This window comes from Acinetobacter kookii (assembly GCF_900096895.1).
Lineage (GTDB): Bacteria > Pseudomonadota > Gammaproteobacteria > Pseudomonadales > Moraxellaceae > Acinetobacter > Acinetobacter kookii.
Genome location: NZ_FMYO01000011.1, coordinates 1 through 57,671 on the forward strand (window position 1 = coordinate 1; position 57,671 = coordinate 57,671).

Genomic DNA, 57,671 nt, shown 5'->3' on the forward strand with positions numbered 1-57,671 from the left:
ACAGACTTCATAAAAATTCATTTATATGATTCTAATTCGAAATTAACCGTTTTCAGCAAAATAAAAGCCCTTAACAGAACTATGGGACAGTACTGGCTCAATCTGCCTTTTTGAGTATTCACCCGTCTTATTGATACATCGGCTGATTATCATTCAGGCGCATCATACCGCGAATCGCCCGATACACAATCCAGATCCAGGAAACACCAATCACAACCAGACAAAATGCACTTGCCCCTAAGGCAACCCCAGTAAATACATCCATGTTTTCACCCGTGAAAAACAGGAAAATAAAAGGAATAAAGGCAATCAGGTTCCAGAACAGATACCACCAGAAAGTTCGGATTTGCCAGGTAAAATGGCTTTCAAAAATAGAGCCACGTACATCATTGCGTTTTATATAGTTAATGATCAGGGCAACAACAGCCAATAAACCACCCGTAAAAATGGCAATCATGTAGAGGATATAAAGGATTAAAGTGAGGCTACGATGCGGATCTTGATCTATAGAATAATTCATTGTTATGCCTTATAAAGTCATTGCTCTCCTTAAAATTTCAGTACATTAAAAGGAGAAATCAGCCATAAAATCAAAAGTATGTTCAAGGCTATAGTACAAAAATAAATCTTTCTAAAAGGTTGTTTTTGTGTTTTATGCCGCAGTTTTTCCTGAGCCAGCCATGCCGTAGGCCAGCCGCCAAGAAAAGACAATACATGCAAGGCCTGTTCGGGTACGCGGTGCTTACCCTGCAGGGCTGCTTCTTTATCTTGGGCGTACATCCAGTAAGTAATGGCATTAATGAGACTAATAAATAACAGCACTATGCCGCTTAATAAACCCGCTACGGTAAACACGGCCAAAGCCAGAATATAACCGACACAGGCAATTTGCATCGGTTTTAATTTTTGCGCAGGCTGACTGGAGGGTTTTGGCTTGCTGACATTTTTTTTAGTTTGTGACGCTTTAAGATAAGTCACCTGCTGGGCACGATAACGTCCATCTCCATCCAGCAATACAGTATATTCAAGCGCACAACCCACAATCGGACGGGGTCCCTGACGGGCAAAATCCTTGATGTGCAAAAACACGCGATCTTTCGAGGCATCATTGGGCTGAATAAAACCATAGCCTTTTTCATCAAACCATTCGACTAATCGCCCCTGATCACGCATTTTTATATCCTATATCAAGCCGTCACAAATTTTAGTCGTTCCACAAGCATATTACGCATTTCCAAAGGATTTTTTTGAAGAATATCATCTCCTGTACGTCCTTGTTGTGCATTTTTTTGTGCGACTTGTAAACGCATCAGCCAAAAACGTGCAGCTGCCATAGCCAGATAGATTTCCAGGCAGGATTTTTCATCCTGAGTCAATGGACGCACCGTTTCATAGGCTTCTAAAAAGGCCTGGGCTTTCACTTCATTTAAGTGAACCTCAGGATATTCGGTACAAAAATCATTTAAGGTAATTGCAATGTCAAACAGGAATTCATCTTTATTCAATTCGTAAAAATCCAGAATTCCTTTTAATTCATTCCCTTCAAACAAGGTATTGTCGCGGAACAAATCCGAATGGATAAAGCCTTTGGGACGGTTTGGATAGACGGCAGTGAGCGCATCATAAAGCCCCAGCACTTCGCTGAGCAAAATGGCATCGGCCGGATTTAAAGTCGGTTTTAATTCTTTCGCTACTTGCAACCAGTAATCATGGTTACGATATTCGGCGCGTTCCAGAGGAAAATCCTGTAAAGCAATATGGATTTTCGCCTGAGCCACAGCAATCGCCTGTACCTGTTCCAGAGTTGATGGCATGGGATGCTTACCCATCATGCGCGGTGCAATCTGGGCGGGTTTATCTTTTAAAGTATGAATGGCTTTGCCCGCATAATTTAGCGGTACCGGCACAGCCACCCCCTGTTTGCCCAAATGCTCCAGCACGGGAACCAGCTCCCCCGCACCTTGTTCATCCATTTCTTCAAATATCGTGAGTACATACTGCTGACCATTTTCACAGACTAAAAAATAGTTTGTATTCTGAATACCTCCTTGAATCGGAATCAGGTCCAGCACCTCTAATCCATAAGGGGCTGCAAACGCCTGAACTTCCTGTAAAGTCAAAGTGGTATAAACCGACATAGAAAACCTGCAAAAAAACCTACATAATTTTGATAGAATACCTGCTACGACTACCAAGGTGTAGCACCTTCGTGGCGAAGTTTCATAATCGGCTGTTATTTTTGGAAAAAATTATGCTTGCTAAACGTATTATTCCTTGCCTTGACGTAGATAATGGTCGAGTGGTGAAAGGTGTACAATTCCTTGATATTCGTGATGCAGGCGATCCGGTTGAAGTAGCACGCCGTTATAACGAACAGGGTGCAGATGAAATTACCTTTCTGGACATTACCGCAACCTCAAGCGGCCGCGATACCACGTACCGCACCGTTGAACGCATGGCCGAAAGCGTATTTGTTCCCTTAACCGTGGGTGGCGGCGTGCGTAAGGTGGAAGATATCCGCCTGTTGCTGAATGCCGGTGCAGATAAAGTCAGCATTAACTCGGCTGCGGTATTTAACCCGGAATTTGTGCAGGAAGCTTCGCAACGCTTTGGCGCCCAATGTATTGTGGTCGCCATTGATGCCAAGAAAACTGGCGACAATAAATGGGAAATTTTCACCCATGGTGGCCGTAAACCGACCGGGATTGATGCCATTGAATGGGCAGTGAAAATGGCCGATTACGGCGCGGGCGAACTTTTAATTACCTCTATGGATGCCGATGGCACCAAAGCCGGTTATGACCTGGCGTTAATGCGTCACATCAATGACCGTGTCACCATTCCAACGATTGCTTCAGGTGGAGTGGGCAACTTGCAGCATTTGGCCGATGGAATTCTCAAGGGCGGTGCGGATGCGGTACTTGCCGCTTCTATTTTCCACTTTGGTCAATACACCATTCCGGAAGCCAAGCAATATCTGGCTGCTCAAGGAATTGAAATGCGTCTCTAAATTTTAGCATGCCTTAAAAAATCAAAAGAGTGTCTAAACCACACTCTTTTTTATTCATAAATGGCTTTGCAATCAAGCTTGCATAAAAAGTGCAGATAAAAAAAAGGGAGTCTTGAAGACTCCCTATAAACCAAGAAAACTACAGCGCGGTTTCTTGAAAAGAAAAACAGTAAAATGACATATACAGTAGCTCGTCAAGTTAACTAGACCGACCTGATTGCGAAAACAAATATATAACAAAAAAATAACAAAAACATTGACCATTAATGTCGAAAATATTGACAAATTACGACAAGGTCTCGGCAGTCGTGACTTCTAGCGATTTTATTGCGATCTCTTCCTGAACAATAAAACCACCCCCTCCCTTCTGAGAAAATGATCATCTCTCCTGTTTTTCCACCCATTTGGCCGGGAAATAACGCTCAGTTATGCCGTTCAACAGATTTGAAACGGTGCCGGGCAGCAGAATTCCTAAGGGATTTTTCTCCTGCAATTCTGGCGCTGAAATCACTCGAGTTCCCAAAATGTAATCGAACCAGGGCTTGGTCACGCACCAGTTGGCATCCTGATTGGAATTCATATGATGATCATAATGCCAGGGAATTTTTTTCATGGCCCACTCTGGCTCTAAATGGGCACGGCGGTGAATATAATAATAATTACAGGCGCTATATACGGTAGACAGTGCCATGCCTTTGGAGACCGGATAAAACAGCGTACCAAAAACGCCTGCCACCACGACTAAAGAGACAACTTCATTTTTAGTGCGCCAATTGGCAAGACCTTCGACATAGCCATGGTCATGAAATGCCGTTTTTCTGACTTCGCGATGATGTTCCCAATGTGATTTCATGCTGTCGGGCACAGGGCTGTAGCGGGGCTTTCCACTGCGATGTGTGCCATGCAAAATATATTTGTGTGCCACCCATTCAAAACCATTGGCCACCACCAGCCCAACCAAAAAACCTTTCCACATATCCATTTCTCCCTATTTTATATTGAATATAGGTTATAAAATATGCTAAACATTGACCCAAAATAAAATTTAATTAACAATTACGACAATAAAAAGATCAATATGCCACATTCTAAAGACTACACAGGCTCTGTATATGGTGGACTTGGGCATTTACTTTATGCCTATAGTCAGGCCAAAGGCTTGGTTATTTCTGAAAAACTTGAACAAGTTCAGAATCTGGAACGTTTTGACTTCTGTCTTTGGCGTGATTTGCTGACAGATATAGACCAACATCTGCAAATTCCGGCATTAGGCCTGGATATTGCCGAACATGTCCAGCCTAAACATTTAGGCATCATTGCCTATATTGCCCTGTCCTGCAACACTTTGGGGGAAGCCTTATACCGTTATCATGATTTTCATCGACTGATCTATGATGGCAGTGCCTTAGAACTCAATATACAGGATGGATATCTGGCGCTTGGCTGGGGATACATCCCCTTTCATTTGACCACGCAAATTACCCAGGAAAATGCCATTGCCCTGATGGTGCAATTTTTGAAACATTTTCTGGAATTTAAAGATATTCATATACATGAAGTGCACTTTATTCATCCTGCACCGAAAAATGTGGCCATCTATGAAGAATACTTCAATTGCAAAGTCCTGTTTTCCCAGCCTAAGGCCCAAATTATTGCACCCATTCATCAGCTGGCTAAACCTATACGTCAAGGTGACCAGACCTTGCAGCATTTACTGATGCAACAAGCCCATGCCCTATTAGATAAGCTTCCCAATTCCACCCAGCTCGATCATCGTCTGCAACAGGCCATTCTCACCGGGCTGCAAAAAAACCAGTATCAAATCGCACCTATTGCCAAACAGTTACATATGTCGGTACGCCAACTGCAACGCCATTTACAGCAACAAGACACCACCTATCAGCAACGTATGCAGGAAGTACGGCATTTACTGGCTGTACAATATTTAAAAGACCGGCATCTGAGCCTGCAAGAAATTGCCTTATTACTGGGTTATTCCGAGCAAAGTGCCTTCCAGCGTGCATTTAAACAGTGGACCAGCCTTACACCGCAGCAATGGCGACAACAACAATATGCAAAAATTACACTCTGCTCGTCATCTTGACCTTCTATTTATTCATCAGGTTATGATTAATCAAGCAGCAATGTCCCGATTCCTATCAAATCACCTGAATGATAAAAAAAGCTCACCAATGTGAGCTTTTTTTATGTTCCATGTGGAACATAAACGCTGCTTATAAAAATGGATTTTCAATTTCCTGTTCATCTTGACGGTCAATTTTTTCCGGAAGATGAGCTTCATTTTCCAGGGCACTGACCACGGCATTGACAAAAGCCTGCAAAGCTTTCGCTGCCTGAAGCCCGGCCTGATCTTTGGTCAGCTGTAAATTACCATAAATACTGACGCGGTCTTCTTGATTTTCTAAGGTTAAGTCGTGAATGGCATGCGATTCGGTACCATTTTCAAAAGGCTTGAACATTGTATTCTCACTGATCTTTGTTGTTATTAAAAAGGTAGGATGATGACTTTCATCCTACCTAAAAAGGGCTTATTTCAACAACTGTAAAATATACTGCAACAGCCCTTCAATCAGTTGCTTAACAATCGCATCCTGGGTATCTGGATCAATCGTTGATGCACTGCCGTTATTCTCGTTCGCTTGTGTAGGGGTTGAATTTGCTGAACTTGCAGAGGAAGATTTAAACTTTTTCTGCAAAGCGCTCAGCTCATCTGCACTGACTTCTTCGGCACATTGGCTTTCTGCATCCCAATAGGAATAGGCAATTTTCTGATTCGCTTTCACAGCACTTGCCTTTAATGGCAAATTGTAAGTATTGCGCTTCTGGTCTTCGGTTAACTGCGGGAAAATATTGATTCCGGTCAGATCTTCCAGGGCACAAATACTCATCACCTGCACTTTGGGTGCAGTATCTTTTAGGGTATTGTCGGCATAGTACACCCCTGCCGCTCCTGTTTTTGGCATATAGATGGCTTTATAGGTCGCTGTCGGGACGATCACCCCATTACCTATGGTTTTTAGTTTTTTAGCTGAATACACCGGTCCCGTTACAATATAGACATCCTGCTTCTGCTTGGTCACAATGGCACGAGTCGCCTCTTCCAGCTCCCGCCAAACCTGCTGATTGTTTTTCGGGGCCTGCGGCACCATATTGGCCAATGAGAAGCTGTCAAACTGGGCATCTTTATTCGGCATGTCGGCATTCGGTGCCATGTGTCCACGGTCATAGCCTGAAGCTTTATAGTCGGCCAAGGTCGCACGATATTCTGTTTTTAAACGTGTTTCTTCATGGAAGTTGTCTTCACGTGGAATTTTCTGGCTCAAGCGTTGCGGGGTCAGAGCTTCCGCCACCCACAAAGGCGTTTTCGACACCCCCGAATACATCACGTTAAAGCCATTAAAGCACAGCGGAAAGGCATTTTTAGTCAGGCTTTCCTTGGCCAGATAAGGCGGAATATCACGGTAAAACTGATCCAGACAGGCCGAGTTTGATGCAGATGGCAAGGAGACCAGCTGTTGAATTTTTTCCTGTCCAAAGGCAATTGCAAAGCTGCTGGTCGCCACTACCCCCAAAACAATTTTTAAACTATTCTGATTTAAAATTTGCATCAAAGATTGACCGCTTTTACCTTTCTTCATTGCCATTTTGAGCCGAACCCCTATTTTTCACGAGCTTAACAAGCAGTGAAAATGAAGTATATGTAGTAAATTTTATTTGCTTAACATTTAGACTAAAACTGTTCAACAAAAGCACAGTTGTTGTAACAGTCTGTCTCATTTTCTAAAGCTTTTATAACAAGTCTTAATAGCTTTACGTATGTTTGATTGAAAAACCGATCATGCTTATGACAAGGTAAAAATACGCAAAAAATCTGAATAATGATTGCTACGGAGTATTTTATGCATTTTAAGCTTTTAGGTTTAAGTCTAGTCACAGGAATGATGAGTGCAACCGCATTTGCAGAACCTGCCATTCAACCGGGCGATACCTTAGAAAGTCTGTCTAAAATCAAAGTAAACACGACAGTAAATGGTCAGGCCGGTTCCATTGAAAATTTGGTCGCCAGTGGTCAAATCCGTATTGTGGAGGCAGGTCAAGTTGCTGCGGAGTCCAACCTAGCGGGTTCTGAAACCGAACTGCAAACCAGTTCTGCTACCGACAACAGCACTGCACCTCAAACTGCCGACTTAAATACCCCAGCACAAGCAAATGCACCTGCGATCGAGCAAACAGCTCAGGCGGCCTCTGAAAATGTAGATCCTATGCAACCGAATGGTGAATTAGCCGCACAACAGGCAGAGCAAGGTGCAGATCAAGAGATTGCAGCTGCGCCAGTCAGTCAGTCTACTGCTGATACACCAGTGAACGCAGCGAATATGCCTCAAGCAGATACCACCCCTGAATCTGCAACTATCGCACCGGCAAATATCGCTGGTGTCGCTGCACCCCAGGAAGCCTTTGCAGCGACTCCTGAAGCTGCACCACAGCCAGATGATGCAGTACAAGCAGCCCCAGCGACTGAGGTGACAGATACTCCGGTAAATGCATCTCCCGAAATGCCAGTGGCAGACGCAACAGAGAACTAATCACACTCTTGTTCAGGCTTTCATCCTCCAAATAAAAAACCAAGGATTTTCCACCTTGGTTTTTTATTGCCTGCAATGTCTAGCGCCTAGATTTCGATTTGACTACCTAATTCAACCACACGATTGGGAGGAATCTGATAAAAGTCACTCACCGGACTGGTGTTACGCTGCATCGAAATGAACAGCTTTTCACGCCAAGGGGATAAGCCGTCGCCCACCGTATGAATCAGTCGATCTCGGGAAATAAAGAAGCTCATCTGCATCATGTCAAACTCAAAACCCAATTCCTGATAGGCCTGTTCCAGTGCTTCAGGAATATTGGGTTGATCTTTAAAACCGTAATACAGTGAAATACGATAAAAACGGTTATCCAGTTTTTCAATTTTACTACGGTCTTCCTGCGTCACATAAGGAATGTCACGGGTATTCACTGTTACCATAATATTCAGCTCATGCAAGACCTTATTATGCTTAATATTATGCAGCATGGCGTGCGGCACGATATTCGGCGTACCGGTCAGGAATACGGCAGCACCTGGAACAAATTGTGTTTCAGCACTCATGCCAATACTTTTGATAAATAGATCAATCGGCAGGGCATCTTTTTCCAAACGAGCCAGCAAGATTTCACGACCTGCTTTCCAGGTCATCAAAATGGTATACACGGCTGCACCAATCAAAATTGGTACCCAACCACCTGCAATAATCTTCAATGAGGTCGATGCAACAAAGACCAAATCAATCAGCAAAAATGGCACGGCAAAGAGCAGAACCTTCCATACCGGCCAGCGCCAGAAACCATAAGCCAGAAATGCAATCAAAATGGTCCCGCACAGCATAGTCATGGTCACGGCAACGCCATAAGCACTGGCGAGATTGGCACTGTTTTCAAATAATAAAATCAGAATAATGACCGAAATAAACAGCACCCAGTTAATGAAGGGCAAATAGATTTGCCCCTGTTCAACATCCGAAGTGTGATGCACGGTTAAACGGGGTAAATAACGCAGCTGGATGGCCTGATTGGTCATGGAAAAAACACCCGTAATCACGGCTTGCGAGGCAATGACTGCTGCTGCGGTTGCCAGACCAATCATCGGATACAATGCCCAACCGGGAACCAGCATATAAAACGGATTGGCAATCGCATCCGGATTACGCAGCAGTAACGCCCCTTGTCCTGCATAGTTTAAGAGCAGGCAAGGTAAAACAATAATGAACCATGCCAGGCGAATAGGCAGACGACCAAAATGTCCCATATCGGCATAGAGCGCTTCCCCTCCAGTCATGGTCAGAATCACCGCACCCATGGTCAGAAAAGCAACATAAGGCTGATGCACCACGAAATTAAAAGCCCAATGCGGGCTGATCATAGTCAATACAAAGGGGGTCTGGATAATGCTCCATATCCCCACGGCCCCAATGGATAAAAACCAGGCCAAGGTTAAAGGGCCAAAAAATTTGCCCATGGTGGCAGTACCATGCCGCTGAATAATAAACAGACCAGTTAAAATTCCAATCGCCAAAGGCATAAGCCACTGGTTAAACATGGGTGTTGCAATACTTAAGCCTTCAATTGCCGACAACACGGAAATAGCAGGCGTAATAATGCCATCGCCAAAAAATAACGAAGCACCAATAAAACCCAAGGCAATCAGATAAATTTTCTTGTTGTCTGCAATACGTGTGGTTCGCAGGTTCAATGCCAATAATGACATAATCCCGCCTTCCCCATTGTTGTCTGCACGCATAATGATGGTGACGTATTTAAAACTGATCGTCAGCATGATGCACCAAAAAATCAGTGATAAAATTCCAAGAACCGATGCCTCGGTAATAGCCAGATGCGCTGTGAGGAAACATTGCCGGAGGGCATATAATGGGCTGGTGCCAATGTCTCCAAATACCACCCCAAGCGCTGCAAGGGTAATCACAGGCAAGGCGGCTTTTTGTGCAGTACTTTGCATATTTCGTCTTCGTTTTGAACACTATTTTTTCGCAATGATATCACCGAGCAAAAACTTTTGCTCTAAATCAATTGTTTCAACTTGGCAGAGCAGCTTTTTTTCGCTATTATCGCGCTCCAATGGTGAGGTGTCCGAGTGGCTGAAGGAGCACGCCTGGAAAGTGTGTATACGTTTGCGCGTATCGAGGGTTCGAATCCCTCTCTCACCGCCAGATTCGAAAGACCTGCAATCCAAAGCAGTGACGAAAGGCTTAAACTGTAATGGTTTAAGCCTTTTTTATCGTATCCTATTCAGCAAAAATACCCAGCGATTCTAAAACCGTAAAAATACACTGGGAAAAATCGTCAAGATTGAGATCTTTATATTATCTACTGCGGCTTAATAAGCTCAGACCAGGCTAGCGGATGTAATATTGAGCAGCCAACTTCGCCTCTATATAATTGATATTTAAAAAATGATTCAAACCGAAAAAACTGAGTAATGAACGGTTTATCTCCACTGATTTTGAAACATTATTTATCTTCAAAATATTTCTGACATCCCTGAAAAAATTCCTCATTGAAATTCATGGCGGGATCGTCTTTGTCATCATCGCATTGATCTACAGATTTAAGATGGTCTTGTGCATAGCGATAGCCGTAATACTGTTCGCTCCCTTCTTGAAAACCGCCAAATTCCTCTTTTTTCCTGGATTGAACATACACCAAGGCAGCCAGAGCTATAAGGATAAGTACCACTCCAGCAATGATCATTTTGGCCTGTTTTGTCATCTTATGTATTTCCCTTTAGCCGATTGATAAATAATACCCTTCAAACCCTCTAGCCAGAAAAAATCCGTTTATCTTCAACGATGAAGTGATAAGAACCGGAACCTTCATGCAAAACACGCAAAAAATGCGTTACTTCTGTTGTCTGATTGGATTTTCAGGCTGTTCATTCGGCTTTTTTTGCGGATTGAATGTTTCGATATGCTGGTCCGGTTGGTCCGGTTGAGGGTTAGGTGGATTAGGGTATTTCTGCTGATCAGGATTTTCAGTTAAAGGAACAGGCTGTTTTTGCTGGTCTGGTTGTGGGTTATCTTGTGCGGTCATGTTTATCTATCCTGTGCATTGCTATTGATCGCTTGCGCTACATCAGCATTAATCTACACCTTAAAGTTCATTCACTAACGCCAGCTATGTTTCAATTTCCATCATTGTAAATGTAATGTCTCTAGATAATTGATCTGCAACAACTTCGATGTAACCCCCTTCACATTGATTACCAAAAGCCATCAAAGCTTGGGATTTCATTAACATGTCACATAAATGGCACAATTTCTGCACGCTATTATTTCGAGTCCACAAACTAAACAAAACTATTGAAATATGATCATATAAATGCAATATTTCCATGATAACAATCATATAACAGAGCCTGAAGTTGACCTATACAAGCACATTGAACACATAGAAAAACTGCTATTCGGGAGTAGATATGAATACCAGCAATAATTATGTCAAACAAATCAAGAATGCTAAACGTGGTGGTTATACTCCAACAATTGCCAAGGATATTAATAAACATAAAATTCAAAAAGCCCTCCGACTGATCGAACAATGGCGCAAACTCGCCGACGAACTTAAACCACAAATGCAAATCGATATGGCTTTAACCCTGGAAGAATGTGCTCAAGACCTGGACCAGATTTTAAGGAGCAAATAACCGGTTCAATCGCAACAGGACATGAATGTGAATAGCGGATCTAGAGGGTGATGGAGAATAGCCGGCTCCATTCACCCGATCCAACCGTTCATTTTTTGGCTTGCGTTTTCAAAAAAAATCGCTATTATTCTCTGCACGTTGCCGGCATAGCTCAGTTGGTAGAGCAACTGACTTGTAATCAGTAGGTCCACAGTTCGAATCCGTGTGCCGGCACCATTTTATACTCAGCCTCGCTTTTTAGTGAGGCTTTGTTGTTTTTGCACTTAGCTTTTAAAAACTAAAATACTGCTCCATGCTCAGGCATTCTTTTTCGCACTGATCTGTACATAATTGACCAACCCATCCTGATACAGCTGCTGACAGAGCTTTGCGGTCATGCGAATCTTAAAGGCATCCATAGCTGTGCCCTGCTGGGGCAATTGCTGCACATGTTGCACATAGCTTGCAAATCCCTGCAAAACGGCTTTGGATAAATCCCGAATTTCAATGTCGCTAAAATCATGTTGCTGCAAGGTCTGCTCCAAGAGCGGTGCGGTCATTAAATGTTCCAGATTCACATCAGCAGCCTTGAGCAGCCACCTGTATTTTTGCTGTTGCAGTCCATTTAAATTCGACCATTGCTCGGACAGCATTAAATAATGAAAGCCCAGTCGGCCTTGTGAATTTAAAACACTGCCGACTGAATCGAGAAATGAATTCAGATTGGAATGATAGGCAGCATCAATACACAGCACCACATCAAAGCGCTGTTTGAAAGGAACCTGTTTTAAATTTAAAAAGGATTGCGGGTAAATGGCCGCAATGTGCGGAAAATATTTTTGAATTTGCTGCACGCAGCTGGATTGTAACTCTACTGCTTCAATATGCTGAACCCGATAGTGCTGTTGCCAGTACAGCAGACTTGCTCCCTGCCCACAGCCTAAATCCAATAAACAGTCATTTGAATTTAAAGCTACTGCTTGCGCCAGTTGATCTGCCAATTGGCGGCAAGCTTCTGGATAAGAAGATCTTGCATCGTCCCAATAGCCCAGATTGCTCCAGGCGAGGACAGCATCATCTCCTAACTGTTTGGCATTGATTGCGTATTTATGTTGAGGAAGTTTCTGCCGAATCGCTTGAAGCCATTTCATGTCTTAGTAGCCGAGTTGTGGGGCAACCTCAACTTTAGGTTTTAATCCCACAAACGGCAATGGGGCATTAAGAATTTCCGCAATATTCATTGCTGAAGTCACTGCCGATTCCAAAAGCGGCAAACCATCACAAGACCAGGAACCACAATAGTACACTTTACGGTTTAGATCTTTATGACGGACCTGCAGCTCTTTATTTAAAGCTACGGTTTGTGAATCCACCACAGCACGGGTTAAAGTCACTGACGAGATGATTTTTTTCGGGTCAATCTCCGTCACCGGCTGCCAGGTCTGGAACACTGGATTTTTACCGACCAGACTCGGCTCGACCGAATTCAGCCATACAGTAAACTGCTGACGGGTAAATTTACGATCCATCATATAACTGAGTACCGCCCAATCTTTACGTTTGGGTGGCATTACGGTTTGGTCAGTGTGTATCACCAATTGACCCTGTTCAAATTTGAATTTCTTTAACAGCGCAATATCGTCTGCAAATTGTTCATTATTTAAAAACGTTTCAATTTTATTGGTCGGCGTGGCCACAATGACACGATCAAAAATGCGTTGCTCACCCGACGCATTTTCAACCACAACACCCTGTTCTTGTTCTTTGACTTGGGTAATGGCAGAACTGTCATGAATTTCAATGCCTTCAATCAGCTTGTTTACCAGTGCCGGTGTGCCACCCTGAATACGCAGTAAAGCATCGCCATCCGTCAATTGACGCAAGAATGTCAATAAAGGTTTTGCCGGCCATTCGCCAATAGTTTTCGGGTTACAGGTACAAATGGTATACAGTACAGGCATCACTGCACCATGCCAGAACACTTCTTCAATATCATTATTATTGATAAATTCAGCCAGAGTAATCTCCTGATTCTTTGATTTGAAGAATCGGGTGATGGCCGCTTTCAGTTGCAGCATGCCTTTAACCATGCGCCAGCCATATTGCTGAATGCCTTTCCGGTTATTAATAATCGGAAAATTGCCAATACGGCTGCGTGATGTGGTCAACCAGGTTTCAGTGCGGTCTTCAAACAACCAGCTGCATGCCATATAGGTACGAACAGGAAAAGTGGGTATACCCAAATAGGTTGCCAAACTCAGGGTATTTTTCCACAAATGCGGGTTCATGACGCGTAAGGGCGCATCAATTAGGCCACCTTCGAATTTAATGCTATGGCTATCCATACCACGACCAGGTAACGCTTCAAAAATAGTAATGCTATGACCTGCATCTTTAAGAATTCTTGCGGTAGCTAGCCCAGCCATGCCACTGCCAATAACTGCAATATCCAAAATTATTATCCGTCAGTTACACATAAGATTCTTGAAATTATGAACCAAGCGAGATTAAAAGGTGGTATTAAAATATTCCAGAATGTATGTTTTTAACAAAACTCATCATGAAGCGTCTAAAGTAAAAAATTACCTTTATTTATATAGAAAAAACCTTTTAAAAAATTCAATAAATTGTTTTATTTTTCAAATATAAATAATAAAAAACCTTTAAAAAAAGCAATATATATTAACCGTTTTTATAACAAACGTTTTACAAAATCCTCTAATATTATTATGATACATAACGCAAAAACTTGATAACTCCATCACGTTTTCCTCAGCTCCAACTATACAAATATGCTGACAACAAAAAAATTCTGTTCGCAAAAAAGCCCCTCAATTTTTAGGGGGCTCTTTCTTTTTCACTCAGCTCCGATGAATACCGACTTAACCTGCAACCGGTATTTCACCGAATTTACCACTATTGAAATCATTAAATGCTTGAATGATTTCATCTTTGCTATTCATCACAAAAGGTCCGTAGCCTTGCATTGGCTCATTTAACGGTTGACCGGTCAGCAGCAAGAATTTGCTGTCTTGCAGTGCTTCAAGTCGAATATCGGCTTCGCCATCTTGAGCAAACATCACAATCGAGCTGTCTTGTACATGCTGCGTTCCGTTCAGCTGCATTTCGCCAGACAACACTACAAGCAGTACATTGTGATCCACAGGAACATGCAGATGCTGAACCTGCCCGGCTTTTAATTGGCCATCCCAGACATTGACCGGATTATGGGTGGAAGCAGGACCATGATGTTCTGCATGACCGTCCATATAGCGGCCGGCGATCACCCGGATATGCCCTGCACCGTGTTCAAATTCAATGACCGGGATGTCCTTTGCTGCAATCGCCTGATATTTCGGTGCGGTCATTTTGTCTGCTGCAGGCAGATTAACCCACAACTGTACCATTTCAAACAGGCCGCCTTTTTGGGCAAACTCAGCCGAATGAAATTCTTCATGCACCAGACCTGCTCCTGCCGTCATCCATTGCACATCACCGCTTTGAATGGTCCCACCGCCACCCGCCGAGTCCTTATGCGTCACTTCACCCTGATAGGCAAGGGTCACGGTTTCAAAACCGCGATGCGGATGGGAACCGACACCATGCTGCTGCGTCGTTGGGCTAAAATGGTAGGGTGCTGCATAGTCCAAAAGTAAAAATGGACTGATCGCCTGTCCTAAGCGGTCATAGGAAAACAGGTTTTTCACCGGAAAGCCGTCACCTACCCAATGCATGTTCTGGTTACGGTAAACGCCAATAATTTTTTTCATCTTTTAAACTCCTATATTCTCGATAGGATGAACATGGACTTATGTTAGTGCTTTCATTGTTCTGAATATAGAGTGACATTAATACACACTGTCCTACAAACAAGACAAAATGACTTTATCGAATAATCATCCAGTTTAAATATTTAGAAAAAAGCCTCATATTTATAAATTATCCTATTTTTATGATTAACCTTCTCGGAATCGCTGCTTCCATTGTCCTATTTTCACACTTAGCATAAAAAATATCACGACATCGCCACACTTCTGTTTTCGGTTGATGTCAGGATGTTTTTCATCACAACAAGGAATAGGAAAATGAGCAAGCCTTACATTCGTTTAGATAAAGAGAATGCAGCGGTTCTTCTGGTAGATCATCAAACCGGTCTGTTATCGCTGGTACGCGACATCGATCCAGACAAATTTAAAAATAACGTATTGGCCCTGGCTGCAGCAGCCAAATATTTCAATCTTCCAACGATTTTAACCACCAGTTTTGAACAGGGTCCTAATGGTCCATTGGTACCCGAACTGAAAGAGATGTTTCCGGATGCACCTTATATTGCCCGTCCCGGTCAAATTAATGCCTGGGACAATGAAGACTTCGTTAAAGCGGTAAAAGCCACAGGTAAAAAACAGCTGATTATTGCCGGTGTGGTGACTGAAGTCTGTGTCGCCTTCCCGGCACTTTCAGCGCTTGAAGAAGATTTTGAAGTGTTCGTGATTACCGATGCTTCCGGCACCTTTAACCCTTTAACCCGTGATTCTGCCTGGAATCGCATGTCTAATGCCGGCGCGCAACTGATGACCTGGTTTGGAGCTGCCTGTGAATTGCACCGTGACTGGCGTAATGACATTGAAGGTTTGGGTACCCTGTTCTCCAATCACATCCCGGATTATCGCAACCTGATCAACAGCTATAACCAGCACAGCGGTCAAAAATAACCCTCGTCTTTTTAAAATAGGCGGTCTTCGGATCGCTTATTTTGTCTTATTCAATATCCGTTATCTGGCTGATTTTCAGCTAGAATAACGGTTATTCCCTGGTCCTGTTTTGAGCATGATGTATGCATTCATTTGATGATTATTATTACTTTTTCCTGGTGGTTAAACACGGGGGATTTAGTGCAGCAAGTGAAGCCAGCAATATCACCAAATCAAAACTCAGCCGACGCATTTTAGATCTGGAACGCCAGTTTAATGTCAGCCTGATTCAGCGTTCCACCCGTCATTTTAAAGTGACGCCTTTGGGACAGGAGTTTTATGAGGAATGTTGCAAGGTCATTGCACAGGTCGAATGTGCCAATCATGTCTTGCTGAAACAAAAAAGCGAACCACAAGGCTTGATCAAAATCAGCTGCCCTGCACTGATGATGCATTTCCAGGTACGAACTTTACTCAACCAGTTTTTAAAAGATTATCCCAAAGTCCAGATTGAACTGGAGCTGACCAGCCGCCGTGTCGACCTGCTGCATGATGATATCGACCTGGCTATTCGCACCAATTTTCAGGCCAATGAAGACTCCAGCCTGATTGTCCGTGACGTGATTAAAACCACGCATTGCCTGGTGGCCAGTCCGGAACTGTTACAGGGACGGCAAATCCGGCATTTCACCGAATTGCATGAATTTCCAAGCATTGTTCTCGGTACGCAAAAATCACAATATTACTGGCATTTACACAATCGCGAGCATGATGAAGTGATTGATATTCCGCTGCAACCGCGGATCAAAAGCAACGATCTGGCAGGGGTTTATTACGCGGTACGTGACGGTTTGGGCATTGCCGACTTGCCCTATCTGGCGGTTGAACAGGACCTCCAGCAAGGCAGGCTGATTCATATTTTACCGGAATGGTGCTCAAATTTAGGCACAGTGCAACTGGTCTATGCTTCGCGTAAAGGGCAACGTCTGGTGATGGAAAAACTGATTGATTACTTGATGAAAGGTCTAAAAGATTTAGCCAGGGATCACCTCGGCTATACGCCTTAATTTTCAAACAATAGACATAAAAAAATCCAGAACCAAAGTCCTGGATTTTTTAGAAGATTATTTTAACTTGAGATTAGATTTTACCGATCAGGTCGATTGAAGGTGCAAGGGTAGCATCACCTTCTTTCCATTTAGCCGGACACACTTCACCTGGGTGAGCATGGACATATTGTGCAGCTTTCACTTTACGCAGGAGTTCTTGCGCATCACGGCCAATACCCCCAGCGTTGATTTCAATAATCTGGATTTTGCCTTCCGGGTCAATCACGAAAGTACCACGGTCAGCCAGACCTTCAGCTTCGATGAGCACTTCGAAGTTTTTTGCCAAGGTCCAGGTTGGGTCACCCACCATGCTGTACTGGATTTTCTTGATTTCTTCAGAAGAATCGTGCCAGGCTTTGTGAGTGAAATGGGTATCTGTCGATACTGAATAGATTTCTACGCCCATTTTCTGGAATTCAGCATAATTATCAGCTAAATCACCGAGTTCGGTTGGACAAACGAATGTGAAATCTGCAGGATAGAAAAATACCACGGACCATTTTCCGATCATGTCCTGTTCAGACACTTGGATGAATTCACCGTTTTTATATGCTGTTGCGTTGAATGGCTTTACTTCAGTATTGATTAAACTCATGAGATATCCTCTAGCTCGTTTCTGGGATTGCTTATCTGGTGAAGCTAGAATACGAAAGTTTCTTAAATAGGTAAAACCGTACTTTTTTATAAAAATAATCGAATTTTTAGATTTAAAAATTCTATCTTATGCTCTGTTCTAATTGCTGTAGCCAATTTTAGCGTAAGCAGGAAACTGCGTAATCGAATGCCAAGCTGCATCAATCAAAGCTTGCTTATAGAGAATGGGAGAAGTGCTGACTTTGTGTGATAACCAGGCACGGCAATAACTTTCGGTTGCACCCAGCATTAAAGAGAACAGCAATTCACGCGGAATTTTTGCAAGCTGTGCAAGGTCTTCATCTATCTGCTTTTTCAGCCAGTCAAATACCGCCTGATTGCGTTGCTGGTTTTGTGCAGCAATTTCTGCGTGCTGCCCTGCCCCTAAACTCATGCGTGCCATAAACAGGAAGCGGGCAAAGTCAGGGTTCTGCACCACCCAATCGATATATTGACCAATAATGACAGTCATCCCCTGCTGCACGCCTTGGGCTTGCTGTAATGCAGCTGTGCGCTGCTGCATCTGATCTTGTAAGGCTGCACTAAAAAGTGCTCCGACTATGCCTTCCTTGTTTTTAAAATGATGATAAATCGCACCCACACTGCTGTCTGCACGCTCACGAATCATTTCAATGCTGGTCGCTTCAATGCTGAATTCTGAAAAGCAGTCTAAAGCATGCTGTAGCAAAATGCGCTTCAGTTCGGCACGGCGTCCAGGGTAAATACGGTGGAGTAAATCGGCTTGCTGCATATCCATATGCTTCGATAGATGATGAGAACTGGCAAAATCATAGACCATTTATTACCGAAAAGCAGTCATTTATGCCAAATAACAGAATATTATTCTGTATTAGAATGATTCTCTTAAAATGATAAGAAGGAATTCTCTGATGAGCCAAGCACTAAAAATATGGAACACATTGGCCAATAAGCCTGCCGGGAAATGGACATTTTCTAAAATGCTGTGCTTAAAAGCGCCTTATTTCAGCAGCATTTCACCACTATTTGAAAGACTTGAACCCGAATACTGCGAAATCAGGATGAAAAAGCACCGCGCTGTGCTGAATCATCTGGGCACGGTACATGCTATTGCCATGTGCAATATGGCAGAGCTTGCCGGTGGAACCATGACTGATGTCACCGTACCTGCTACGCATCGCTGGATTCCCAAAGGCATGCAGGTGGAATATCTGAAAAAAGCCAATACCGATTTGGTTGCAGTTGCCACCCCGCTGCAAGTCAATTTTCCATGGAACGCAGGCAGTGATTATCTAGTTCAGGTTGAAGTCAAAGATACCAGTCAGGATGTGGTGTTCCGTGCCATCATCACCATGTGGGTTTCTGCCAAAAAATAAGCGTTCATCCTAAACTACTGATCAATCGCCCATTAAAAAACCCTCCACAATGGAAGGGTTTTGAAGATGACTTACCGTTTTAATTAAAAGTCTAGAACGGTAAATCATCATCTAGATCTGCCGGCGCAGCTGCTGCCGGTGCAGGCTGCTGTTTTGGTGCAAAACCGCCTGGGTTATTGTTGCCATAACCATTACCCGGATTGTTCTGGTTGTTATAACCGCCCTGATTGCCATAACCGCCCTGGTTGTTATTATTGCTGTTATAACCGCCGCCTTGATTATTATTGAAACGTGGCTGGTTATAACCGGCGTTATCGCCACCTGCAGCTTGTTCACCTTGCTGACGGTTGCTATCTAACATTTGCATCTGTTCACCACGAATTTCTGTGGTGTAGCGTTCCTGACCGCTTTGGTCTGTCCACTGACGCGTACGCAATGAACCTTCAATATAAACTTTTGAACCCTTACGTAGATATTGCTGTGCAATTTCACCCAAGCGGTTATGCAACACAATACGATGCCATTCAGTTTGTTCTTTACGCTCACCCGTATTTTTATCAGTCCACGAATCGCTGGTTGCAATTGAAAACTGAGTCAGAGAACCACCATTTGGAAAAGTTTTGGTTTCAGGATCTTTACCTAAAGTTCCAACTAAAATAACTTTATTAACACCACGCATCAGACGTACACTTCCTATTTATTTCTATATTTTACTTTATAAGAGTTATGCTTAAATGGCTACCTCTTTACCCAACAACTGCGTTAAATCTTGTCGCGCAGCTTCATCTATCAGCTGTTTATCAATTTTAACATAAGCAAATTGCTGGTCGGACATCACCACAACCTCTTCAATACCACGAATCGCCAAAAGTTGAGAAGTCCACTCATCCGTTTGTTTTGTCTCGGGCAAGGCCAGTACCAGTGAGGAAAGATAGCGCGGCTGGGCCAAGCTAAAGCTGATCAATAACCAGAGCACCGCGATCCCCGCCAGGATGCCCCAACCCATCGAGGTATTATTTAGTAACAAGAGTTGACCGCCAATCATGCCCCCAAAAAATGCCCCTAAAAACTGGCTACTGGAATTAATGCCCATAGCCGTGGCTTTAGACTGAATCGGTGCAGATTTGGATAACCATGAAGGCAGCAAGGCCTCCATGACGTTAAAGGCAATAAAGAATAATCCCAAACCTGCCAATAAAACATATTTGGATTCATAGCCAAAAATCAGCACCAGTAGACCCAGTACAATTCCAGCAATTGCAGTCAGGAAAATACCGCGCATTTTGCGATATTTTTCCGCCAAGATAATGCTCGGAAAGGCAAAAAACAGGCTAATAATGAGTAGTGGCAGATACACCAGACCATGACTGGATAAGGGAATGCCGGCAAACTGAATCAGTTGCGATGGCATATATACAAACATCGCGGTCAGCAACAGATGCAAGGCAAAAATTGAAACATGCAGACGGTTTAAATCGCCCATTTTCAACACCTGCTTTAGCTGTGCTACATAGCCTTGCTGGTAATTTTTATGATGACGGGTCACTTTAGGGACAAATAACAGCATCGATATGGCAGCCAAACCCATAATGGTCGTCACCCAGAACAGTCCGGAAATACCGACCAGACTGGTCAGCCAAGGTCCCAGACTGAAGGCCACCATAAAGGATACGCCAATGCTCATGCCCATCACGGCCATGGCCTTGCTACGCTGTTCTTCACGGGTGACATCGGCCAAAAGTGCCATCACCACCGCTGAAACTGCACCCCCACCGGCAATGGCCCGGCCAATGATGACGCCATAAATGGTTTCGGACATTGCCGCAACCGCACCCCCAAGAGCAAACAGCAACAAGCCCAGAATGATCAAAGGTTTACGGCTAAAGCGGTCGGCCAGCAGGCTAAAAGGAATCTGTAAAATGGCTTGGGTTAAACCATAGACCCCGACGGCTAATCCAATCAGTGCAGGGGTTGCCCCTTGATATGACTGTCCTGCTATAGAAAATACAGGAATAATCATGAACAGGCCCAACATACGCAGTGCAAAAATACTGCTTAAGGCAAAGGTTGAACGGCGTTCTAAAGCATTCATCATATCAATTGGCTTAGGTCTATAAGTTTTATTTCAATGGATTATCCTACAACATTCATCTTACAAATGCTGATTTTTCAGGAATGAACCACCACAAAAAAGGGCGCATTTTCATGCGCCCCTATTGTACTCGGTTTTCTTAAAAAACCATTAACGGATTCGTTCTTGACGTTTGCTATATTGAATGGATGCAATGACTGCCCAGACAATAAACGCTACCCCAATTAAACCGGTAACCACTTCCGGCACATGCACACCGGTACCGCTGGCCAGCATAATGAAGGCTAAAGCGCCAATGGCATAATGCGCACCGTGTTCAAGATAGATATAGGCATCCAGAGTACCTTTTTCCACCAGATAAATGGTCATCGAACGCACGAACATGGCACCAATCGCCAGACCGAGCATGATGATCACCACATCCGAAGTAATGGCAAAAGCACCAATCACCCCATCAAAACTGAACGATGCATCCAGTACTTCCAGGTAAATAAAACCGCCCAAGCCGGCTTTAATGACGCCTGTAGAGGCTCCACTGGCATCATGCGCCACAGCATTGCCATCTTCATCAATTTCAGGTTCACCGCCTAACAAGTGGCTCAGTACCTGAACCCCAACATAGACCACAATGCCCCAGATCCCCGCCATGGTGACCACCAGACGCACCGCTTCATCCACATTGGCTGCCATGATCAGCAAGCCAATCAGGGCAAGGAATACAGACATTGCCGGTACGTTAGCCAGATTGGACAAACGTGCTTCCAGCCATTTGAACCAGTGGGTATCTTTTTCACTATCCAGGAAGAAGTTCAGGAACACCAGCAACAGGAATGAGCCACCAAAGGCTGCAATTTCCGCATGATGGGCCATCAGCTTTTCAGAATAATTAATCGGATCATTCAGGGCCATCTTGACCACTTCCATCATGCCCATGTCGGCAGTCACGGCAACAATCACGATTGGGAACACCAGACGCATACCAAATACAGCAATAATGATACCGACGGTTAAGAAAATCATTTTCCAGAAATGATCCCAGCCTCTGAGCACAGAGGCGTTTACCACCGCATTATCGAAAGAAAGCGACACTTCCATCACCGCAAGAATGGCAGTAATGGTCAATGCCGTGAACATGGTCTTTAAACCTGCTTCCGGGCCATGCGTAAAGCCCCAGTATGCAGATATAACCAGACACACGATCGTAAAAATGATTGAGAAACCAAAATGTTTCATCATGATAGATCGACCTATAGACAAATATTTATATCGGGTGAATTCAGTAAAACTTAAAAAGAGTGCTTAAGATTTTATGCGCACAATTATGACGGCTTTTTCCTGTTAAGCCAAAGTTCTTCGTATGAATTTTTTTTGAGTACAAATCCACTATTTTTTCTGCTGCATATCTTGGGCTGAAAACTCTTGTTATAGTCCTGCCTACTGTAAATTCTTCTTTTAATATCGACAGGATGATGACATGAGCTTTTCTCAAGAGGTATGGCAACGCAACTTGGCTTTATATGAAAAAACTTTAGCCCTGCCATTTAATCAGGAACTAGCACAAGGCACATTAAATAAAGATGTATTTAGCCATTATGTAATTCAGGATGCGCATTATTTACTGGCCTATGGCCGTGCACTGGCAGTCTGCGCTGCAAAAGCCTTTAGCGCTGAAGATGTCATGCAGTTTTCAGATGCCGCTAGGATTGCCATTGTAGTGGAACGCAGTCTGCATGCTGACTTTATGCAGGAATTTGACATTAGCCAGGAAGAATTTAGAACCACGCCGCTGACTCTGGCTTGTCATCATTACACTTCATTTTTAACCGCCACAGCCTGGTCAGAAAGCTATCCGGTGGTACTGGCTTCTTTACTGCCGTGTTTCTGGATTTATGCCGAAGTAGGTAACGCCATTGTTGCCCATTCAGTTCCAAATAATCCTTATCAGGCCTGGATTGACACCTATTCAGGTGAAGAATTTAATCAGGCGGTTCGTAACGTGATTGCGACTATTGATAGCGTAGCTGCGCGTTGTGATGCCGATACTTTAGAGAAAATGCATCATGCCTATACCACGGCGGCTAAACTGGAATGGCTGTTCTGGGATAGTGCTTATGATCAACGACAGTGGTTGGGTTTGGATAATTAATCAAAAACGCCTGTTTCTTTTTGGCGGAGTCTTACAGCTATCACATAAATTGAAACAGCTAATTCGTTACTTTGGTTTCGCCCAAAGTAACCAAAAGCATTGGCCATTCGCAAAACTTGTCGATTACCGAAAAATATAAAATTTATCGTAGAAACATTATTTTAAATAAATAAGTGGTTCTACCTCGAACAGTTGCGAATGGCTCTTCCGCGATAGCAAATATTTTTTAATACTTTAATTTTTACTAAATCATTACTGCTGAAACACCTGCCAGCCATAGATCAGCCCTGCAGCAGCCACAATCCAGCAAAGCGTTGCCACGCCCAAACACGACCACATCGACATTTTGCTTGCCAACACATAAACCATCAACAGATAGATGGCATAAGGAATTAAAGACCATAAACCAAACAATGCCGTTTTCTGCAAAGCTGCTGCACCCTGCTGCTGTGACACAATTACATGGGCAATCAAGGCAAAAGTCGGAAATAACGGCACCAGACCGGCAATATAAAAAGCCTTACTTTTGGAAAGGAGGGAAATCAGCAGCACAACCGCTGCCCCTAAAATACATTTCAAAAATAAAGCCAGCATCTCGCCCTATCCAAACTGATCAATTGATTGAATCGTATAGTTTACGCCGCGAAATATCGTTTGCTTAAACTAAATTCAGCACAATCAAGGCCAGCAGTGCAGGCAATGCCTGAATATAAATAATCTTTTTACTTGCGGTAATACCCCCATAAATGCCTGCAACCAGCACACAGCCCAAAAAGAAATTCGCCAGTGCAGCCGCATAGCTTGCAGGGGCAAATAATGACCAAATCAGACCTGCAGCTAAGAAACCATTATAAAGTCCCTGATTTTGCGCCAGCACTTTGGTCAGTTTTGCCTTTTCCGCAGTATTGCCAAAGGCTTTCATGCCTAAAGGCTTATCCCATAAGAACATTTCTAAAATTAAAATATAGAGATGTAACAGCGCGATCAGGGCAATCAGAACTTTTGTAATAATCATGAGATTTCCGTTTTTTATTTTTCAGACGATATTTTGCATTTTAACGGTGAATCGGTCGAAATACAGAATTTCAATATCTAAATGTATGACTTATAGGTACAGCGAAATGTCATTTCCATATATTTGATTTAAATCCTTGAGCAGCCCGACACAGACTGACGTTTTATTTTTATTAAATAAAGCTTGAACATTTTTCATGCGCTATCATATATAGGTTTTTGATGAATTTTCTAGGATCATTGCATGAGCCAAAGTCATATCCGTATTCGAGGTGCACGTACCCATAACTTAAAAAATGTGTCACTCGATATTCCACGCGACAAGTTTGTGGTGATTACGGGGCTTTCGGGTTCAGGTAAATCATCCCTCGCCTTCGATACCTTATATGCCGAAGGTCAGCGCCGTTATGTGGAATCCCTGTCTGCCTATGCACGCCAGTTCCTGTCACAAATGGAAAAACCGGAAGTCGACTCGATTGAAGGTTTAAGTCCAGCGATTGCCATCGAGCAGAAATCGACCAGCCATAACCCGCGTTCAACTGTGGGAACAATCACGGAAATTTACGACTATTTGCGTCTTTTATATGCCCGTGTAGGAACACCATATTGTCCTGAACATGACTTGCCGATGGTGGCGCAGACCGTATCGGAAATGGTCGATGCAGTTAAAAGTCTGGAAGAAGGCACAGCCTTGATGCTGCTTGCACCCGTAGTACGTGAACGCAAAGGTGAATACAGCAACCTGTTTGAACAGCTGCAAAGCCAGGGTTTTGTCCGCGCCCGTGTGGATGGTGAGATTGTTGAAATTGACACCCCACCCGAACTGGACAAAAAGAAAAAACACACCATTGAAGTGGTGGTTGACCGCTTTAAAGTCCGTGATGACTTGGGTAACCGGATTGCCGAATCCTTCGAAACTGCGCTGCGTTTAGGCGGCGATATTGCCATTTTGGCCTGGATGAAAGGCGAACAACCGGAACGGGTTTTCTCTGCCAAGCACTCCTGCCCGGAATGTGACCGTGCGGTGGCCGAACTAGAACCGCGCCTGTTTTCATTCAACAATCCCTTTGGCGCCTGCCCGGTTTGTGATGGTCTGGGAACCCGCAGCCATTTCAGTGCAGAAAAGCTGATTCCCAATACTGAAATTTCGATTAGCCAGGGCGCAATTCGTGGTTGGGACAGACAGCGTCCTTATTACTACAGCATGATTGAAAAAGTCGCAGAGCATTTTGGCTTTTCCCTGGATACGCCGTGGAACGAGCTGGATGCCGAAACCAAAAAGAAATTCCTGTACGGGACCGGCAAGGAAAAAGTCGATTTAAGCTATATTGATGAGCGCGGGCGCAAACATAATCGTGTCATGCCTTTTGAAGGCATCTTGCCGCATCTGGAACGTCGTTACCGTGAAACGGAATCGAACTATGTGCGTGATGATTTAGCCCAGTACCTTTCCAATGCCGCTTGTGATGCCTGTGGCGGTTCACGTCTGAATGAAATTTCCCGCAATGTCCGGGTCAAAGACAAAACCATTGCCGAGATCACCAAGATGTCGATTGGCGATGCCGAAAGATATTATCAGGATTTAAATCTTGAAGGGGCCAAAGGGGAAATTGCCGACAAGATTTTCAAGGAAATCCGTGAACGTCTGCACTTCCTGGTGTCTGTTGGTTTAAATTATCTCAGCCTGTCCCGTTCTGCCGAAACCCTGTCTGGCGGTGAAGCACAGCGGATCCGTCTGGCATCGCAAATTGGTGCCGGCCTGATGGGGGTGATGTACGTACTGGATGAACCATCCATCGGTTTGCATCAACGTGATAATGACCGTCTGCTGGAAACCCTGGTTCGCCTGCGTGATTTGGGCAATACCGTGCTGGTGGTCGAGCATGATGAAGATGCGATTCGTGCCGCCGACCATATTATTGATATTGGTCCGGGTGCAGGCGTACATGGTGGTCATGTGATTGCCGAAGGAACCTATGAAGAACTGGCAGCCCATGAAGACTCGCTGACCGGAAAATATCTTTCAGGCAAGTTGAAAATTGAAGTTCCGAAAGTTCGAACTCAGCCGCCAAAACCGGAAGAGCAAATCAAGCTGATGGGCGCTGCCGGCCATAACTTGAAAAATGTCGACCTGACTATTCCCTTAGGCGTGATGACCTGCGTGACTGGAGTTTCAGGTTCGGGCAAATCGACCTTGATTAACCGTACCCTGTTACCGCTGGCCGCAACACAATTGAACGGTGCAACGACTTTAACGGCTGAAAAGTTTGACTCGATTGATGGTCTGCAATTTCTGGATAAAGTCGTGGATATTGACCAGAGTCCGATTGGACGCACACCACGTTCTAACCCGGCGACTTATACCGGTCTGTTCACCCCGATTCGTGAACTGTTTGCACAAACGCCAGAAGCCAAGGCGCGTGGTTATGCCGCAGGGCGTTTCTCGTTTAACGTGAAAGGCGGTCGCTGTGAAGCCTGTGAGGGTGACGGCATGATTAAAGTCGCCATGCACTTCCTGCCAGATATGTATGTCCCTTGCGATGCCTGTCATGGCAAGCGTTATAACCGCGAAACGTTGGAAGTCGGCTATAAGGGTAAAAACATTTCTGATGTACTAGAAATGACGGTTGAAGATGCCATGCATTTCTTTGATGCCATTCCCGTCATTCACCGCCGTCTAGAAACCTTGAATCAGGTGGGTCTGGGCTATATCCGACTGGGTCAGTCTGCAACCACGCTTTCCGGTGGTGAAGCACAGCGGGTCAAACTGGCACGAGAACTGGCCAAACGCGATACCGGTAAAACGCTGTATGTACTGGATGAACCGACTACCGGTCTGCATTTCCACGATATTGCCAAGCTGCTCGACATTCTGCATGAGCTACGCAACAAGGGAAATACCATTGTGGTGATTGAGCATAATCTGGATGTGATTAAAACCGCTGACTGGGTAATTGATCTGGGTCCTGAAGGCGGTGCCGGTGGCGGTATGATTATTGCCGAAGGTACGCCTGAACAGGTGGTGAAATCTAAAGTTTCACATACAGCGAGATTCTTAAAGCCGTTGTTGAAGTGATCTATTCAATCCTCCCCAACCCTCCTTTTCCAAAGGAGGGAGTGTCCCAACTTTTTAAAGAAGGAAGGTTCCCCCTCTTTCTCCTTGCACCATATATGGCTCAGGGTTAGGGGAGATTTTAAAATGAATAAATTATACTGCTGATCGCAATGGTATCCGTCATGCCATGCTAGAAGAGGCTAATCTAAGCTATATATACGCAGAATTCAGGTTGGTCGTAGCACCCATTTTATTCATTATTTAATTGAGAAAACTAAATAGAGGGTGAAACCACCTCACCCCGCCACTTTATTTTTGCCATTTTCTTTGGCCTGAAACAAAGACTTATCGGCTTTTTCCAGCAATGCCATCCACGATACCGCCCCCACCGCAACGCCAGCACTGACAGAAACATGAATATTCTGGTTCAGTTCAGCGATATAAAGTTCAGAACCGCCAATCTCTTTAAGAATTTTATTTGCAACACCCCAAGCCTCCTCAAAAGTAGTTTGCTCAATTAAAACCAAAAATTCATCACCACCATAACGTACAATTAAATCCGAAGTTCTGACATTAAATTGCAATTTTTCTGCAATCAGCTTAATCACCTCGTCACCCACAATATGCCCAAAAGTATCATTCACATGCTTAAAGTCATCTACATCAAAAATGATTAGGCCAGTTTGTTTCAATTGATTCGGCTTATTTTCCAGATAACGAATATATTCATCTAAAGCCAAACGATTAGATACACCCGTCAAATTATCCGTATTGGCAATATTTCTGAGCTGAAATTCCAGTGCATCACGCTGCTGTAGCACGCGCTTTAATTCTTTAAGGGCGTTCAACAAGGTGACTGGCTCTGCAGATAATGGTTCCCGTTCGGTCTCTATAACCTGATGCTGGGCCAGTCGAAGAATGGTATTTCTGGCTTTAATTAAAGGTATAAAAACATGATTGCGCGCATGGATCATGGTAAAAATAACCGTTACCAGACAAATCAGCGCCACCAATAAAGTTAAAATCAATTTTTGCTGGGCTTGTTTTTTCTGGGTTTGAGCCACCGTAACACTGTAATCCAGAATATAGCTTTGCAGATCGACCACTGTTACAAACTTATCAACCATTGCCTCGGTGAGTTGCGTACCGGTCAATGAATATGCCTGATTGTGTATACTTTCATTCATCAGGCGGGCAACGATTGGAATGCCTTGGTCTAAAAATTGTGTTTTTACTTGCTGATGTAAAGCCAGATATTCGGGGGTTTTATCCTGTTCGGGCTGTATGGTATTCACTAAAGCCCATAAATAATAGGCCTGATGTTGCGTCTGTAACGACCGCGCCAAGTTATCTTCAGGGATTTTTTCATTAAAAGTCACTGCTGCCATAATATTCGATGCAGTTCGACCCGCCTGATCACGCAAATCAGCCAAAATTAAAATCAGCGTATAATAGTCTGAAACTGAAGTCCCTTTAGCTTCAGAATGTACCAATACATTTTCTATAATTCCCTTACAGCTGTCCCACGCCTTAAACATGTGCTGAATCGCCTGATCCAGCTGCCATGCACGCCGTTCAGATCGAGGCAAGGCACCATAAGCATCGACCGCATTGCGACCTTGGGCCAGAGCGGCTTTTAACTGGGAAGATAATGCCTGAGCCTGAACCGTAAACCCTGCCGCAGCTAAAATTGCACGTGTCTGTTCAATCTGCAGGTCCACTTCTTTACGGTAAGCTTTTAATTCTTTTAGATTTGCCGCGAATTCATCGGCATTACTCGACATGACCTTATTCGCGGGTGCCCGTTCCCTGGAAATTTTATTGGCTAATTCTGCCACAGCACGAAGCGCAGAAATTTCAGTTAAAGCTCGATCCGCTTTTTGATAGCTTTGATAACTACTGACAATTAAAGGAACAGATAAAAATAGCAGAGACAGGATGATAATGATCATTAACCAGAAAAGTCGCTGGCTGATATGTTCCGAGCGTAATTTATGCATGAATCAAATACGCTCCATACAACACGGCTGATCAATCATGTTTGATAATCATATACAAATACAATTATATATATTACATGATTTTAATTTAAAAAGAGTTAAAATTTAATCAAAATTTTTAAACATTTCTATTTTATCAATCACTTATAATATTTTTTCAAATAAAAATTAAAAATCCTTTATTTCCTGACTAAAGCTTTAAAGCACAGCTCCTCGGGCTATCGTTTTAGCCGAATTTATCTTCCTGTTTGCCTGCTTTTTTGCTTACAGCCTCGGATCGCTTTTCACTATGGGATTGGAGAGTTTGGAAATGATTGAATTGCCCTGAAGTCAGCACACAGACCAAATTAAACCTCGGCTTTCTGCTGCCAATATTGAGAATATAAACTATTTATTTTTCCCAATTTTTTGTTAATTTTTTATAAATTACAAAGATTTAAAAAATTTTCTACGACAGTTGTAAGAAAACATTTACACATGCTACAAATAAGTGCATAATGCACTGCATTAGGGCAAATTAAATATATTCCTCAGCAGATTATTTAATTTTTCCGAAGATTTTGGCGAAAAACCCCAGTTTTCTTTGAAAATTGGGTTTTTTTATGCTTAGAACCTAATAAACAGGCTAAAAATATTATATTTTATTGCACCATATTGGTGCTTTATCAATTTATAGCTGACTAAAAAATAAATTATTTAATCATGAAAAAAATAAGCTTTAACTTCAGCAGTCTTGGTTTCTATTCTGCTGTTTATTTTCTTTTAAGCTCAATGAAATTGTTTGATTTAAATAAAAAAAAGCCCAACCTTGGGGAAAGTTGGGCATATAAAACAAAAACTTGCTTATGGAGAATCAGATCATCATCACATTATTTCAATGTAGTATGAATTGATAGATACATTATGGTAAAAATTACCAAATAAGTAAAGCCTATTAAAGTAGTAAGGTATTAAATAAACAAAAATTCCCTTCATTTGTGTTAAATACATCACAAAACAAAAAATAATGTGTTTATTTTTCAATCAAAAATTATCAGTTTTGAAAGTTTCATTGCGAAAATCGAACAAACATTTCCAAGATGAGGCACAGTTCACGTAACAAAATATATTTCAATTGAATTTTACAATTAATTCTTACAATTAATTCAATTTAAAATTATCCCTTCATTTTTGTTTATTCCTAACAAGATAAGTTATAAAAAAAAACGCTTATTCATTTGTTTTAAAAAACAATTTTCAAAGTTGACATAGCATAGATCATTTGTACTTTTTTTAACCGCATATGCCATTTATAACAAAAAAACAACAAAATAATGTCTTTTTAGTTCATTGACTTAATGTTTTGTTACAATACAATGAACATAGTTTAATCCATCTGCAATAGAAAATAGAACTGGAAATTACTATGAAAAAACTCGGTTTAGCCACTGCTTTATTATTAGCCATGACCGGTGCTCAAGCGTATCAAGTAGAAGTACAAGGTCAGTCTGAATACATCGACACCACAGCAAATGACAAAGATTTCACCGGTGGTTTGCAAGGTACTTATTACCTTAAAGATGTTGACTCGTCTAAAGGCCCATTGGCTGAAGCAGCTTTCTTAAACCAAGCATCTAACGTATCTGTTGCTTATACATATGGCGAAGACGGACAAGAATTTGGTGACCGCACTGTACACCATACTTTTGGTGTAAAAGGTGAAGCTTATATCCCGACTCAAGTTGTTCCTGCATATGCAAGCGCTTCTTACAGCCATACAATCGCTGATAACAAAGCGGGTAATCCAGACGGCAATGGCGACCGTTATGCCTTAGAACTTGGTGCATTTGCTGCGCCTAATTTCTTGGTTGCAGTAGGTTATACGAGCGTTGCTGATCAAACTGCTCTTGATGCATTCAATGTCATGGCTAATGGCGTTGTTAAATCAGTTGGTGAAACTGCTACGATCGGTCAAGACCAAGATGCAATCACTGCACGTACCAAATATGTGGGTGCAATTGACGGTACGAACATGGCAATCGGTTTTGAATCTGGTTTAGTTTACGGTGATGACACTGCTTATAACCTAGGTACAACTCTTTTCGTTACACCTAAGTTAAGCGTTGGTGCTTCTTACGCTGAATCTAGCTTTGCTGGTACACCAGACTCAGCTTGGGGTGCGAACGTAAATTACTTCATCACTCCTGCAGTTGCAGTTGGCGCTTCTTACGTAAATGCGAATGCTGAACAGCTTGCGCTTGATACGCAAACTGTAGGCGTTAACGCTAAATTCCGTTTCTAATTCAAAATTAGAAAAAGAGTAAAAAAGGACGCTTAAAGCGTCCTTTTTTATTAGTCTTTATCTGAAGGATGCTTGGGTAAATGGGCAATATATTGCAAGGCAATCAAGCGTGAAACAATGAGGGCCAGATACATCACCCCAGAAAACATTTGCAATAGTGCCAGTACCCGTGCGGGGGCACTTATGGGCATTAAATCTGATAAGCCGGTTGCGGACTGTAAACTAAAGCTCAGAAACAATAAATCAAGCCAGCTTTGTAAACCTGCAACGTTGGGATTCAGGAAACTTCCCGGCGCCAGCAGCTGGCAAACGTTATACAAAAATGCAAATCCCCAGGCCAACAGGGTAAATACCGCACCCGCAGCAAACAGTTCATCTCGGGTTAAATAGCGGTCTTCAAACATATAACGCAACAGACCATAAGCCGCACTAAAATAAGCGGCTGCTTCAAAGCCATGGGCGATAACCTGTATCCAGAGATTTTCTATGCCTAATAACATCAGGGAAGAAAAAATCACGGCGCCACTCACGAAACTTAAGCCCAAAATGGTAAACATTGGGGTTTGTTTAATCACTTTGGCAATGACCAGTAAAACCAGCACCCCCAATAGCCAGGTGAGCGTACGGTAAGGCATGCTGTAATTGACTGCAACAGACAGGATCAAGATAATAAATTGTAATAAAAGTAGCCAAGCTGAAGGCAATACGCGAAACACCTTCCACACATCAATAATTGCCTGCATTTTCTGCTCCAGAAGATCTCTTTTTATGTCTCAATTTTTATGTTCCTTTTAATCAACTTAGCATGAATGCTGAAGCGACAAGCGAAATATTTGTATGAAAAAGATTGGAAAAAACCGTTATTTTGATCTGTTCAAGGTGGATGCAGTCACTCTTATGATCTGCCGAAAGGGAATTTAAACAGCGATATCCATTTGCACAAGGGTGTTACAATCAGGCGATGTGTTATTTGCGCTGATATAAAAAAAGCCCCTGACGGGGCTTTTTTAAAGTAACGCTATCTTAGTGATCTGATGCACCAGAGATACCGATACCTGTTTGTGAACGTACATACTGAGCATCGAAAGCTTTGCGTTCTGCATGCGCACGAGCCGAGCTGTCAGTCACAGAGAATAACCAGCAGCACAGGAACGATAATGGCATTGCAAAGATTGCTGGGCCATTGAATGGGTTGACTGGTGTCTCAGAAATACCGAACGTATCTACCCAAACCGCTTTAGACAAGATGATTAGAGTCACTGCAGCAACAAGACCTACAACACCACCAATTACCGCACCACGAGTGGTCAAACCTTTCCAGAACATTGACAGTACCAGTACCGGGAAGTTGGCACATGCCGCTACCGAGAATGCCAGACCCACCATGAAGGCAACGTTTTGTTTCTCGAACAGGATACCCAAAATCATCGCAAAGATCGCAAGACCTAAAGTTGCAATTTTAGACATGCGCAGTTCAGATTCAGGAGTCGTTTGGCCTTTCTTGAATACGTTTGCATACAAGTCATGTGAAATTGCTGAAGCACCAGACAGGGTCAAACCAGCCACAACCGCAAGAATCGTTGCGAATGCTACCGCTGAAATGAAGCCCATGAACAAGTCACCGCCAACAGCATCAGACAAGTGAACTGCAGCCATGTTGTTACCGCCAACAAGCTCCAACTTGCCAGTTACAGCCATTTTCGCTACATCAATGAATTGCGGGTTGTTTGATACGTAAAGGATCGCACCGAAACCGATGATGAAAGTTAAAAGATAGAAGTAACCGATGAAACCTGTAGCCACAACCACTGATTTACGTGCTTCTTTCGCATCTTTTACGGTAAAGAAACGCATCAGGATATGTGGTAGACCTGCTGTACCAAACATTAATGCAAGACCAAGTGAAATTGCATCAATCGGGTTAGCAGCCAATTTACCAGGGCCCATGATATTGCCTGCTTCTGCAAGGCTGATTTCATGTACTTTAGAGAACACCTGGATTGATTGTTCAAACATGTTGGTGAAGCTGAAGCCCACGCCTTTCATTACCATGAAAGCCATGAAAGTTGCACCTGAAAGCAGCATCACCGCTTTGATGATCTGTACCCAAGTCGTTGCCAGCATACCACCGAAGATTACGTAAGCCATCATCAAAAGGCCCACAATCACCACAGCAATGTTGTAGTTCAGACCGAATAGAAGCTTGATCAGCTGACCTGCACCAACCATCTGAGCAATCAGATAAAAGGCAACAACAACCAAAGAGCTAAGAGCTGCCAGAGTACGTACCGGTTTTTCTTCCAGACGGAACGAAACCACGTCAGACAAGTTGAATTTACCCAGGTTACGTAAACGCTCTGCGACCAGGAACAATACGATTGGCCAGCCCACCATGAAACCGAGTGAGTAAAGCAAACCGTCAAAGCCTGAGCTGAATACCATTGCGGAAATACCCAGGAATGATGCTGCTGACATATAGTCACCGGCAATCGCCAGACCATTCTGGAAACCTGAGATACCACCACCTGCAGTATAGAAATCTGCAGTACTGGTGGTTTGTCTTGCTGCCCATTTGGTAATCAGCAAGGTGAAGCCCACGAAAATCGCGAACATAATAATCGCATGCCAGTTGGTTGCTTGCTGTTCAGCTGCACCCAAATCCGGACCTGCCATTGCCATACCTGACATCAGTAGCGTAGAAGCAGCGAGTGCTTGCGCTTTCAATGAATTCCATTTCATCTGATTACTGTCCTTTCTCATTCGCAATTGCTTCAACTTCTCGCATCGCTTCTTCATTTAATGCATCCAGTTTATTGTTTGCAATATATGAATAAACACCACATAAAATGAAAGACAATACAATAATGCTCAAGCCGAGTGGCATACCTACAGTGGTAACGCCGCCGCTAACCGAACTCATTAAGAATTCTTTGTTATAACCAACTAAAAGCATGAAGCCGACATAAACAATCAACATGATGATTGTTAATGTCCAACTTAATCTGCTTTTTCTGCTGACCATTTCTTTAAATTTGGGATTCTGTAGAATACGTTCTACATGTGCCTCATCCATAATCATGCTCCTGTGTGCACCCAGCCATAGGTGTTTTTTTAATTCGAATTATTTCGTTGTCTAACTTAACAATCTTATTAGGTTCTTGTAATTACTACTTTGGTGTTAAATTTTGATCAATTAAAGCGGCGAGATTATTAGATAGGGTATTATTACGACATAAATTTATGCTGTAGGCAATATGAATAGTTGGCTCATTATCGGGGTACTCGCCCTTTATATCGCGTTACTCTTTATCTGTGCATTTTTTGGTGAAAAACACGCGAGTCGCCTAAGTACTCGTGGTCGCATGTTACTCTTTAGTCTAACCTTAGGGGTATATTGCTCATCCTGGACATTCTACGGTGCAACCGGGGCTGCAGTTCGTGAAGGCATTATCTTTCTGCCAATTTACCTGGGTCCCCTGATTTTTGTCGGTGTCGGTTATGATATCTGGCGCCGTTTAGGCCGTGTGCGCCAGCATCACGCCATTTCTTCCATTGCAGATTTTGTGGCTGCACGTTATGGCAAAAGCGGCCCTCTGGCATCTCTGGTCACCATTCTCGCAGTCATCGCGATTATTCCCTATTTAGCCTTGCAGCTCAGAGCGATTGCCTTGAGTGCTGCTGTAGTGTTGCAACAGAATACTGGCATACAAAGCACCACCAATAGTGTGCTGTTTTTGACTGGAATTTTAGCCATTCTGGCCATGCTGTTCGGTACCCGACAAATTGCCAATACCGAACAGCATGGCGGTTTAATGCTAGCCGTGGCATTTGAGTCTTTTGTCAAACTGTTTGCCCTGCTGTGTGTGGCCCTGTTCTTTGTCTTTGATGCCCCCGAAAACCTGGGGCAAATTTCCACGGATGTCGCAGAAACCTTTAAACAGGTTCAGCTGTTTGGTGTTCCCGAAACGTTCTGGGTACAAACCTTACTCGCAGCCTTGGCGATTATCTGCTTACCACGACAGTTCCATGTTGCAGTGGTTGAACTGCGGGATGAAAAACATATTCGCGGTGCACGTCGCTGGTTTGCCACTTATCTGATTCTGACCACACTGGCGATTATTCCGATTGCCAGCTGGGCGTTGCATGCTGCCCCGCATTTTCTTGCAATTCCCGATGTCGCCGTACTGTCCTTGCCGCTCAGTTATGATCAGGAGTGGCTGACACTTCTGGCCTTCCTGGGTGGTTTCTCCGCTTCTACGGGCATGCTGCTGGTCTCTTCCGTGGCCTTGTCGATTATGCTCAGTAATGACCTGATTATGCCTGCCTTATGGCGTACCGGCATACTTTCACGTCATGACAAGCGTCTGCCTCTGGTGCTGAAATTTACCCGTCGGGTGTGCATTTTAGCGGTCATGTTGCTGGGTTTCCTGTTTTTCCATTTCTTTAATGACATTGACCAGCTTTCAGTATTTGGCTTGCTGGCCTTCAGTGCCGTGGCCCAATTTGCTCCAGCATTGATTGGGGGTCTGTATTGGCGTGGTGGCAGTAAACAGGGCGTATATGCAGGTCTGATTGCCGGTTTCGTAATGTGGGCCTATACCTTGCTGTTGCCTACCGTACTGCGCAGTCTACCTGCTGAATACAGCTATTTTAGCCAGCAGTTCCTGCTTGCAGGGCCTTTAGGCATGGACTGGTTACGCCCCGAAGCGCTGTTTGGTTTTCAGTCTTTTGCTCCCCTCACCCATGGCGTGACCTGGGCATTGGGTCTTAATATCATGCTGTATGTATGGGTGTCGCGAATTTTCCGTCCCAGTATTGCCGAGCAAATTCAGGCAGAAAGTTTTTTCTATTATGAAACCAAACCTTTGCCGACCCACAATGCCTCGAGTGAAATCAATTATTCTCACCAGGATGTGGCCCGTCTGAAGGTTGGCGATTTAATTACCCTGGCCAAACGGATTACCGGAGAAGGACCGGCCACCCAAGCCTTTCAGCAGTTCTGCGCCCAAAACAACGTCATACTGAATGAAAACAGCAATGCTAATGGCATGTGGTGGCGCTTTACCGAACAGTATCTGGCCGGAACCATTGGTGCTGCTTCGGCGCGTACCCTGCTCACCACCGCCATGGTGAATAATGGTCTGGCACTCGGTCAGGTCGCCAATATTCTGGATCAGGCCTCTCAATGGCAGCGTTTTAACCAGAACCTGATCATGACCATGATTGACCATATGACCCAGGGGGTGAGCGTGGTCGATGAAAACATGTGTCTGGTGGCCTGGAACAATCAATACCTGAAACTGTTCGATTATCCCAAAGATATTGTCTATGTTGGCTGTCCGATTGCCGACCTGATCCGTTATAACGCCGAGCGCGGTGAATGCGGGCCGGGTTCGGTCGAAGAACACGTGCGCAAACGGATTCACTGGATGGCCATGGGCAGCGCGCATGAATTTGAACGGATCCGTAAAGATGGCCGAGTGATCCAGATGCGCGGCAATCCGATTGAAGGCGGCGGCTTCGTCACCACCTTCGCCGATATTACCGCTTTCCGTGAAAATGAGGCGGTACTTGAAGCACGGGTACAGGACCGTACCCAACAGCTGGCCGATGCACTTTCCGAGCAGCAACTGGCCCGCGAACAGGCTGACCGTGCCAACATGTCCAAGAGCCGTTTCATTGCAGCGGCCAGTCACGACCTGTTGCAGCCAATGCATGCAGCGCGCCTGTTCAGTACCGCTTTAGAACAAAGCGTACAGTCGGATGAAGACCGCAAAACCCTGCAACAGCTGGACCGTGCCTTGCATGGTGCAGAAAGCATGCTGTCTGCCCTGCTGGACATTGCCCGTCTCGAAGGCGGTACCATCCAGCCGAAACGTCAGCCTTATCCCTTGCATGACCTGTTAAGTGACCTGGAACTGCAATTTAAATCCATTGCCGCTCAACGTGGCATTAAATTCAGCGTGCATGATGCACAGTTCTGGATTGATACCGATCCACAATGGATTCGCCGGATTATTCAGAACTTTGTCAGCAATGCCCTGCGCTATACCGCTAAAGGCAAGGTTGTGGTGGGCGTACTTCGCTCTGCAGAAAAACCGCGCCATATCCGGATTGGCGTTTGGGATACCGGTCCGGGGATTGCCGAAGAACAGCGCATCAAACTGTTTCAGGAGTTTGAACGCTGTGGCCATACTTCGCCTTGGGGCGAGCAGGGTCTTGGACTCGGCCTGGCCATTGTGCAGCGCATGACCAGCCTGCTGGACTATCCGGTACATGTCTATTCTGAATATGGCAAGGGCTCGTGTTTTATGATTGAAGTGCCAATCGTGGATGCGCCTAAAGTGGTGGCAGCGCCAGTACAGGCGACCCCACTGAAAAGCAAGGCCTACAAGATTCTATGTCTGGACAATGATGAAACCATTCTGGAAGGAATGACCACCTTACTGACCAAATGGGGCTATCAGGTCTTTAAAGCCACTGAACCTGAACAGGCACTAGAACTCATTCAGCAAGAAAATATTCAGGTCTGGCTGGTCGATCAGCACCTGAACAACAATAAAATTGGTCTGGATTTCATTCTGGCCAACCGTCAGGAACAGGTTCCGGTGGCACTGATTACCGCAGATTCCGATCCTGAACTGCCACAGCATTTGAAAGATCTCAATATTGTGCTGCTGAAAAAGCCGTTAAAACCGGCATCACTGCGTTCCTGGTTATCGGGCTTAAAAATTTCTGGTTCTTAAGCGACTTATTCAGAAATCACTACAGATCAAACGTTCATTTCATGTATGTGAAATGGACGTTTTCATTACATAAAAACACCCTCTCTTTACCTCACTGGCAATTTATTTTCTGTTCTAGGCAAAATTGCTCAAATTCTTTAATTTAGCCGCCTCTTTATTGACCAAAAATTTCAACCTTGTATTTCCTATGGCAAAGATGATCAAAATTTAAATATACACTTGTATAATTGGTTACAATTTTTTCAAGCCATTATTATTAAAAATATTTTTAGAAGAAAAATCCATTATATAACTTTAGTCGTATTCCGTTTGGGGTCAGCCTGGCTCATATATGAGAGCAATAAGTGATCAGTTTAATCTGTCTATCAGTCTGCCTAAAAACGCTGCCCAAGAAACTGATCATCATAGAAAATACAGGAGTTTAAGATGAACATTTCTGAAGCCGGAAGTTATGGCGTAGATCAATCGCAACAATTTTACCGTCAATATGGGGCCAATGCCCTGTTGCCCGAAATTCAATGGACCGAACTATTTAGACCCAGCCACTTAAAGGACACTCATATTCAAGCCCTGAATACCCTGTATCAAAGTGCCGTTCCGCTGGCCTTGCAGGTATTCGATGAGTTGAATTTTGACGTCTTTAGCCCTGCAGCCTATAAACCGCAAGGCTTGGGTTTATTTGAGAAACTCGCTGAACAGGAAGACAAGCTGATTCAGTCTTTAGCCGCTGAAGCTAAAGACTTAACGGATAAAGTCCGTCACCAAATTTGGAGCATGTTATTGCGTGGTGGTGCCGTGCTGGTGTTTAAGGCATGGCTTGGAAAAGTCAAAACCGATCAGGATCTGCTCGACACCACCCAGTTTGATGAACTCTCTGATCTGCTATTTATTAAAACCCCACCCCTGGAATTGGCAAAACATTTAGGCATCAATGCCCATGCCGATGAAGATCATATTTTCCTGCTGTATGGCAGCGATGTCTATTTAGACCGCTTTAACAGTCTGGAAACCGCAGCATTGTTTGTCGATTTGGGCGTATATGATGCTGCCTTCTTGAGTTTGCGCGATGACAGTGTGGCTGAATATCTGAAAGAGAAAGCCTATGTCACTCAAGAGCAAATTGATGATCTGCAATGTGCATTGAATCCCTTATTTTGCACAGACAGCACTCCCAGACAAAGCTGCGTCGCCTAATGCAAGACATTAAAAGCTTTGTTTTTTAAAGTCATTTCCAACAAAAAAAGGCACTTTTATCAAGTGCCTTTTTTTTGTTCAATGCTCTATGCAGCAGATTACATTTTCTTTTCTTCGATATTTAGCGCACTGATGGCCAATACGGCCTGAGTACGATTTTGCACATTCAGTTTACGGAAAATGGCCGTCACATGTGCCTTAATGGTCGCTTCAGAAACATCCAGTTCATAGGCAATCTGCTTATTCAGCAAACCTTCCGCCACCATCATCAATACGCGGAATTGTTGCGGGGTAAGTGACTGAATACGTTCTGCCAGGGCGGTTTCATCTGCTGCACGCGGGTCAAAGTTCATGTTGGCAGGCAAGTTTGGCGGTAACCAGATTTCCCCTTCCAGTACCTGACGGATTGCCTCACCAATATGGCTTGGATGCGCAGATTTCGGAATATAACCCATTGCTCCATGGGCTATGGCACGTTGAATAATCGATACTTCTTCATGCGCAGACACCACAATAATCGGAATGGATGGATATTGGGCACGAACATGCACCAAAGCCGAAAAGCCCGAAGCTCCCGGCAAATTAAGATCCAGTAAAACCAAATCTGGTTCCGGTCCATTATCCAGGCGCTCATAAAACTCATTGACTGCAGCAGTTTCCTGAATTTGCGCTTGCGGCAAACTGTAACGAACAGCTTGAATCAAGGCATGACGAAACAGGGGATGATCATCTACGATTAAAATATTCATAAGCAGCATGAAAGATCTGGTGCACATTAAGAGCTATTCTAACCACACAAGCACTATTAAGGATATGCAAACAATCACTTTTTTCATCCAATACGGCATTATTTTCTCAAAAAATTCCTTTTTTTAAGTTTTTTCGAAAAATCATCAAACTAAATCATATTTTGATATAAATTTTATCGGCCAATTTAAAATACTTATCAATAAGCAATATAAATATATAAATCAACGTACTAAATCATATAAAAGCACATTTTGGTGACTTTTTCCTTTATATCTCAAAATAAGATAACTTTTCTTGATTTGCTTATTTTACAGAATATGCCTGCTGTTGATTAATAAAGCTATTCCAAGATTTTATGTTTTAGGTTATCCCCAAATGTCTATTTTAAATGCGCAAAAACCGTTGAATATTGTTGCTGTATCAGGCGGCTTAAACAATCCTTCTAAAACCGAGGCGCTGGTCCAAGCCATTATTGATGAGTTAGGTGAAGCAACGCCAATTCATGTGCACTTTATTAAATTTAGCGAAATCGGCTCTTTACTGGGCGGTGCAATTTACCGTAACCAGTTGCCACAACGTGTACAGGATGACCTGGCTGCAGTTGAAGCGGCAGATGCCCTGATTGTCGGCACACCGGTTTACCGTGCATCATTCACCGGACTTTTCAAACATTTCTTTGATTTTGTAGAACAAACTGCCTTGGTCGATGTCCCGGTATTACTGGCTGCATCTGGCGGTTCTGAACGCCATGCCTTGGTGCTGGAACATCAATTGCGTCCATTGTTCAGCTTTTTCCAGGCGCAGACTTTACCGATTGGCGTCTATGCAACCGACCGTGACTTTACCCCTGAATATACCATTCACAGTGAACTGCTGCGTGACCGCATTACCCTCGCTGTAGCACGTGCATTGCCAATTCTTGAGTGGGCACCTGCCAAAGGCCAGCGCGCTGAAGTGGTCAAAGAGAAATCTCAGCAAGCCAACCAGAACCTCGGCATCAACAAACAGATTGAACAAGAAGAAGTGCTTCCTTCCGCTGCTGTTCCAAGCCTGGATGCTGCCGAAGCGCGCCTGCACAGCAAAAAAGCGCCGAAGCCGCAAGTGGCTTAAAGCAACTAAGCAATTACATCCTGAGGGTATACAGAATGTCAGTACAAGATAAAAACATTACATTTGCTTATTGGGTGCCAAACGTCAGCGGTGGTTTGGTGGTGAGCGATATTGAACAGCGTACAGACTGGAGTTATGACTACAACGTGCGCCTGGCACGAACAGCGGAAAACAGCGGCTTTGACTATGCCTTGACCCAGATTCGTTTTACTGCCGGCTATAACGCGGAAAACCAGCATGAATCTGTCAGCTTCAGCCATGGCCTGTTGGCGAAGACTGAAAAACTTAAGGTGATTGCTGCAATTTTGCCAGGTCCATGGAAGCCGGCACTGGCTGCAAAACAATTGGCGACGATTGACCACCTGACCAATGGCCGTATTGCCATTAACGTGGTCAGTGGCTGGTTCCGCGGCGAGTTTGATGCCATTGGCGAAGAATGGCCTGAACATGACCAGCGTTATGCACGTTCTGAAGAATTCATTCGCAGCTTAAAAGGTGTGTGGACTCAGGATCATTTCAATTTCGATGGCAAGTTCTACCAGTTCAAGGACTATACCCTGGCACCAAAACCGGTGCAAAAACCGCATATTGAAATCTTTCAGGGCGGTAGTTCACGTGCTGCGCGTGACATGGCTTCACGGGTATCGGACTGGTACTTTACCAACGGCAACACGCCAGAAGAGCTGAAAAAGCAGATTGATGATATTCGTGAAAAAGCCAAAGCCAATAATCATTCAATCAAGATTGGCGTGAATGCCTTCATCATCGCCCGTGATACTGAAGAGGAAGCGCAAGCCGTACTGCAAGAAATTGTGGCCAAAGCCAATGTGCAGGCCGTGAAATCTTTTGGGGATGCCACCCGTGAAGCAGGTGCTGCAACATTCGAGGGTGAAGGTAACTGGGCTAAATCGACCTTTGAAGATCTGGTGCAGTACAATGATGGTTTTAAAACCAATTTGATCGGCACGCCGCAGCAAATTGCGGAACGTATTGTTGAACTGAAAGCAGTCGGTGTGGATCTGATTTTGTCCGGCTTCTTACATTTTATTGAAGAAATTGAATATTTTGGACAAAAAGTGTTGCCATTGGTTCGTCAACTGGAAGCGCAGCAGCTCGCTGTTGTCACCTCTAAGTCTGCTTAATCTCGGTAAGCAAACAGACCGTACACGAACTCAAATCATAATAATCAAATGGCTTCTCCATCTTTCCCTCAAGGCTCGGCTTGAGGGATTTTTTTACTTGTGTATCAGAAATTTTTAGCTTAATAGAAGCAATTAGTTCTCTCCATCTTTTCTATTCCATCAATTGTATTAGCCAGTCTTGTTAAAGTTTTTAGCCCTTTCTTTCAGATGAGCATTGGAATTGATACCTTGGAGCCAAAAAGCAATAACCAATCGGCAACCAGAAAAAACAAGAACAGCATGGTGGCTGCTTAAACTAACTTTTAAAGTAAGGCAATAGCGGCAAAAAATAAGCTGGAAATAAAGATGTCTGCTCAATTTTTACTGTCCCTTGCGGGCGCTGCCATTGTATTGGCATTCACCGGATGTGCCTCACCATCCAGGTCACCCATTACAGACAGTTATGGTCCTCAGCCGCATCTGCCTGAACCCAAATCCAGTCTGTTTCCTACAGTCAATATTGCCCCGGCCAAAGGCTGGCCTGCCGGTACAATGCCCACCCCGGCTCCGGGTTTGAAAGTTCAGGCCTTTGCCAAAGAACTGGAACATCCACGCTGGCTGTATGTGTTGCCGAATGGCGATGTGCTGGTGGCTGAAACCGATGCACCGCCCAAACCGGATGACAGTAAAGGTTTTAGGGGCAAAATCATGAAACTGCTGATGAAGCGTGCCGGGTCATCGCATCCGAGTGCCAACCGCATTCGCCTGCTGCGTGACAGCAATGGCGATGGGGTGGCAGAGCAAAAAACCGTGTTCCTGCAAAATCTGAATTCACCCTTTGGCATGGCGCTGGTCGGCAATACGCTGTACGTGGCCAATACGGATGCTTTAATGCGCTTTCCTTATCAAAAAGGTGCAACTCAAATTACCGCAGTCGGCAGCAAAGTCCTGGATTTACCCGGTGGTTCCCTAAACCACCACTGGACCAAAAATGTGATTGCCAACCCTGCAGGCAGCAAACTCTATATTACCGTGGGTTCAAACAGTAACGTGGCAGAAAATGGCCTAGACCAGGAAACTGGCCGGGCATTAATTATGGAATTTGATATTGCCAGTGGCAAAGCACGATCCTTCGCCACAGGACTGCGGAATCCCAATGGGATGGACTGGCAACCGCAAAGTGGCATGCTCTGGACAGTCGTGAATGAGCGGGATGAAATTGGCAATGACCTGGTGCCCGATTACCTGACTTCGGTCAAAGACGGTGCTTTTTATGGCTGGCCCTATAGTTATTATGGCCAACATGTGGACACACGGGTGAAACCTCAAAACCCTGAACTGGTCGCACGTGCAATTAAACCTGATTATGCTCTGGGTAACCATACGGCTTCATTAGGCCTGACATTTTATACGGCTCAATTGATGCCGCAGTATCGCAGTGGTGCGCTGATTGGTCAACATGGCTCATGGAACCGGAAACCCCATAGTGGCTATAAGGTTATTTTTGTGCCCTTTCAAAATGGCCAACCTTCAGGTCAGCCGCAAGATGTATTAAGCGGTTTTTTAAGCAATAAGGGAGATGCTTTTGGACGACCTGTTGGTGTAGCGGTTGATCGTTCCGGGGCTATTTTAGTGGCCGATGATGTCGGTAATATAATTTGGCGCGTATCGCCCATTGGGACAATGATGGATAACCGGCCAATCAATAAAATGATTAGCCCTGCTTCCGCGAGTCAACAGCCTGTAAGTTCACAACCTGATGTAGAACAGGCAGCAAAGTAATCATGGCTTAATAAAATGATATAAAAAAAGCCCGGCATCCTGCCGGGCTTTTTCGTATGGGTTAGTTAAGCATGACTCCTGTCTTTGCTTCACGATCCTGGTGTATGAACGTTTTATTGTTGTTTTATGTTCCGGAACATCCTGTTCCTGTATAACTTCATCATAGGAAAAAAATCTGGCTGCGCCCATCCGCAAAATCCTTAAATTGATGTGCGCCAAAGCGTACAGAACTGGCCAATTTTTATGCGTAGAATATGGGCATTCTTTCTGTCCCGGAAGAATTAATAACTCACAAAAAATCATCAAATTGAATTTTTATTGATCAACTTTATTGACAGAACATTACATATCCGACTAAAAAACACACAAGTTGTTAAGATGTGTACTTTTCAATCTTTTTTATTTCGGTTTTATTTAATTAAGCATTTGATAAATAATAAATTTTAAAAATGAATTTCGTATAACGACCATTATGTCAAATGAGCATACCTTCATATAATCTAAATATTCACGATGTATATTTAATAAAAATCTTTATTTTTAAAATATTCACGATGTATATGTTGACAAGTAGCTTGTATATTTGTATATTTAGCTTATTGAGACTCAATATACAAATATTTAAACCAGTTTAAATAGGATATACATCATGAATAAACATCAATCTGTAATTGTTTTTACATCTGAATCGAAAGATTCTTTAGTGAAGAATGGTGGAAGCAGAGCTTGGCGAGCTGTAATAAGTAAATTAGAGCAAGCAGAATATTTAATATGTACTCAAAATACGAATAAGCTACATGAGCACGATCCTCAAATTGCTCATGGACAAGCTTTTTATATTGGTCGGATTCAGAATATTGAAATTGTTGAAGATGATCGAAAATTTATACAAGTTTCTGAATATGCTTTTTTACCTAATGAAGCCAAATTTAAGGAAGCATGGAAACGCTTGACGCAAGGTGAATCAAATAAATCCCAGCAATATCCAATTCGTTATCAGGGCACAAAGGAATTGTTTGAAATATTAGATTTGAATGTAGATACGTTGGACTGGATCAAAGTCGATCAAAAGAAAAATATAGAGGAACCAAAAACATTTATATCTGTAAGCCTTCCAGAATTAATAGAGGAAGCTAGACAAAAAATTTCAAAGGCTGCCAATGTTAGCCCCGATAAAGTAACAATCCAAATTTCATTTTAAAGTAAATAAATCTAAGAGGAATTAATATGAATAATCAAATTTTTGACGCTATTCGTGTAGCTTTAGCAAATGCAGATGAAAGCTCTTGGACACAAGAGTTACATATCCAAGTTATTAAATATGCAGATAGTTTGGTAAATGTCACAGGAAAAGAGTTTTGTGATGCCGTCCAAATTAAGGATAGTTATTTTGCTGAATTTAATAAGATGAAAAAGATAGCAACAAGATTAGTCGCAGCAGGATTGGATGTTAGTCGTCTATAACCTTTGTTTAAAATTCCTAAAATTAACATAATACACCTTATACGAAATTAAAATTTATTTTATATAAATCATTTATTTAAACCTTATTAAAAGCCTAATTTTCACAAATTAGGCTTTTTTAAGTGATTTTTCACGTTCCACGCTCTTAATTCATTTTTAAATCTAGAAGTAAAAAAAGGCCTCCATTTCGTAAAATGGCATTTTCTTATTTCATTACGAATAAAAACTCGGATCAGGAACTTTAGCCGTTAACACCCACTCCCCAATTTCCTGATATTTATAATCAACCGGGTCATGCAAAGTTTGAGTACGCACATTGCGCCAGAAACGGTCTAAATTCAGTTTGGCTGTGGTCGCGCGGGCACCCATCACCTGGAAAATATTCTGTGTGATATACAACGAGCTATTGGTCGCCGCAATTTTGGCAGTCGCAATGGCAATGGACACTTCACCGCGCTGCTCGGCTGTTAAGCCTGCACCAATATCCCAAGCCTTCTGTAGTGTCTCTACCGCTTTAGCTGCCAGTAAACGCACGCCTTCCAGCTGCACATAAAATTCGGCAAAGTGCTTTTGCGTAAACGGATCATTCACGGCATTTTCCACCAAAGATTTGGACCAGGCTTTTTGGCTCTGTACGGTTTTTCTGGCGGTTTCAAAAGCGCCTTCTGCCACGCCTAAAAACAGATGCACAAAAATCAGTTGCGCAATCAGCGGACGTAAACTCGAATACGGCGTACTGAGTGGTCCTGGATTGAGCAATAATTCATCTTTTTGAATTTTAACCTGCTCGAAATGACTGGTGCCGCTGTCGGTCTGGCGCTGTCCCATATTGTTCCAGTCACCTAAAAAACTCACCCCTTCTCGGGCTGTCGGAATCACGCCAATCAGCAATTTTCCTTCCTCGTTATAGCCTGAGCAGAGCAACACATCGGAATCGATCGAACCTGAACAGAAGCTTTTTTCACCCTGAAACAGGTATTCATTTTCAGACACTTTGACTGCGGTGGTCCGTCGGTCTAAGGGGTTTAAGGTATTGCCCCAAAACAGGTTTTCTTGTGCAGTTTGCTCAAACCATTTTCCATACTGTTCAGGCTGGGAAAACAGTTGCACCGTCGCAATCAGCAAATGATGAAAACCATACACATGCGCCAGAGAACTGTCGACCTGGGCAACGACCTGAATGGTCTGAAATACCGTTTTCCAGTCCGCGCCCTGACCGCCATATTGGGTTGGAATGGCAAGTCCCAGCAAGCCACTTTGACGGATTAAATCACGCTCCTGTTTTGGGTTACCGCCCTGCTTGTCGCGTTCTGCAGCCGTGGTTGCAAACTGTTCAGCAAGTTGCCCGGCAATGTGTAATGGATTTGAGATTAAAAGCGGGGATGAAGCATTCATAATATGATCTGATTATTGCTGTATTTTTAGCTTAGCAGATGATGTTTTCATGTTTTATCTGAATGCCTGCAGTGCTTATGCATAAAATAAAAATACCGCCTGAACATGCAGACGGTATTTTGATCAATCACTTATTTTTCGGGATAGACCGTCGCGATCAGGTTGTCCACCACTTGCGGATCGGCCAGGGTTGAGGTATCCCCCAAAGTGTCCAGTTCATTGGCGGCAATTTTTCTTAAAATACGGCGCATGATTTTCCCTGAACGGGTTTTCGGTAAAGCCGGTGCCCAATGCAAGGCGTCCGGTGTAGCCACAGGGCCCAACACCTTACGTACCCAGTTGATCAGTTCATTACGTAGTTCTTCGGATTCCTCAAAATTTGCCTGTAAGGTCACGAATGCACAGATGCCTTGTCCCTTAATATCATGCGGCATACCAACCACGGCCGCTTCAGCCACATGCTCATGCGCTACCAGAGCACTTTCCACTTCTGCCGTACCTAAACGATGTCCGGAAACATTCAGCACGTCATCGACACGTCCGGTAATCCAGTAATAGCCATCCTTGTCACGGCGAGCACCATCTCCGGTAAAATAGCTTCCCGGATAAGTCGAGAAATAGGCTTCAATAAAACGCTCAGGATCACCCCAGATGGTACGCATCTGACCCGGCCAGGAATCCTTGATGATCAGGTTGCCTTCGGCTTCACCTTCAAGCTCCTTACCTTCAGCATCGACAATCGCCGGTTGTATGCCAAACAATGGTCGGGTTGCAGAACCCGGTTTTAAATCGGTCGCTCCCGGCAAAGGTGAAATCAGGATTCCGCCGGTCTCGGTTTGCCACCAGGTATCGACAATTGGGCAGCGGCTTTCACCGACCACGGTGTAATACCAGTTCCAGGCTTCCGGGTTAATCGGCTCACCCACCGAACCGATCAGGCGCAAGCTGCTGCGGTCACTTTCCCGGACGAAGGCATCGCCTTCGCGCATCATGGCACGAATGGCTGTGGGTGCCGTATAGAGAATGGAAACATTGTGCTTGTCGACAATATGACCGGTACGCGCCCAGGTCGGGTATTGCGGTACGCCTTCAAACATCACCGTGGTGGTGCCATTGGAAAGCGGGCCATAGATCACATAGGAATGTCCGGTAATCCAGCCCACATCTGCGGTACACCAGAACACATCATCCTGCTTGATATCGAACACTTCTCGGAAAGTGGAATTCACATAGGTCAGATAGCCACCGGTCGTATGCAACACCCCTTTCGGCTTGCCGGTCGAACCCGAGGTATACAGAATGAATAACGGATCTTCAGCATTCATCGGTTCAGGCGGACAGATTTCATTCACCGACATGATTTCCATGTGATACCACAGATCACGCCTGGGCTGCATTTCAATCGGGTTGCCGGTACGGTGTACCACAATCACACGTTCAACCGATTCAGTCCCGGCAATTTTCAAGGCTTCATCTACGTTGGCTTTGAGCAGAATCGGCTTGCCGCCACGCATGCCGGAATCGGCAGTAATGACCATTTTGGCCTGGCTGTCTTCAATCCGGCTGGCCAGAGAATCGGGCGAAAAACCGCCAAACACCACACAATGCACCGCGCCAATCCGGGCACAGGCCAGCATCGCAATTGCGGCTTCCGAAACCATTGGCATATACAGCACCACCCGGTCGCCTTTTTTAATCCCGTTCTTTTTCAGCACATTCGCAAAGCGGCAGGTTTCATCATAAAGTTCGTTAAAGGAAATAATCTTGTGACGGGACGGGTGATCACCCTCCCAGATAATGGCTGGTTTATAAGGGTGTTCCTTGAGATGACGGTCCAGACAGTTGGCACTGAGGTTCAACTGCCCATCAGCGAACCATTCAATCTTGAAATTGTCCTTGTCGAAACTGGTATTTTTGACCTGGGTAAAGGGTTTGATCCAGTCCAGCTTGTTGGCCTGTTCAGCCCAATATTCATCAGGCTGCGTGATGGATTTCTGATAACGCTCGAAATATTCAGACTCATTGGTGCGAGCGGTTTTTTTAAATTCTTCTGGTACAGGATAGATCTCATTCATTGTTTACTTCCTTGATCTTATTCATCTCATCACGAGATGCTATGCCGCGTTGTTATTGCTTTATTTATTGACTGCATATCTACAGTATGACGATTATTTTTCAACCGCTTCAATGATGCTTTGGTCGTAGTTTATTTATACAATTTAAAACACATACCCCTTATCGTATTCAACAAAAAATATGGTTTTATTCGTATCTGATCTGTTTATTTAATCTTATAATTTAAGCAGAAGATAGTGTTCTAACTTTGCAGAATTCATCATTTTCTTATTTTTATTTTAACCGGAAAAAGCGTATGAAACCGCAAGATGCCTCCCCATTTTTTTCCCGATCCCAACCGGCCAAGGCAGATAATCCGCTTTCTCCGGAAGGTCGTTTCGGTCGTCTGAGTTCAATTGGCTGGTATGGGTTTGTGCATCTGATTGCTTTTTTTGCCACCCTTGCCTTCAGTCTGGCACTGGGCATTTTTAATATGCATACCTTGTCCATGGACAATCAGTTCGTCAATACCCTGACAGGAATCGCCGGACTGGGTTTTGTGGTCATTCTGGTGCTTTATCTGTATTTTCTGATCGTGATTACGGTACGCCGCCTGCATGACCTGAACCGAAGCGGCTGGCTGATCCTGCTGTTTTTGCTGCCACTGGTGAATATTTTTATGGGGCTGTATTTGCTGTTGGGTGCCGGGACCAAAGGCATCAACACCTATGGATTGCCACGTGAAACGCCGGTCTGGGAAAAAATATTGGCCTGGTTGATGATTATCATCACGGTATTGAGTTTCTTGGCTTCAGGCAGCATGGTGTCTTATATGTTCGGTACCGGCGAACTGGAAGTACCGCCACAAGTCATTCAAAAAGGCACCCAGTATTTCTAAAGCCGACTGACAATTTTTGACAAAACGGCAATGAATACGATGTATGGTCGGTTAAATTTTTGTTCAGTTTCAGGCAAAATAGCGCCCACTGATCATCATCCGGAACACTTGTGGCTGAAAAACAAAACGCCTTGAATGAAGTAACTCAAGACACGTCTCAACTTTTGCATGAAGCAACAGAAAAGACAGCGCAAACTGTCATTGAACATACGGCAAAATACAATGATGCCTATTCCACCATCGACAAATTTGTCGATGCCTTTTGGGAACGCCTGCCTTATTTGTGTATCGCGTTGGTGGTGTTTACCATTTTCTATTTGCTGTCAAAACTGTTTAAGTTCTTTGTCCGTAAAGCGCTTGCGGACCGTAGTTATACCAAGCAGAACCTGGTCCTGGTACTGAACCGTGTCGGCAGTTCTGCCATCATCTTCATTGGCTTTTTAATTGCCATGGTTATTGCCATTCCAGGTTTTACCCCGGGTCAGCTGATGAGCGCCCTGGGGATCGGTTCGGTGGCCATCGGTTTCGCATTCAAGGACATTTTCCAGAACCTACTCTCTGGCATCTTAATCCTGCTGGGCGAACCATTCAAAATTGGCGATGACATTATTGTTTCGGGCATGGAAGGCACGGTTGAGGATATCCAGATTCGCGCGACTTACTTACGCTCCCCCGATGGTCGCCGCATCGTGATTCCCAATGCGACGGTGTATACCAGTGCCGTAACCGTCAACACGGCCTATCAACGCCGTCGTTGTGAATTTGTGGTCGGAATTGGCTATGAAGATGATGTACAAAAAGCCAAGAGCATTATCTTAAGCATTCTAGATAAAGACCCGACCATTTTGAGCCAGCCTGCATTTGCAGTAAACGTCAATGCGCTTGCCGACTTCTCGATTAACCTGAATGTACGTTGGTGGGTCGATACCACAGAAACCACCACTGCAGGTTCAATCAGCGAAGTTCAGGAACGCGTGATTAAAGCCTTTGCTGAACACGAGATTTCAATTCCTTATCCGGTACAGGAAGTCAAAATCTATCGTGGCAATGACACGACAGAAGTCGCTGAATCAGCACGTGCTAAATAAACGGCCAAATACGTAGGGAATTACCGTTTCGGTCCGAATAATACGGTTGCCTAGGCTTAACGCCTGGCAGCCGTTTTTTATGAGTAAATCAATTTCATAAGGGATAAAACCGCCCTCTGGGCCAATCACGATTGTACAGGGATGATCAATCGCAAAAGGCATGGGTTGCTCTACATAAGGATGGGCCACATAGGCAGGACGTTCTGCGGTGATTAAGCCGGGCAGCACATCTTCAACAAAAGGCTTAAAGCGTTTATGGATTTCAATTTGCGGTGCAACCGTATCCCCTGCCTGTTCCAGACCTAAGGTTACATAATGATCCAGTTGCTGTAGAAACGGGGTTTGCCAATAGCTTTTATCGACGCGATAGCTATGCAGCAAAATCATTTTTTCTACCCCCAGAGTCACGCTATCCATAATCAGGCGGCGCAGCACTTTCGGACGTGGCATGGCGACAATTAGAGTCACGGGAAGTTTAGCCGGTACACTTTCTTCTTTGAGCGGTTTTAATTTTATCGCCTGTTCGGTCACTTCCACAATTTCGGTCAGGTAACGTTTCCCCTCACGAATACCCACTTTAAGCGTGTCACCTACAGTAATCTCCAGATGTTGCTGTAGATGCTCTAACTGACGTTTGCTGCTAATGGACCAGTATTCAGATTCAGTTTGGCGTGGGTCAAGGAGGACAATATTCATAATCTTCTGCTAAAGAATCATTCAACATATTAGGATACGCGGAAGGCGACAGGGATGTCGCCCGCTGATCTGTACAGCATGGATGCTGTATCAGATCAGCAAAGGATTTTTGCTACTTTTGATCCCTCAAAAGTAGAGATTGCCTACGAATCAACATTTAAACTTTTCTGTCAAAATGAGGCCGTATCGTGCATTTGAAATATTTAAATATACTGATCAATCACCGCAATATGTTTGGCTAAAGACCCTGCATTTTTAAGCATGATCTGCTGCGCCGCAATGTTTAATCTGGCAGCTTTATCTAGATCGGTCAAAAGTTCAATTAATACCTTTGCTGCCTGCCCGGCATCGTCCATGACTTTTACGCCACCCACCGCGATAAATTCATCCACAATAGTCTGAAAGTTAAAATAATTGTTACCCAAAACTGTCGGCACATTTAAGGCAATCGGCTCCAGAATATTATGCCCGCCGCCCGGTTCATTCAGCGAACCACCCACAAAGCAGACTTGACTCAGGGCATACCACAGCCACATTTCCCCCATCGAATCGGCTAAATAGACTTGCGTATCAGTTTCTATTTTTTGTCCTAGACTACGACGCTGTGTTGAGAGATTTAAAATTTGTGTGGTTTTAAAAACCTCATCAAAGCGTTCCGGATGACGTGGCACCACAATGACCAGCAGTTCTGGATGTTTTTCCAGATAGGGCTTTAGAGCCGTTAACAGTTTTTGTTCTTCAGGGGCATGCGTGCTGGCAAGAGTGATGATTTTACGTGCCGATAAATGCCAGTCCTGCTGCAATTGCTGCGCTTGCTGAATAAAGCTATGTGGCGCATGAATATCAAATTTAATGCTGCCGAGTACCTGACTTTTATCCGCTGGCATGCCTAAATTGCGGTAGCGGTCTAAAGTGGCCTGGTCCTGAGCCAGCATACGTTCCAGCCCCATCAGCATGCCTTGGGTCAGCCCTTGAACCTTGGCATAGCCTTTGGCCGATTTTTCCGAAAGCCGAGCATTAATCAGTAAACATGGCACTTTAAATTGCTGTGCCTGGTCAATTAAATTCGGCCAGATTTCAGTTTCGACCAAAGCCAGGACTTTCGGCTGATATTTTTGATAAAACGTCTGGACTAATTTCTTCTGATCGGCAGGTAAATACACCGCCTGAAACAAATGTTCATAAGGTGCTTTTAAAAAAAGGGATTTGGCCCGAGCCTGTCCCGTCTTGGTGGTATTGGTGACCAGTACCGGATGGCCCAGTTTGAGGTAATGTTCAATTAAAGGCTGTGCCGCATTGGTTTCTCCCACCGACACCACATGAAACCAGAGCGCATGCAGGTTTTTCGGCTGTTGAAATGGACCAAAGCGCTCAAGACATTCTTGTTGCAATTGCTCCGTATTCAGCGCACGTTTTTTAATCTGCCATTTATATAATGGCTTAATTAGAGTAAGTGCCGCGTTGTACCAAAAAGGAGTAGCCAAACAAGTTGCCTCAAATCATGTCTAATCGGCAAAATATAACAGAGCAGCCTTCACATGTTAATGAATTCTGCTCTGTAACATCATTTATTCTGTTCTATTGAAATTAGCTGCTTAACTTTCTGCAAGCTGTTTATTCAGAAAGGGATAGTCGATATAGCCTTCTGCCACATCGGTTCCAATCATGTTTTCCAGTTTCAATTCATTCAGTGGTTCATCGTCCAGCAAACGCTCAAACAGGTCAGGATTGGCAATATAAGCCTTACCAAAAGACACCGCTTCCGCCTTGCCAGAGGCCAACAGTTCAAGCGCATCTTCACGGCTTAAACGCATATTGGCAATATACGGCACCCCATTTGAACGCGCTTTCATGTCCAGACTGATGCTGTCTTCGGCCAGATATTCACGGGTAAAGAAGAAGGCAATTTGACGCTGACCCAATTCTTGCATGACATAACCAAAGGTTTCCAAAGGATTGGCATCGCCCATATCATGCTCATCACCACGCGGTGCCAGATGTACACCGACACGACCTGCGCCCCACACTTCAATCAGCGCATCGACCACTTCTAATAAGAAGCGGGCACGGTTTTCAACTGAACCGCCGTATTCATCTTCACGCAGGTTGGTTTTGCTTTGCAGGAACTGGTCAATTAAATAACCGTTGGCTGCATGCAGTTCTACCCCATCAAAACCGGCCGCTTTGGCTTTAATGGCAGCCTGTTTATATTGTTCGGTAATGGCATGGATTTCCGAAATTTCCAGTGCACGTGGCACCACATATTCACGTTTTGGACGCAGCAGGCTGACATAGCCGGCCTGTTGTACAGCACTTGCTGAAACCGGTGTTTCACCCTTTAACAGATCAGGATGGGAGACACGTCCCACATGCCACAACTGCGCTACAATCAAACCGTCTTTGGCATGCACGGCATCGGTGACCTGTTTCCAGCCTTCAACCTGTGCTTCAGTAAATAAGCCCGGGGTGTTCTCATAACCGTTGGCTTCTTCTGAAATCACGGTTGCTTCAGAGATGATTAAACCTGCGCTGGCACGCTGTGCATAGTATTCCGCCATCATGGCAGTCGGAACACGGTCGGCTGTAGCACGGCTACGCGTCAATGGTGCCATCACCACACGGTTTTTAAGTTTGAGCTCACCAAATTGAATTGGGGTGGAAAAATCTGTCATCAAGCCATCCTCTTACAGCTGGCTTAGACCAATTCGAGTCTAAAGCCCATGCTGTAAATGTTGTAAAAATTCCTGAATCAGTGCTTCATTACGAGAAAAATAAGACCATTGCCCATATTTGGTCACTTGAATCAGTCCTGCCTGTTGCAACACTGATAAATGATTGGACATGGTTGATTGGGAAATATCCGCGATTTTTTCGATATGCCCTGCACATACGCCACGACTAAAATCATCTCCACATTCTTCTGTGGAAATGAAACGCTTAGGTTCTTTTAAACATTGCAGAATCTGGCGTCGAATCGGGTTGGCTAAGGCTTTATAAATCGCTTCTGTGTCCATCTCATTTCACTCATGTTCATGATCAGCACCTTCGCAAAAATCATTATATCGAATTTATACGATATTAATATCGAAAATTTTAGATATTATGAGTCATTTTGTAAATTGCTGTCATTTTATCCAAATCCAGATCATTCTAGCATTGTCTGGTCAGGGGCATTCATCCTGCCGATCGACAAATGCTAAAGCTAAAAAAGCAGAGGACCCGCCTCTGCTTTTTCACGCAATAAACTTATAGGCCCTGTTTCAAGCTGGCTTCAATAAATTTATCCAGATCACCATCCAGTACCGCACCTGTGTTGGAATTTTCCACACCGGTACGCAAGTCTTTAATACGTGAGTCATCCAGTACATATGAACGAATCTGGCTACCCCACCCAATATCCGACTTCGAGTCTTCAAGGGCTTGAGCCGCTTCATTACGCTTGCTCATCTCTAACTCATAGAGTTTGGCACGTAACTGTTTCCAGGCATGGTCACGGTTGGCATGTTGCGAACGCTGGTTCTGACACGCCACCACAATACCGGTTGGTGCATGGGTTAAACGCACCGCAGAGTCGGTTTTGTTAATGTGCTGACCACCGGCACCCGATGCACGATAGGTATCGGTACGCACGTCTGCCGGATTAATCTCGATCTCGATATTGTCGTCAATCTCAGGGGATACAAACACTGCAGAGAATGAGGTATGACGACGGTTACCCGAGTCAAATGGCGATTTACGCACTAAACGGTGTACACCGGATTCGGTACGCAGCCAGCCATAGGCATACTCGCCTTCTACGCGAATGGTCGCCGACTTAATTCCGGCCACATCACCGTCAGACTCTTCCATCACTTCAGCTTTAAAGCCATGACGTTCAATCCAGCGCAAGTACATACGAAGCAGCATTGAAGCCCAGTCCTGTGCTTCCGTACCCCCCGAACCGGCCTGAATTTCCACATAACATGGATTCGGGTCCATCGGGTTACTGAACATACGGCGGAACTCAAGTTTTGCCAGTTCCGCTTCTGCAACATCAAGTTCAGCCTGCACATCCTCAAGCATGGCTTCTTCGTCTGCTTCTACAGCAAGGTCAAGCATGGCTTGGGCATCTTCAAGCTGAGTGGCTAAGCCATCCAGTACATTCAGTACATTCTCAAGCTCGCCTTTTTCTTTGGCCATGGCTTGGGCACGGCTTTGGTCATTCCAGATCGCCGGATCTTCCAGTTCACGCAGAACCTCTTCTAAACGCTCTTTTTTCAGATCGTAGTCAAAGATACCCCCGTAATGTCAGACCACGGTCGTTTAAGTCTTTTAATTGGTTTAGATAAGGATTAATTTCCACGTGAATTACTCTCAATCAGAATATTAGGCTTAAATAGCCGTCAATTATAGCACAGAGCATAGAGGGAGTTTTAAAGCACTTTAATTCAATAACAATTGAGCAAATAGTGAATAAAAAACAGCTCATCCAAAACCCTTATTTGAGAGAGCATTTTTAAGATTCAAATCATTTTTATGTTACAAAATACTTGGTTTTTTATTTAAAAACCGTATAAATCCATAAAAACTCCACAATTTTAATAAAATAAAACATTTAAATATTTTTATAATTTTCAAATATTTATTTAATATTAATTACACAATATTACCTTAGAAACATTTCTGTAACTTTCAATGGATTGACCTGTTTTTGTTTTGGTCTAGACTAAAAGTTGTAACAAAAAATGTATTATTTTTAACCGAAATTTGAGGGGTAGTATCCATGAAAAAATTAGCCATTGCTTCAGCACTTCTTTCTGCTCTAGCAGTCACAGGTACAGCCAATGCCTACCAGGCCGAAGTCGGTGCAGCAGCATCTTATATTGATCCAGATAACGGCAGTTCAGGTAGTGCTTTCGGTGTAGATGGTACTTATTACTTTAACCCCGTTCAAACTCGTAATGCGCCACTTGCAGAAGCAGCATTCCTTGACCGTGCCAGCAACGTCAATGCGCACGCAACATTTGCTGACCGTGGTGATGTAGATGACAACACGTATGGTGTCGGTGCTGAATTCTACGTTCCAAACTCAGATTTCTATCTGGGTGGTGATGTAAGCCGTAACAACACTGAATACCGTGATGTATTGGGTCAAAAATATGACTTCGATACCACTTATTATTCTGCCGAAGTCGGCTACCTTCCAGCACCAGGCCTGTTAATTGCTGCTGGTGTAAAAGGTTATGACAATGACAATGATGACGGTGTAGATCCAACTCTTCGTGCCAAATACGTGACTCAGCTTAGTAATGGTAAAGACATCAACCTTGAAGCAGGTGCATCATTTGGTGATCTAGACGAGTTCAATCTTGCAGCAGATTACTTCATTGACAAATCATTAAGTGTTGGTGCGGATTACTACAACAACGACTTAACTGATCAAAATGAATTTGGCGTTAATGCGCGTAAATTCTTTAACCAACAAGTCAGCCTTGAAGGTCGAGTTGGTTTCGGTGAAGTCGGTAACAACGACTACAACTCATTTGGTGTAGCTGCTAAATACCGCTTCTAAGCACACCTTAATCCCTTTTCATCAAATGGCTCATCTTCGGATGGGCCATTTTTTTGGCCTTAAATAAAGGATTTAAATAGAAAATGCAGATTGACTGTGCGATTATTTAACATACAATTTGTTACAACTATAAAATAAAACGATATTAAATAGCTTTAATCACCAGGGGAAAACTCTA

At 43.9% G+C, this 57,671-nt stretch carries 50 protein-coding genes, 2 tRNA genes and 1 pseudogene; 22 read left to right on the top strand and 31 right to left on the bottom strand.

Features of this window, described 5'->3' with window-relative positions; translation table 11 throughout:
• Positions 1-127: 127 nt before the first annotated feature.
• Genes BLP85_RS12680 through BLP85_RS12690 form a run of 3 tightly spaced genes read right to left on the bottom strand, consistent with a single transcriptional unit; the run spans position 128 to position 2,138 of the window.
• Positions 128-520 carry a DUF4870 family protein gene (locus BLP85_RS12680; RefSeq protein WP_092820440.1) on the bottom strand — a complete coding sequence of 131 codons (393 nt, stop codon included), beginning with the start codon at positions 518-520 and terminating at the stop codon, positions 128-130.
• A gap of 29 nt (positions 521-549) precedes the next feature.
• Positions 550-1,173: a DUF1294 domain-containing protein gene (locus BLP85_RS12685; RefSeq protein ID WP_092820441.1), complete on the bottom strand. Its 624-nt coding sequence runs from the start codon at positions 1,171-1,173 to the stop codon at positions 550-552.
• 14 nt (positions 1,174-1,187) lie between these two features.
• A complete protein-coding gene (locus BLP85_RS12690; protein WP_092820442.1) occupies positions 1,188-2,138 on the bottom strand; it encodes a homoserine kinase in 951 nt (316 codons plus the stop codon).
• Positions 2,139-2,251: 113 nt separating this feature from the next.
• Between BLP85_RS12690 and hisF the strand changes: the two genes are divergently transcribed.
• On the top strand, positions 2,252-3,010 hold the full coding sequence (gene hisF, locus BLP85_RS12695) for an imidazole glycerol phosphate synthase subunit HisF (RefSeq protein ID WP_092820443.1): 759 nt from the start codon (positions 2,252-2,254) through the stop codon (positions 3,008-3,010).
• 379 nt (positions 3,011-3,389) lie between these two features.
• Here the strand turns inward: hisF and BLP85_RS12700 are convergent, their stop codons facing one another.
• Positions 3,390-3,986, bottom strand: coding sequence for a sterol desaturase family protein (locus tag BLP85_RS12700; protein ID WP_092820444.1), 597 nt, complete (start codon positions 3,984-3,986; stop codon positions 3,390-3,392).
• A 102-nt stretch (positions 3,987-4,088) separates the two neighbouring features.
• Here BLP85_RS12700 and BLP85_RS12705 point away from each other — a divergent pair, with 102 nt between their 5' ends.
• Positions 4,089-5,114: an AraC family transcriptional regulator gene (locus tag BLP85_RS12705; RefSeq protein WP_092820445.1), complete on the top strand. Its 1,026-nt coding sequence runs from the start codon at positions 4,089-4,091 to the stop codon at positions 5,112-5,114.
• A gap of 130 nt (positions 5,115-5,244) precedes the next feature.
• Here the strand turns inward: BLP85_RS12705 and BLP85_RS12710 are convergent, their stop codons facing one another.
• Together BLP85_RS12710 and BLP85_RS12715 are read right to left on the bottom strand one after the other, a co-directional pair.
• The gene (locus tag BLP85_RS12710) at positions 5,245-5,490 is read right to left on the bottom strand and encodes a hypothetical protein (protein ID WP_092820446.1); all 246 of its coding nucleotides are present in this window, start codon (positions 5,488-5,490) and stop codon (positions 5,245-5,247) included.
• Positions 5,491-5,559: 69 nt separating this feature from the next.
• Positions 5,560-6,675 carry a DNA/RNA non-specific endonuclease gene (locus BLP85_RS12715; RefSeq protein WP_092820447.1) on the bottom strand — a complete coding sequence of 372 codons (1,116 nt, stop codon included), beginning with the start codon at positions 6,673-6,675 and terminating at the stop codon, positions 5,560-5,562.
• Positions 6,676-6,930: 255 nt separating this feature from the next.
• On the opposite strand from BLP85_RS12715, the pseudogene BLP85_RS15185 reads away from it, so the two are divergent.
• Positions 6,931-7,045 (top strand): annotated as a pseudogene (locus BLP85_RS15185) (hypothetical protein); the annotation flags it as partial.
• A gap of 658 nt (positions 7,046-7,703) precedes the next feature.
• Here BLP85_RS15185 and BLP85_RS12725 read toward each other — a convergent pair.
• The gene (locus tag BLP85_RS12725) at positions 7,704-9,584 is read right to left on the bottom strand and encodes a potassium transporter Kup (protein WP_092820449.1); all 1,881 of its coding nucleotides are present in this window, start codon (positions 9,582-9,584) and stop codon (positions 7,704-7,706) included.
• Positions 9,585-9,705: 121 nt separating this feature from the next.
• Here BLP85_RS12725 and BLP85_RS12730 point away from each other — a divergent pair.
• A tRNA-Ser gene (locus BLP85_RS12730) sits at positions 9,706-9,795 on the top strand.
• 301 nt (positions 9,796-10,096) lie between these two features.
• Here the strand turns inward: BLP85_RS12730 and BLP85_RS12735 are convergent.
• Together BLP85_RS12735 and BLP85_RS12740 are read right to left on the bottom strand one after the other, a co-directional pair.
• A complete protein-coding gene (locus BLP85_RS12735; protein ID WP_092820450.1) occupies positions 10,097-10,354 on the bottom strand; it encodes a hypothetical protein in 258 nt (85 codons plus the stop codon).
• Between the two features lie 129 nt (positions 10,355-10,483).
• Positions 10,484-10,675 (bottom strand): hypothetical protein, encoded by a 192-nt coding sequence (locus BLP85_RS12740; RefSeq protein WP_092820451.1) that lies wholly within the window; start codon positions 10,673-10,675, stop codon positions 10,484-10,486.
• Positions 10,676-11,060: 385 nt separating this feature from the next.
• Here BLP85_RS12740 and BLP85_RS12750 point away from each other — a divergent pair, with 385 nt between their 5' ends.
• The gene (locus tag BLP85_RS12750) at positions 11,061-11,288 is read left to right on the top strand and encodes a hypothetical protein (protein WP_092820453.1); all 228 of its coding nucleotides are present in this window, start codon (positions 11,061-11,063) and stop codon (positions 11,286-11,288) included.
• Between the two features lie 140 nt (positions 11,289-11,428).
• Positions 11,429-11,504: transfer RNA gene (locus BLP85_RS12755), tRNA-Thr, on the top strand.
• Positions 11,505-11,584: 80 nt separating this feature from the next.
• On the opposite strand, the gene BLP85_RS12760 is transcribed toward BLP85_RS12755, so the two are convergent.
• The 3 genes from BLP85_RS12760 to BLP85_RS12770 all read right to left on the bottom strand — a co-directional run bounded on the left by BLP85_RS12760 (position 11,585) and on the right by BLP85_RS12770 (position 15,037).
• Positions 11,585-12,418, bottom strand: a complete 834-nt coding sequence (locus BLP85_RS12760) for an SAM-dependent methyltransferase (RefSeq protein ID WP_092820454.1) — start codon at positions 12,416-12,418, stop codon at positions 11,585-11,587.
• A 3-nt stretch (positions 12,419-12,421) separates the two neighbouring features.
• The gene (locus BLP85_RS12765) at positions 12,422-13,720 is read right to left on the bottom strand and encodes an FAD-dependent oxidoreductase (RefSeq protein WP_143002193.1); all 1,299 of its coding nucleotides are present in this window, start codon (positions 13,718-13,720) and stop codon (positions 12,422-12,424) included.
• 429 nt (positions 13,721-14,149) lie between these two features.
• Positions 14,150-15,037, bottom strand: coding sequence for a pirin family protein (locus BLP85_RS12770; RefSeq protein ID WP_092820455.1), 888 nt, complete (start codon positions 15,035-15,037; stop codon positions 14,150-14,152).
• Between the two features lie 315 nt (positions 15,038-15,352).
• Between BLP85_RS12770 and ycaC the strand changes: the two genes are divergently transcribed.
• Together ycaC and BLP85_RS12780 are read left to right on the top strand one after the other, a co-directional pair.
• Complete coding sequence (gene ycaC / locus BLP85_RS12775) at positions 15,353-15,979, top strand: isochorismate family cysteine hydrolase YcaC (RefSeq protein WP_092820456.1); 627 nt, start codon at positions 15,353-15,355, stop codon at positions 15,977-15,979.
• Between the two features lie 122 nt (positions 15,980-16,101).
• On the top strand, positions 16,102-17,025 hold the full coding sequence (locus BLP85_RS12780) for a LysR substrate-binding domain-containing protein (protein WP_092820457.1): 924 nt from the start codon (positions 16,102-16,104) through the stop codon (positions 17,023-17,025).
• A gap of 73 nt (positions 17,026-17,098) precedes the next feature.
• Here the strand turns inward: BLP85_RS12780 and ahpC are convergent, their stop codons facing one another.
• Positions 17,099-17,662 carry an alkyl hydroperoxide reductase subunit C gene (gene ahpC, locus BLP85_RS12785; RefSeq protein WP_092820458.1) on the bottom strand — a complete coding sequence of 188 codons (564 nt, stop codon included), beginning with the start codon at positions 17,660-17,662 and terminating at the stop codon, positions 17,099-17,101.
• A 138-nt stretch (positions 17,663-17,800) separates the two neighbouring features.
• The gene (locus BLP85_RS12790) at positions 17,801-18,451 is read right to left on the bottom strand and encodes a TetR/AcrR family transcriptional regulator (RefSeq protein ID WP_092820547.1); all 651 of its coding nucleotides are present in this window, start codon (positions 18,449-18,451) and stop codon (positions 17,801-17,803) included.
• 139 nt (positions 18,452-18,590) lie between these two features.
• On the opposite strand from BLP85_RS12790, the gene BLP85_RS12795 reads away from it, so the two are divergent.
• The gene (locus BLP85_RS12795) at positions 18,591-19,055 is read left to right on the top strand and encodes a hotdog fold domain-containing protein (protein WP_092820459.1); all 465 of its coding nucleotides are present in this window, start codon (positions 18,591-18,593) and stop codon (positions 19,053-19,055) included.
• Between the two features lie 91 nt (positions 19,056-19,146).
• Here the strand turns inward: BLP85_RS12795 and ssb are convergent, their stop codons facing one another.
• The 3 genes from ssb to BLP85_RS12810 form a co-directional block, all read right to left on the bottom strand.
• Positions 19,147-19,734, bottom strand: a complete 588-nt coding sequence (gene ssb / locus BLP85_RS12800) for a single-stranded DNA-binding protein (protein ID WP_092820460.1) — start codon at positions 19,732-19,734, stop codon at positions 19,147-19,149.
• A gap of 51 nt (positions 19,735-19,785) precedes the next feature.
• Positions 19,786-21,150 (bottom strand): MFS transporter, encoded by a 1,365-nt coding sequence (locus BLP85_RS12805; protein ID WP_092820461.1) that lies wholly within the window; start codon positions 21,148-21,150, stop codon positions 19,786-19,788.
• 147 nt (positions 21,151-21,297) lie between these two features.
• Complete coding sequence (locus tag BLP85_RS12810) at positions 21,298-22,383, bottom strand: DUF475 domain-containing protein (RefSeq protein WP_092820462.1); 1,086 nt, start codon at positions 22,381-22,383, stop codon at positions 21,298-21,300.
• A gap of 238 nt (positions 22,384-22,621) precedes the next feature.
• On the opposite strand from BLP85_RS12810, the gene tenA reads away from it, so the two are divergent.
• The gene (tenA, locus tag BLP85_RS12815) at positions 22,622-23,293 is read left to right on the top strand and encodes a thiaminase II (RefSeq protein ID WP_092820463.1); all 672 of its coding nucleotides are present in this window, start codon (positions 22,622-22,624) and stop codon (positions 23,291-23,293) included.
• A gap of 252 nt (positions 23,294-23,545) precedes the next feature.
• Here the strand turns inward: tenA and BLP85_RS12820 are convergent, their stop codons facing one another.
• Positions 23,546-23,887 carry a GlpM family protein gene (locus BLP85_RS12820; RefSeq protein WP_092820464.1) on the bottom strand — a complete coding sequence of 114 codons (342 nt, stop codon included), beginning with the start codon at positions 23,885-23,887 and terminating at the stop codon, positions 23,546-23,548.
• 64 nt (positions 23,888-23,951) lie between these two features.
• Complete coding sequence (locus BLP85_RS12825; protein ID WP_092820549.1) at positions 23,952-24,305, bottom strand: DUF1304 domain-containing protein; 354 nt, start codon at positions 24,303-24,305, stop codon at positions 23,952-23,954.
• Positions 24,306-24,551: 246 nt separating this feature from the next.
• Between BLP85_RS12825 and uvrA the strand changes: the two genes are divergently transcribed.
• Positions 24,552-27,383 (top strand): excinuclease ABC subunit UvrA, encoded by a 2,832-nt coding sequence (gene uvrA, locus BLP85_RS12830; protein ID WP_092820465.1) that lies wholly within the window; start codon positions 24,552-24,554, stop codon positions 27,381-27,383.
• A 275-nt stretch (positions 27,384-27,658) separates the two neighbouring features.
• Here the strand turns inward: uvrA and BLP85_RS12835 are convergent, their stop codons facing one another.
• A complete protein-coding gene (locus tag BLP85_RS12835; protein WP_092820466.1) occupies positions 27,659-29,362 on the bottom strand; it encodes a GGDEF domain-containing protein in 1,704 nt (567 codons plus the stop codon).
• 1,405 nt (positions 29,363-30,767) lie between these two features.
• On the opposite strand from BLP85_RS12835, the gene omp33-36 reads away from it, so the two are divergent.
• Positions 30,768-31,643 (top strand): porin Omp33-36, encoded by an 876-nt coding sequence (gene omp33-36 / locus BLP85_RS12840; protein WP_092820467.1) that lies wholly within the window; start codon positions 30,768-30,770, stop codon positions 31,641-31,643.
• A gap of 50 nt (positions 31,644-31,693) precedes the next feature.
• On the opposite strand, the gene BLP85_RS12845 is transcribed toward omp33-36, so the two are convergent.
• The 3 genes from BLP85_RS12845 to BLP85_RS12855 all read right to left on the bottom strand — a co-directional run bounded on the left by BLP85_RS12845 (position 31,694) and on the right by BLP85_RS12855 (position 34,716).
• Positions 31,694-32,386, bottom strand: a complete 693-nt coding sequence (locus BLP85_RS12845) for an ion channel (protein WP_213031975.1) — start codon at positions 32,384-32,386, stop codon at positions 31,694-31,696.
• Positions 32,387-32,666: 280 nt separating this feature from the next.
• A complete protein-coding gene (locus BLP85_RS12850; RefSeq protein WP_092820468.1) occupies positions 32,667-34,382 on the bottom strand; it encodes a cation acetate symporter in 1,716 nt (571 codons plus the stop codon).
• Between the two features lie 4 nt (positions 34,383-34,386).
• Positions 34,387-34,716, bottom strand: coding sequence for a DUF485 domain-containing protein (locus BLP85_RS12855; RefSeq protein ID WP_092820469.1), 330 nt, complete (start codon positions 34,714-34,716; stop codon positions 34,387-34,389).
• Positions 34,717-34,897: 181 nt separating this feature from the next.
• Here BLP85_RS12855 and BLP85_RS12860 point away from each other — a divergent pair, with 181 nt between their 5' ends.
• Both BLP85_RS12860 and BLP85_RS12865 read left to right on the top strand, forming a co-directional pair.
• Positions 34,898-38,389 (top strand): hybrid sensor histidine kinase/response regulator, encoded by a 3,492-nt coding sequence (locus tag BLP85_RS12860; protein WP_092820470.1) that lies wholly within the window; start codon positions 34,898-34,900, stop codon positions 38,387-38,389.
• A 426-nt stretch (positions 38,390-38,815) separates the two neighbouring features.
• Positions 38,816-39,583, top strand: a complete 768-nt coding sequence (locus BLP85_RS12865; protein ID WP_092820472.1) for a hypothetical protein — start codon at positions 38,816-38,818, stop codon at positions 39,581-39,583.
• A 98-nt stretch (positions 39,584-39,681) separates the two neighbouring features.
• Here BLP85_RS12865 and BLP85_RS12870 read toward each other — a convergent pair whose 3' ends face one another.
• The gene (locus BLP85_RS12870; RefSeq protein ID WP_086196617.1) at positions 39,682-40,332 is read right to left on the bottom strand and encodes a response regulator; all 651 of its coding nucleotides are present in this window, start codon (positions 40,330-40,332) and stop codon (positions 39,682-39,684) included.
• Between the two features lie 376 nt (positions 40,333-40,708).
• Here BLP85_RS12870 and msuE point away from each other — a divergent pair, with 376 nt between their 5' ends.
• The 5 genes from msuE to BLP85_RS12900 all read left to right on the top strand — a co-directional run bounded on the left by msuE (position 40,709) and on the right by BLP85_RS12900 (position 45,810).
• On the top strand, positions 40,709-41,443 hold the full coding sequence (msuE, locus tag BLP85_RS12875; RefSeq protein ID WP_092820474.1) for an FMN reductase: 735 nt from the start codon (positions 40,709-40,711) through the stop codon (positions 41,441-41,443).
• Positions 41,444-41,478: 35 nt separating this feature from the next.
• Positions 41,479-42,585: a dimethylsulfone monooxygenase SfnG gene (gene sfnG, locus BLP85_RS12880; RefSeq protein ID WP_092820476.1), complete on the top strand. Its 1,107-nt coding sequence runs from the start codon at positions 41,479-41,481 to the stop codon at positions 42,583-42,585.
• Positions 42,586-42,930: 345 nt separating this feature from the next.
• Positions 42,931-44,346: a PQQ-dependent sugar dehydrogenase gene (locus BLP85_RS12885; RefSeq protein WP_092820478.1), complete on the top strand. Its 1,416-nt coding sequence runs from the start codon at positions 42,931-42,933 to the stop codon at positions 44,344-44,346.
• Positions 44,347-44,995: 649 nt separating this feature from the next.
• Positions 44,996-45,547 (top strand): hypothetical protein, encoded by a 552-nt coding sequence (locus BLP85_RS12895; protein WP_092820482.1) that lies wholly within the window; start codon positions 44,996-44,998, stop codon positions 45,545-45,547.
• Positions 45,548-45,573: 26 nt separating this feature from the next.
• Positions 45,574-45,810 (top strand): HTH-like domain-containing protein, encoded by a 237-nt coding sequence (locus BLP85_RS12900; protein ID WP_092820484.1) that lies wholly within the window; start codon positions 45,574-45,576, stop codon positions 45,808-45,810.
• Positions 45,811-46,023: 213 nt separating this feature from the next.
• Here BLP85_RS12900 and BLP85_RS12905 read toward each other — a convergent pair whose 3' ends face one another.
• On the bottom strand, positions 46,024-47,205 hold the full coding sequence (locus BLP85_RS12905) for an acyl-CoA dehydrogenase family protein (RefSeq protein WP_092820486.1): 1,182 nt from the start codon (positions 47,203-47,205) through the stop codon (positions 46,024-46,026).
• 131 nt (positions 47,206-47,336) lie between these two features.
• Positions 47,337-49,280, bottom strand: a complete 1,944-nt coding sequence (gene acs, locus BLP85_RS12910; protein ID WP_092820488.1) for an acetate--CoA ligase — start codon at positions 49,278-49,280, stop codon at positions 47,337-47,339.
• 296 nt (positions 49,281-49,576) lie between these two features.
• Here acs and BLP85_RS12915 point away from each other — a divergent pair, with 296 nt between their 5' ends.
• On the top strand, positions 49,577-50,158 hold the full coding sequence (locus BLP85_RS12915) for a DUF805 domain-containing protein (protein ID WP_092820490.1): 582 nt from the start codon (positions 49,577-49,579) through the stop codon (positions 50,156-50,158).
• A 110-nt stretch (positions 50,159-50,268) separates the two neighbouring features.
• Complete coding sequence (locus tag BLP85_RS12920) at positions 50,269-51,246, top strand: mechanosensitive ion channel family protein (RefSeq protein WP_092820492.1); 978 nt, start codon at positions 50,269-50,271, stop codon at positions 51,244-51,246.
• Here the strand turns inward: BLP85_RS12920 and BLP85_RS12925 are convergent.
• The 5 genes from BLP85_RS12925 to prfB form a co-directional block, all read right to left on the bottom strand.
• Positions 51,229-51,942: a 16S rRNA (uracil(1498)-N(3))-methyltransferase gene (locus BLP85_RS12925; RefSeq protein ID WP_092820494.1), complete on the bottom strand. Its 714-nt coding sequence runs from the start codon at positions 51,940-51,942 to the stop codon at positions 51,229-51,231. The genes BLP85_RS12920 and BLP85_RS12925 overlap by 18 nt on opposite strands.
• A gap of 203 nt (positions 51,943-52,145) precedes the next feature.
• Positions 52,146-53,426: a 3-deoxy-D-manno-octulosonic acid transferase gene (locus BLP85_RS12930; RefSeq protein WP_092820496.1), complete on the bottom strand. Its 1,281-nt coding sequence runs from the start codon at positions 53,424-53,426 to the stop codon at positions 52,146-52,148.
• 111 nt (positions 53,427-53,537) lie between these two features.
• The gene (locus BLP85_RS12935; protein WP_092820498.1) at positions 53,538-54,614 is read right to left on the bottom strand and encodes an alkene reductase; all 1,077 of its coding nucleotides are present in this window, start codon (positions 54,612-54,614) and stop codon (positions 53,538-53,540) included.
• Between the two features lie 39 nt (positions 54,615-54,653).
• Positions 54,654-54,956, bottom strand: a complete 303-nt coding sequence (locus BLP85_RS12940) for an ArsR/SmtB family transcription factor (RefSeq protein ID WP_092820500.1) — start codon at positions 54,954-54,956, stop codon at positions 54,654-54,656.
• Positions 54,957-55,188: 232 nt separating this feature from the next.
• A protein-coding gene (prfB, locus tag BLP85_RS12945) for a peptide chain release factor 2 (RefSeq protein WP_131274184.1) occupies positions 55,189-56,284 on the bottom strand; the annotation gives its coding sequence in 2 pieces (ribosomal slippage) (positions 55,189-56,211 and positions 56,213-56,284; 1,095 coding nt in all).
• Positions 56,285-56,704: 420 nt separating this feature from the next.
• Here prfB and BLP85_RS12950 point away from each other — a divergent pair.
• Complete coding sequence (locus BLP85_RS12950) at positions 56,705-57,493, top strand: putative porin (protein WP_092820504.1); 789 nt, start codon at positions 56,705-56,707, stop codon at positions 57,491-57,493.
• Positions 57,494-57,671 lie beyond the last annotated feature (178 nt).

Bases quoted from the DNA above. Each gene is read 5' to 3' on its own strand.
- BLP85_RS12680 (WP_092820440.1), bottom strand. From the start codon at position 520: ATGAATTATTCTATAGATCAAGATCCGCATCGTAGCCTCACTTTAATC.
- BLP85_RS12685 (WP_092820441.1), bottom strand. From the start codon at position 1,173: ATGCGTGATCAGGGGCGATTAGTCGAATGGTTTGATGAAAAAGGCTAT.
- BLP85_RS12690 (WP_092820442.1), bottom strand. From the start codon at position 2,138: ATGTCGGTTTATACCACTTTGACTTTACAGGAAGTTCAGGCGTTTGCA.
- hisF (WP_092820443.1), top strand. From the start codon at position 2,252: ATGCTTGCTAAACGTATTATTCCTTGCCTTGACGTAGATAATGGTCGA.
- BLP85_RS12700 (WP_092820444.1), bottom strand. From the start codon at position 3,986: ATGTGGAAAGGTTTTTTGGTTGGGCTGGTGGTGGCCAATGGTTTTGAA.
- BLP85_RS12705 (WP_092820445.1), top strand. From the start codon at position 4,089: ATGCCACATTCTAAAGACTACACAGGCTCTGTATATGGTGGACTTGGG.
- BLP85_RS12710 (WP_092820446.1), bottom strand. From the start codon at position 5,490: ATGTTCAAGCCTTTTGAAAATGGTACCGAATCGCATGCCATTCACGAC.
- BLP85_RS12715 (WP_092820447.1), bottom strand. From the start codon at position 6,675: ATGGCAATGAAGAAAGGTAAAAGCGGTCAATCTTTGATGCAAATTTTA.
- BLP85_RS12725 (WP_092820449.1), bottom strand. From the start codon at position 9,584: ATGCAAAGTACTGCACAAAAAGCCGCCTTGCCTGTGATTACCCTTGCA.
- BLP85_RS12735 (WP_092820450.1), bottom strand. From the start codon at position 10,354: ATGACAAAACAGGCCAAAATGATCATTGCTGGAGTGGTACTTATCCTT.
- BLP85_RS12740 (WP_092820451.1), bottom strand. From the start codon at position 10,675: ATGACCGCACAAGATAACCCACAACCAGACCAGCAAAAACAGCCTGTT.
- BLP85_RS12750 (WP_092820453.1), top strand. From the start codon at position 11,061: ATGAATACCAGCAATAATTATGTCAAACAAATCAAGAATGCTAAACGT.
- BLP85_RS12760 (WP_092820454.1), bottom strand. From the start codon at position 12,418: ATGAAATGGCTTCAAGCGATTCGGCAGAAACTTCCTCAACATAAATAC.
- BLP85_RS12770 (WP_092820455.1), bottom strand. From the start codon at position 15,037: ATGAAAAAAATTATTGGCGTTTACCGTAACCAGAACATGCATTGGGTA.
- ycaC (WP_092820456.1), top strand. From the start codon at position 15,353: ATGAGCAAGCCTTACATTCGTTTAGATAAAGAGAATGCAGCGGTTCTT.
- BLP85_RS12780 (WP_092820457.1), top strand. From the start codon at position 16,102: ATGCATTCATTTGATGATTATTATTACTTTTTCCTGGTGGTTAAACAC.
- ahpC (WP_092820458.1), bottom strand. From the start codon at position 17,662: ATGAGTTTAATCAATACTGAAGTAAAGCCATTCAACGCAACAGCATAT.
- BLP85_RS12790 (WP_092820547.1), bottom strand. From the start codon at position 18,451: ATGCAGCAAGCCGATTTACTCCACCGTATTTACCCTGGACGCCGTGCC.
- BLP85_RS12795 (WP_092820459.1), top strand. From the start codon at position 18,591: ATGAGCCAAGCACTAAAAATATGGAACACATTGGCCAATAAGCCTGCC.
- ssb (WP_092820460.1), bottom strand. From the start codon at position 19,734: ATGCGTGGTGTTAATAAAGTTATTTTAGTTGGAACTTTAGGTAAAGAT.
- BLP85_RS12805 (WP_092820461.1), bottom strand. From the start codon at position 21,150: ATGATGAATGCTTTAGAACGCCGTTCAACCTTTGCCTTAAGCAGTATT.
- BLP85_RS12810 (WP_092820462.1), bottom strand. From the start codon at position 22,383: ATGATGAAACATTTTGGTTTCTCAATCATTTTTACGATCGTGTGTCTG.
- tenA (WP_092820463.1), top strand. From the start codon at position 22,622: ATGAGCTTTTCTCAAGAGGTATGGCAACGCAACTTGGCTTTATATGAA.
- BLP85_RS12820 (WP_092820464.1), bottom strand. From the start codon at position 23,887: ATGCTGGCTTTATTTTTGAAATGTATTTTAGGGGCAGCGGTTGTGCTG.
- uvrA (WP_092820465.1), top strand. From the start codon at position 24,552: ATGAGCCAAAGTCATATCCGTATTCGAGGTGCACGTACCCATAACTTA.
- BLP85_RS12835 (WP_092820466.1), bottom strand. From the start codon at position 29,362: ATGCATAAATTACGCTCGGAACATATCAGCCAGCGACTTTTCTGGTTA.
- omp33-36 (WP_092820467.1), top strand. From the start codon at position 30,768: ATGAAAAAACTCGGTTTAGCCACTGCTTTATTATTAGCCATGACCGGT.
- BLP85_RS12845 (WP_213031975.1), bottom strand. From the start codon at position 32,386: ATGCAGGCAATTATTGATGTGTGGAAGGTGTTTCGCGTATTGCCTTCA.
- BLP85_RS12850 (WP_092820468.1), bottom strand. From the start codon at position 34,382: ATGAAATGGAATTCATTGAAAGCGCAAGCACTCGCTGCTTCTACGCTA.
- BLP85_RS12855 (WP_092820469.1), bottom strand. From the start codon at position 34,716: ATGGATGAGGCACATGTAGAACGTATTCTACAGAATCCCAAATTTAAA.
- BLP85_RS12860 (WP_092820470.1), top strand. From the start codon at position 34,898: ATGAATAGTTGGCTCATTATCGGGGTACTCGCCCTTTATATCGCGTTA.
- BLP85_RS12865 (WP_092820472.1), top strand. From the start codon at position 38,816: ATGAACATTTCTGAAGCCGGAAGTTATGGCGTAGATCAATCGCAACAA.
- BLP85_RS12870 (WP_086196617.1), bottom strand. From the start codon at position 40,332: ATGAATATTTTAATCGTAGATGATCATCCCCTGTTTCGTCATGCCTTG.
- msuE (WP_092820474.1), top strand. From the start codon at position 40,709: ATGTCTATTTTAAATGCGCAAAAACCGTTGAATATTGTTGCTGTATCA.
- sfnG (WP_092820476.1), top strand. From the start codon at position 41,479: ATGTCAGTACAAGATAAAAACATTACATTTGCTTATTGGGTGCCAAAC.
- BLP85_RS12885 (WP_092820478.1), top strand. From the start codon at position 42,931: ATGTCTGCTCAATTTTTACTGTCCCTTGCGGGCGCTGCCATTGTATTG.
- BLP85_RS12895 (WP_092820482.1), top strand. From the start codon at position 44,996: ATGAATAAACATCAATCTGTAATTGTTTTTACATCTGAATCGAAAGAT.
- BLP85_RS12900 (WP_092820484.1), top strand. From the start codon at position 45,574: ATGAATAATCAAATTTTTGACGCTATTCGTGTAGCTTTAGCAAATGCA.
- BLP85_RS12905 (WP_092820486.1), bottom strand. From the start codon at position 47,205: ATGAATGCTTCATCCCCGCTTTTAATCTCAAATCCATTACACATTGCC.
- acs (WP_092820488.1), bottom strand. From the start codon at position 49,280: ATGAATGAGATCTATCCTGTACCAGAAGAATTTAAAAAAACCGCTCGC.
- BLP85_RS12915 (WP_092820490.1), top strand. From the start codon at position 49,577: ATGAAACCGCAAGATGCCTCCCCATTTTTTTCCCGATCCCAACCGGCC.
- BLP85_RS12925 (WP_092820494.1), bottom strand. From the start codon at position 51,942: ATGAATATTGTCCTCCTTGACCCACGCCAAACTGAATCTGAATACTGG.
- BLP85_RS12935 (WP_092820498.1), bottom strand. From the start codon at position 54,614: ATGACAGATTTTTCCACCCCAATTCAATTTGGTGAGCTCAAACTTAAA.
- BLP85_RS12940 (WP_092820500.1), bottom strand. From the start codon at position 54,956: ATGGACACAGAAGCGATTTATAAAGCCTTAGCCAACCCGATTCGACGC.
- BLP85_RS12950 (WP_092820504.1), top strand. From the start codon at position 56,705: ATGAAAAAATTAGCCATTGCTTCAGCACTTCTTTCTGCTCTAGCAGTC.